Below are 53,832 nucleotides of genomic sequence, written 5' to 3' on the forward strand. Positions count from 1 at the left end.
GCGCTCCAGCTCTACCGCGACCGGCTCACCCCCACAGCCGCCCTGGCCGAGCCGTACGCCCTGGCCAGCGACCCCGACAGGGCCGCCGCCGACGCGCACGAGGCTGGCACAGGCCCCCCCCCCCCCCCCGGCCCCGGCGCCCGCCCCGACGGCTCCCGCTGCCGCCCCCGCCCCCGCCGCCGCACAGCCGGCGGAGGACGGCGCGTACGTGACCCCGCTGGTCCGCAAGCTCGCCGCCGAGAACGGTGTCGACCTCGCGACGGTCAAGGGCACCGGCGTCGGCGGCCGCATTCGCAAGCAGGACGTCCTCGCCGCCGCCGAGGCCGCGAAGGCCGCCGCCGCTGCCCCGGCTCCGGCCGCCGCCGCCCCGGCCGCCGCCGCGAAGGCCCCGGCGCTGGAGGCGTCCCCGCTGCGCGGCCAGACGGTCAAGATGACCCGCATGCGCAAGGTCATCGGCGACAACATGATGAAGGCGCTGCACACGCAGGCCCAGCTGACCTCGGTCGTCGAGGTCGACATCACCAAGCTGATGAAGCTGCGCAACCGCGCGAAGGACGCGTTCGCCGCCCGCGAGGGCGTGAAGCTCTCCCCGATGCCGTTCTTCGTGAAGGCGGCGGCCCAGGCGCTGAAGGCCCACCCGGTCATCAACGCCCGGATCAACGACGACGAGGGCACGATCACGTACTTCGACACGGAGAACGTCGGCATCGCCGTGGACTCCGAGAAGGGCCTGATGACGCCGGTCATCAAGCACGCGGGCGACCTGAACATCGCGGGCATCGCCAAGGCCACCGCCGAGCTGGCGGGCAAGGTCCGCAGCAACAAGATCACCCCGGACGAGCTGTCCGGCGCGACCTTCACGATCAGCAACACCGGCTCGCGCGGTGCGCTGTTCGACACGGTCATCGTGCCGCCGAACCAGGTCGCCATCCTGGGCATCGGCGCCACCGTCAAGCGCCCGGTGGTCATCGACCACCCGGACCTGGGCGAGACCATCGCGGTGCGCGACATGACGTACCTGGCGCTCTCCTACGACCACCGTCTGGTGGACGGCGCCGACGCGGCCCGCTACCTGACGGCCGTCAAGGCGATCCTGGAGGCCGGCGAGTTCGAGGTCGACCTCGGCCTGTAACCCCCAGCCGTACGACGACGGCGCCCCCGGCCGGATGCCCTCCGGCCGGGGGCGCCGTCGTCGCGTGACGGGCGTCTCCCGCACGGAGCAGCCGCAAGCGGTTACCGGGCGGAATAATGGCGATCAACCGCCGCAGCCGCGAAGGAGCACCCCCATGACCCCGCCCGTCGTCCACTCGCTGCGCGAGCAGATCCGCGAGCACATCGTGGAGGGCATCGTCAGCGGCCGCTGGAAGCCGGGTGAGCGGATCGTCGAGCGGCGCATCGCCACGGAGCTGGCGGTCAGCCAGACGCCCGTACGCGAGGCGCTGCGCGAGCTGGAGAGCCTGCGGCTGATCGAGTCGGCGCCGAACAAGGGCGTACGGGTACGGAACCTCACCGCGGCGGACCTGGAGGAGAGTTACCCGGTCCGGGCCGGTCTGGAGCAGATCGCCGCCGAGCTGGCGGCCGACCGGCTGGGCGAGGACTGCTCGGCCCTGGAGCCGCATGTCGCGGCGCTGTACGAGGCCGACGCCCGCGCGGACGGCACGGCGCAGGTGCGGCACACGGTGGCGTTCCACCGGGAGCTGGTGCGGGCCGCGCGCAACAGTGTGCTGCTGCACACCTGGGAGGGCCTGGGCATCGAGGTCTTCACGGCGCTGTCGATCCGCTGGCTCGGCACCGTACAGAAGTCGTACGCGGAGGAGCACGAGGAGCTCGTCCAGGCATTCCGCCGCCGGGATCCGCGCATCGGCGTCCTGGTGAAGGAACACGTCCTCGGCTGTGCCCCGCGCGCGTAGCCGCCGGCCCCGCTCATCGGGCGGCGCGCACGCTCATCAGCGAGGACGACCTGCGAAAACAAGGCACCCGGTGCCCATTTTCCTGGCACCCAATGCCTACTTTGGCCCGTGAGGGCATATTTTTGGCTCAACACTTTGATCGATCATCGATCACGGTCGTACAGTCGTCCGCGGACTTCAACAAGAGGTCTCTCGCCCTGTCCTGCCAAGACCAAGGGCTCCACACCCCTTCGACTCCGGAAGGCGGCGATCATGACGACCGACCCCACCCGCATCCAGCCGAGCGAGCTCGACCAGCTGCCGGACCGCGACCCCGAGGAGACCGCCGAGTGGCAGGCGTCCCTCGACGCCGTCGCCAAGGCCGCCGGGCCGCACCGCGCCGCGTACCTGATGCGTCGCACCCTGGAGCGCGCCGAGGGCGCCGGTCTCGCGCTGCCCAAGCTGCTCGAAACCGACTACGTCAACACCATCCCCACCGCCGCCGAGGCCGGCTACGGCTTCGACGGCGACGAGGCGATGGAAGCGAAGATCACCGCCTGGAACCGCTGGAACGCGGCGGCCATGGTGAGCCGCGGTTCCAAGTACGGCGTCGGCGGCCACATCGCCACCTTCGCCTCCGCCGCCTGGCTCTACGAGACCGGCTTCAACCACTTCTTCCGCGGCAAGGAGCAGGACGGCTCCGGCGACCAGCTCTACATCCAGGGCCACGCCTCCCCCGGCATCTACGCCCGCGCCTTCCTCGACGGCCGCCTGACCGAGGCGCACCTGGACAAGTTCCGCCAGGAGTCCGGCGGCGACGGCCTGCCGTCCTACCCGCACCCCCGCCGCCTGCCGTGGCTGTGGGAGTTCCCGACCGTCTCGATGGGCCTCGGCCCGCTGTCGGCGATCTACCAGGCGCGCTTCAACCGCTACCTGACCAACCGGAACATCAAGGACGTCTCGAACTCCCACGTGTGGGCGTTCCTCGGCGACGGCGAGATGGACGAGCCGGAGTCGACGGCGGCCCTCGCGCTCGCCGCCCGTGAGGAGCTCGACAACCTCACCTTCGTCATCAACTGCAACCTCCAGCGCCTCGACGGCCCCGTCCGCGCCAACTTCAAGATCGTGCAGGAGCTGGAGGCCCAGTTCCGCGGCGCCGGCTGGAACGTCGTGAAGTCGCTGTGGGGCAACGCCTGGGACGAGCTGTTCCAGCTCGACACCACGGGCGCGCTCGTACGCCGGCTGCGCGAGGTACCGGACGCGCAGATCCAGACGTACCAGACCCGCGACGCCGCCTACATCCGCGAGGACTTCTTCGGCAAGGACCCGGCCCTGGTCGAGATGGCGAAGCTGCTGTCCGACGACAAGATCATCGAGTGCTTCCAGCACTCGCGCGGCGGCCACGAGCCGCGCAAGGTCTTCGCGGCCTACAAGGCGGCCCTGGAGCACAAGGGCGCGCCGACCGTGATCCTCGCCCAGACGGTCAAGGGCTTCACGCTCGGCAAGGGCTTCGAGTCCAAGAACGCCAACCACCAGATGAAGAAGCTGTCGGTGGAGGAGTTCAAGGACATGCGGGACCTGCTGGGCCTGCCGATCCCGGACTCCGCGTTCGTCGACGGCCAGGTGCCCTACGGCCACCCCGGCGCCGGCTCCCCCGAGGTCCGCTACCTCCAGGAGCGCCGCGCGGCCCTCGGCGGCCCCGCCCCGGCCCGCCGCGTCCAGCCGGTGGCGCCGCTGCCGGCGCCGGCCGACAAGACGTTCACCGCCTTCGACAAGGGCTCCGGCAGCCAGTCGGTGGCGACCACCATGGCGTTCGTACGCCTGATGAAGGACCTGATCCGCGACAAGCAGACCGGCAGGCGCTGGGTGCCGATCGTCCCGGACGAGGCCCGCACCTTCGGTATGGAGTCGCTGTTCCCGTCGCTCGGCATCTACTCGCCGAAGGGCCAGACGTACGAGCCGGTCGACCGCGACCAGCTGATGTACTACCGCGAGGCCAAGGACGGCCAGATCCTCAACGAGGGCATCACCGAGGCCGGCTCGATGGCCGACTTCATCGCCGCGTCGACCGCGTACTCCACGCACGGCGAGCCGATGATCCCCTTCTACATCTTCTACTCGATGTTCGGCTGGCAGCGCACGGCCGACCAGATGTGGCAGCTCGGCGACCAGCTCGGCCGCGGCTTCCTCGTCGGCGCCACCGCCGGCCGCACCACGCTGACCGGTGAGGGCCTCCAGCACGCGGACGGCCACTCCCCCGTCATCGCGGCGACCAACCCGGCCGCGCTGACGTACGACCCGGCGTTCGCCTACGAGGTGGCCGCGATCGTCAAGGACGGCTTGCGCCGGATGTACGGCGAGGCGGCCCCGGGCGAGGACCCGAACGTCTTCTACTACCTGACCGTCTACAACGAGCCGATGCCCCAGCCGGCCAAGCCCGAGGGCGTGGACGAGGGCATCATCAAGGGCCTGTACCGCTTCAAGGAGGGCACGCCCGTCACGGCCGACGCGCCGCGCATCCAGCTGCTGTCGTCCGGTACGGCCATCCACTGGGCGCTGAAGGCCCAGGACATGCTGGCCGCCGAGTGGGGCGTGAGTGCCGACGTGTGGTCCGCGACCTCGTGGACCGAGCTGCGGCGCGACGCGCTGGAGGCCGACGCGGCGCTGCTGCGCGGCGAGGAGCGGGTGCCGTACGTCCGCCAGGCGCTGGCCGACGCGCAGGGCCCGGTGCTGGCGGTCAGCGACTACATGCGCCAGGTCCCGGACCAGATCGCGCAGTGGGTCGAGCAGGACTACAGCTCGCTCGGCGCGGACGGCTTCGGCCTGTCGGATACCCGCGAGGCGGCCCGCCGCCACTTCGGCGTGGACGCCGAGTCCATCGTGGTCGCCTCCCTGGCCCAGCTCGCCAAGCGCGGTGAGGTCCCGGCCTCGGTGGTGAAGGACGCCCGCGAGCGCTACGGGCTGTAAGGGTCCCGTCCTCAGGAGCCCCCGCTTCGGCGGGGGCTTCTTGCATGATGTGGACATGCGTGCTGCCCGGCTGATCAAGATGGTGCTCCTGCTCCAGTCGCGGCCGTCCATGACCGCCGCCGAGCTGGCGCGTGAGCTGGAGGTCTCGGAGCGGACGATCACGCGGGACGCGCTCGCGCTGTCGGAGGCGGGGGTTCCGGTGTACGCGGACCGCGGGCGGGCGGGCGGGTACCGGCTGATCGGCGGGTACCGCACGCGGCTGACCGGGCTCGCGCGCAGCGAGGCGGAGGCGCTGTTCCTGTCGGGGGTGCCGGGAGCCCTGCGCGAGATGGGGCTGGCGGACGCGGCGTCGGCGGCCCGGCTGAAGGTGTCGGCCGCGCTGATGCCGTCGCTGCGGGACGCGCCGACCTCGGCGGCGCAGCGGTTCCACCTGGACGCGCCGGGCTGGTACCAGGAGCCCGAGACGCCCGAGCTGCTGCCCGTCATCGCGGAGGCGGTGTGGGACGACCGGCTGGTGTCGGTGCGCTACCGGCGCGCGGAGGTCGAGGTGGACCGGGAGCTGGCGCCGTACGGGCTCGTGCTGAAGGCGGGCGTGTGGTACCTGTGCGCCCGCGTGGAGGAGTCGTACCGGGTGTACCGCGTCGACCGGTTCGCCGCCGTGGCCCTCGGCGACGACCGGTTCGTACGGGATGAGGAGTTCGACCTGCCGGGGTTCTGGGAAGAGCGGGCGGCGCAGTTCGCCCGCTCGATCCTGCGTACGGAGGTGGTGGTGCGGGTGACGGAGGCCGGGGCGCGCGGACTGCCGTACGTGACGGACCGGGCCGCCGCCCGCGAGGCGCTGGAGGCGGCCGGTCCGCCCGACGCGGAGGGCCGTGTGACGCTCACCCTGCCGGTGGAGTCGGAGGAGGTCGCCTACAGCCAGCTCCTGGCGCTCGGGCCTGAGGCGGAGGTGCTGGAGCCGCCGTCGCTGCGGGAGCGGTTCGCCGAGGCGGCGGCCCGGATGGCGGCCCTTTACCGGTAGTCGTCGGCGGTCGCGTCCTTGCCGCCGTGCACCACGTCGATGAAGTACGCCCAGCCGTCGGGCCGGGAGCCGTCGGTGTCGGTGAAGCCGTAGACCTTGGCGAGCTGCCCGCTGGAGAGCGACTGGCCGTTCCAGCGGTGGCGGTCGGGGTCGGCGGCGAGCGCGGCGGCGGCGCGGCCGACGTACGCGGGCGACTCGGCGACGGCGAAGTGCGGCTCGTTCTTCACCGCGTCGCGCCAGTTCTCCTCCCGTACGCCGTAGATGTCGAGCATGATCTCGGAGCGGAGGTAGCCGGGGGTGAGCGCGACCGCCGTGCCTCCCACCTCCTTCAGGTCCTCGCCCAGGGCGAAGGCCATGCGCAGGGGCGCGTTCTTGGCGAGGTCGAAGTAGAAGTTCTCGCGGAAGCGCGTTCCGTTGTACTCGGCCGTCCCGTCCGTCATCTCGATGACCAGCCCGCCCGGGTGCCGGATCAGCAGTGGCAGGGCGAAGCTGCTGGTGATGACATGGCTGCGGACGCCGAGCTCCAGCATCCGCAGGCCCTGGCCGAGATCCGTCTCCCACATCTTCTTGCCCCAGGGGATGAGGTGGTCGCCGCCCCAGAGGCTGTTGACGAGGATGTCGAGCCGTCCGCGCTCCTGCTCGATACGGGTGATCAGGTCCCGTACCTGGTCGGGGTCGAGGTGGTCGGTGGGTACGGCGATGCCCTCGCCGCCCGCCGCGGTGACCAGTTCGGCGGTCTCCTCGATCGTCTCGGTCGGCCGGCCGACCTCGCTGGTGCGGCTACGGGTGGTGCGGCCGGTGACGTACACGGTGGCCCCGGCGGCGCCGAGCTCGACGGCGATGGCACGGCCCGCGCCGCGTGTCGCGCCCGCGACGAGGGCGATCCTCCCGGTGAGGGGCGTGCTGTCCGTCGTGTTGTCCGTCGTGTTGTCCGTCGTGCTGTCCGTCGTGTTGTCCGTCGTGTTGTCCGTCGTGCTGTTGGTCCTGCTGGTGGTCGTGCTCTCCGTGTTCTGGTGGGTCATACGACGACGCTCGCACTGAAATACGACATCTGCTGTCCGGTTTCTTTTTGGCCGCTGGGCGTGCACGGGGCCCCCTGACCCCCGATGCTTGTCCCGTGATGGACGAGACGGAGTTCTGGGAGATCATCGACACGACCCGCGAGGCCGCCGAGGGCGACCCCGAGGACCACGCCGAGCTGCTCGTCGAGCGACTGCTACAGCTCGATCCCGACTCCGTGCTGGACTTCGCCCGGCACTTCGAGGCCCGCTACAACCGCGCGTACACCTGGGACCTGTGGGGCGCCGCCGCCGTACTGCTGGGCGGCGCGAGCGACGACGCCTTCGACTACTTCCGCTGCTGGCTGATCGGCCAGGGCCGGGAGGTGTTCGAGGGGGCGGTGCACGACCCGGACTCGCTCGCCGAACTGCTGGACGACTTCGACGAGGAGATCGACGGGGACGGCGAGGAGCTGGGGTACGCGGCGGACGAGGCGTACGAGCAGCTGACCGGGACCGTGGCGCCGGACCTGGGCATCCCGCCGCAGCCCCCCGAACCCGAGGGCACGCCGTTCGACTTCGACGACGACGAGGCCCTGGCGGAGCGCTTCCCACGGCTCTGGGAACGCTTCGGGGCCTGAGGGCAATGAGGGCCTGAGGGCCTGAGGATCGGGCGTCGGCCGTCAGCCGTTGTCCAGCAGGCTGCGTCCCATGAGGACGTCGTCCACATACCGCCCGTGCAGATGGAACTCCCCCGGCAGTACGCCCTCGACGGCGAAGCCCTCGGACTTGTAGAGCCTGCGCGCAGGCGTGTTGTGGCCCAGCACCCGCAGGGTCATACGCGTCGCGCCCTGGCGGCGTGCCTCCTCGAACGAAGCCCGCAGCAGGGCCCGCCCGACGCCCCGGCCGCGCGCCCACCCGGCCACGGCGAGGCCCTGGATCTGGCGTACGTGCGCGTTGCAGGCCAGTCGCGTGGCGGGCACGAGCCGCAGGTACCCGGCGACGCGGCCGCTGTCGTCCACCGCGACCAGGAAGTCCCCCGGGCGGTGGGTGGAGTCGAAGAACGGATCGTACGGCGGCTGCGGCGCGGGCTGTACGGCGTGCAGCGGCGACCAGGTGGCGCGGTCGAGCTCGGCGAGCGCCGCGTCGTCCTCGGGTCGTGCGCGGCGTATGCGTATGCCGGTGTACGGGGCGGTCATGACCGTCACTGTGCCACGAGGGCAGGATGTGCCCATGAGAATTTCTCGCATCGCGGTCACCGGCTCCACCGGTCTCATCGGCACGGCCCTGGTCCGCTCGCTGCGGGCCGACGGACACGAGGTCGTCCGGCTCGTGCGGCGCCCCGCGCGGGCCGGTGACGAGGTGGAGTGGGACCCCAAGCGGCAGTACGTCGACGTGGCCGGCCTGGTCGGCTGCGACGCCGTCGTCCACCTCGCGGGCGCGGGCGTCGGTGAACGCCGCTGGACAGAGGCGTACAAGAGGGAGATCCGGGAGAGCCGGGTGCTGGGCACCGCCGCGATCGCGGAGGCCGTCGCCTCCCTGGACGTGCCGCCGAAGGTCCTGGTCTGCGGTACGGCGATCGGCTACTACGGCGACACGGGGTCGCGCGCGGTGGACGAGACCGCTCCGGCGGGCGAGGGGTTCCTGCCGTCGGTGTGCGTCGACTGGGAGGAGGCGGCCGGCGCGGCGGAGGAGGCGGGCGTCCGCGTCGTGTACGCCCGCACCGGGCTGGTGGTCGCGCGCGGGGGCGGCGCGTGGGGGCCGCTCTTCCCGCTGTTCCGGGCCGGGCTGGGCGGGCGGCTGGGCTCGGGTGAGCAGTTCTGGAGCTTCATCTCCCTGCACGACGAGATCGCCGCGCTCAGGCACCTGGTGGACGACGAGTCGCTGTCCGGCCCGGTGAACCTGACCGCGCCCGAACCGGTCACCAACCGGGAGGTCACGGCCGCGATGGGCCGCGTCCTGCGGCGCCCGACCCTCCTGCCGGTCCCGGCGGCGGCGCTGCGGATCGCGCTGGGCGACTTCGCGGCGGACGTGCTGGGCAGCCAGCGCGTACTGCCGGCGCGGCTCCTGGAGTCCGGCTTCCGCTTCGCCTTCCCGACGATCGACACGGCCATCGCGGCGGCGTGACGCCCGGCGGGCGCCGGTGCTGGGCGAGGGCCCAGGGGGCGGCCGTGCTGGGCGGGGGGCCCGGGGGGCGGCGCGCGGCGTGCGACCCCGTGCTTCGGTGACCCCCCGCGCGCGCGTGACCGGGGCCGGGGGCCCGCTCATACTCTCGGGTACCGAACGTGAGTATTCCTAGGCTCTGTCACGGGCATGAGCCCCCCACGCACCGAACCGCCACCCCGGGGAGGGACACGTGCTCAGTAGCGCACGCGCACGCCACGCGGACGTCGTCATCGTAGGAGCCGGGATCGCCGGACTGTCCGCGGCTCATCAGCTGACCAGTGCGGGAGCGACGGTCAGCGTCCTGGAAGCCGCCCCCCACGTCGGCGGCCGGATGGCCACCGCGCACGTCGACGGGTTCCGGCTGGACCGGACGGGGCAGTTGCTCAGTACCTCGTACCCCGGCCTCGACAGCGCCGACCTGCGGCTCTTCCAGCCGGGCATCCTGGTGCACAGCGACGGCCGGCTGCACCGGACCGGTGATGCCTCCAGGGGCGGAGCGCTGACCCGGGCGCGCGCGATCGCGAGCGGCCCGCGCCCGCTGGACCAGGCCCGGCTCGGCGCGGCGCTCGCGCGGCTCGCGGCGACGCCGACCGCCCGGCTGCTGGCCCGCCCGGAGCGCCCGGCGCTGGACACGCTGGCGGGCCGCGGGCTGCCGGCGCGCACCGTCAGCGGGTTCCTGCGGCCGCTGCTGTCGGCGCTGCTGAGCGACCCGGACCTGACCACGTCCAGCCGCTGCGCCGACCTCGCGCTGCGCGGCTTCGCGCGCGGCCGGCTGTGCGTGCCGGCGGGCGGCGCCGCGACGCTCCCGGAGCGGCTGGCGGCCGCGCTGCCGCCCGGCACGGTGAAGACGGGCGTCCACGTCAAGGACGCGTCGATCAGCAAGGTGGTCACCGCCGAGCACGGCGAGCTGAGCTGCCGCTGTCTGGTCGTGGCCACCGGCGCCCGCGCCGCCGCCGAGCTGCTGCCGGGCCTGCGCGTACCGGCGTTCCACCCGGTCACGGTGGTGCACCACACCGCGCCCGCCGTGCCGCTGCCGGACGCGGCGCTCGTCCTGGACGCCGACCGCACCGGCCCGGTCTCGCACTCGGCCGTGATGAGCGAGGTCGACCCGTCGCGGGCCCCGCGCGGCCGCGTGCTGATCAGTTCCACCGTGCTCGGCGCCCCGCCGGACCGGCTGGACCAGCGGGTCAGGAGCCAGCTGGCCGGCCTGTACGGGACGGCGACCGACGACTGGGAGCTGCTGGACGTCCATCACGACCCCGAGGCCGTCCCCGCCATGCCGCCGCCGCACGATCCGCGGCGGCCGGTCCGGCTGCTGGGCGGGCTGTACGTGTGCGGCGACCACCGGGACACCAGCACCGTCGAGGGCGCGTTCCGCTCGGGCCGCCGCGCCGCGGAGGCGGTCCTCCGCGACCTCGGCATCGCGCCCGCGTACCGCGAAGCCGCCGTGAGCGCCGCGGCGGCCTAGGCAGTGGCCTCGCGCGGCGGCGCCGTCCGCCCGGAGTCCTTCCGGGGCGGACGGCGTCTGCCTGCCCGACCGGGCCCGGGAGCGTAGGGGCGCAGGGGCGGAGGTCAGGAGCCGCTGGTGCCCTTGAGCGCTCCAGCGACGAAGTTCTTCGTCAGGGCGGCGGCCGACTCCATCGGCACGTGCTGTCCTTGCGGGGGAAAGAAGTCGACCACGCCGGCCGCGCCGTAGTTCGCCCAGAAGCAGGTGGTCATGGGCAGGGTGTCGGCGGTGTTGTGGCCGCACTTCACCACCAGGGTGCGGCTGGTGAAGGCCCGTGGTTCGCCGATGAGGTCGCGGCCGTAGCTCTTGCTCAGCGACATGGACTGTTCGAAGATCTCGTCCAGTGACGCCGTGGGGTCCGCGACCTTGTCGTACAGGTTCGTCCTGGCGGTGAAGTCGGGTACCGACGCCGACGCCGTGCCTTCGCGGAGGGTGATGCGCGGACTGCCGGAGCAGGAGATCTCGTCCGCGTGATCGTCGGCTTCGTCCGCGACCTCCTTCAGCCCGTCGTCGCCCGAGACGCTGATGTCGAGGCCCTGGCCGAACCGGAAGCCCCCGTCGCCCTCGTCGCACACGAGGCCTTCCATCGCCGGCACGACGGCCTTCTCGTACCGGATACCCGGGTCGGCGGCGAGCTTCTCCTGCGCCGGCGGCGCGGCCTTGGCGGGAGCACTCGGCTCGCCGTCCGGCTGCTTGCCGGACCCGCATCCCACGACGATCGTTCCCACGGCCACAACGGCCGCCACGGTCCTCCACCTGGTCACGTCCGCCGACTCCCCCCGAGAGTGCTGATGGTGATCAATGCCTCGGCGATCCTACGGCAGCGTCGTGAGTCGACCCCCGAGGGTCTAGCCGATCGCCCCCACCCGGTCGCGGTAGTTCCGTACCGCCGTGGCGTCCCGGTAGGGCTCAAGGCGGCGCTCGAAGTCCCGTACGTACTCCGTGGCGCGGGCCGAGCGCATCTCGGAGGCCTGCTGGGCGGCCTCCGCCCCCAGCGCGCACGCCTGGTCCAGCTCTCCGAGACCGAGGCGGGCGGTGGCGAGCACGACACGGCAGAAGAGGCGGCTGCGCGCGAAGGCGGGGGCGCGCAGTTGGAGGGAGCGTTCCGCGTGCTGGACGGCGGCCCGGTACTGCTGGAGGTCCCGGTGGCAGTGGCCGAAGTCGTCGGCGAGCTGGGCCTCGTCGAAGAATCGCGCCCAGTACGGCACGTCGTCGCCGGGCCGGGCCGTGTCCAGGGCCCGTTCGGCCCGGACGAGGGAGGAGGTGCACGCCCGCACCTCGCCGAGGACGGCGTGCCCGCGCGCCTCGACGGAGTGCAGCATCGCCTGGACGACGGGCGGCGCGGAGGAGCCGACGCCCTGCTGGGCGACGCGCGCCAGCTGTACGGCTTCGCGCCCGTGGCCGAGGTAGACGGCCTGGCGGCTCATGGTGATCAGGACGTAACTGCCGTACGCGCGGTCCCCGGCGGCCTGGGAGAGCCGCAGGGCCTGGACGAAGTACCGCTGGGCGAGGCCGTGCGCGGCGATGTCGTACGAGGTCCAGCCGGCCAGCCGGGTCAGATCGGCGGCCGCGGCGAACAGCCGCCGCCCGACCGTCTCGCCGTAGACGCCGCGCAGCATGGGCTCGGCCTCGTGTTCGAGGTAGCGGACGAGGGCCTGGCGGGCGTGCCCGCCGCCGTACGCGTGGTCGAGGGTGCGGAACAGCTCGGCGACGGAGCGCAGCGCGGCGATGTCGCCGCCCGTGACGCGCTGGCCGGGCCCGCGGTCGGTGGAGCGCTGGCGCGGCACGGAGGCGCGGCCCTGCGCGGGGACACGGGCTTCGGTGCCGGGGCCGGGTTCGCCGCGGCCGACGCGCTCGTCGGCGCGGCCGATCAGCCAGTCGCGGCTGGGCACGACGAGACCGGCCGGGGTGAACGCGATCTTGCGGAGCTCGGCGTGGCTGCCGGAGTCCTTGCGCCACAGGCCGCTGACGATGTCGACGGCCTCCTCGGGCGTGGCGGCGAATTCGAGTCCTGCGTATACCGGCGCGCAGGCGTCGAGGCCCAGGTCCTGGGCGGACAGCCGACGCCCGAGGCGGCGGGTGAAGACCTCGGCGATCAGCGCCGGTGTGGTGCCGCGTGGCTGCTGGCCGCGCAGCCAGCGGGTGACCGACGTCTTGTCGTACCGCAGGTCGAGGCCGTGTTCGAGACCGAGCTGGTCGACCCGTCTGGCGAGGCCGGCGTTGGAGAACCCCGCTTCGGCGATGAGGGCGGCGAGCTGGCGGTTGGGGGTGCGCTGCGGGGGGCGATCCGTCATCAGCTGTGCGGTCTCCTGCCTTGCCTTCCGGGCCGGGGTGCAGTCCCCCTTGGATCGGCGCGAATTTAACCGCCTCCGACGTCCGTACCGCCGCCTTCGTCCCACATTCATCCGATCGTGTGAGGATTGGGGCGGTGCTGACGGGCCGCTGCGGGAACGTACCTGCCCGTCTGCCACCGGCGGACCCGCCGTACAGTGGCGGGGGCGCGATGAATGCACGCTGCAAGGTTCTGGCGCAAGGTTCTCGCGCAAGGTTCGCTGCAAGGTTCTAGGGAGGCGTTGCCGTGAGTGAGCTGCGATTCGTCCATGTGGGCTTCGGCGCGGAAGCCGTCGAGTACCGGCGCGCGTGGGACAAGCAGCGCGAGGTGCACGCCGCCCGTTTCGCGGACGAGATCCCGGACACCTGCCTGCTGCTGGAGCACCCGCCGGTGTATACGGCCGGGCGGCGCACGCAGGACAGCGAGCGCCCGCTGGACGGAACGCCGGTCGTCGACGTCGACCGCGGCGGCAAGATCACCTGGCACGGCCCCGGCCAGCTCGTCGGCTACCCGATCATGAAGCTGCCGCGCCCGGTGGACGTCGTGGCGCACGTACGCCGCCTGGAGGAGGCGCTGATCCGTACGGCGGCGGAGTTCGGCCTGGAGACCACCCGGGTCGAGGGCCGCAGCGGGGTGTGGGTGCTGGGCGACCCGGTGCAGGAGCGCCCCTCGCCGGGCGGGCTGTCGCTGGACTTCGACCCGCGCCTGGAGGACGAGGAGTTCGACCCCCGCCTGAACGGCCCGGAGTACGCCCCGTCCAACGCGGGCCAGCGCCGCGAGGACCGCAAGCTCGCGGCGATCGGCATCCGCGTGGCCAAGGGCGTCACGATGCACGGCTTCGCGCTGAACGTGAACCCGGACAACACCTGGTTCGACCGGATCGTGCCGTGCGGCATCCGGGACGCGGGCGTGACGTCGCTCGCGAACGAACTGGGCCGTGACGTGACGATTGCCGAGGTGCTCCCGGTGGTGGAGAGGCATCTGCGGGACGTACTGGGGAGCGCGGAGCTCAGGCCCCGCGAGATCGAGCGGGAGGCGCAGCCGGCGCCCGCCGGGGCGCAGGTACAGCCGTCGCCCGCCGGGGCCGCCTGACCGCCTGGGCACGGGCCTCACCCGGGCGTGCGTACGCGTCTGGGACCGGCCTGGGAATGCCCCTCACCGGCCCGAGGTTGGCCAGGGGCGAAGCCACATTTTTATCGGGCGTACCCTGGTGTTCGCCGAGGAATCGAAGCCGTAGGAGCCAGCCGTGTCCGCAGTCGCACCCGACGGACGCAAGATGCTGCGCCTGGAGGTCCGGAACAGCCAGACCCCCATCGAGCGCAAGCCCGAGTGGATCAAGACCCGGGCGAAGATGGGCCCCGAGTACAACCAGCTCCAGAAGCTCGTCAAGAGCGAGGGGCTGCACACGGTCTGCCAGAAGGCGGGCTGTCCGAACATCTTCGAGTGCTGGGAGGACCGCGAGGCGACCTTCCTCATCGGCGGCGACCAGTGCACCCGGCGCTGCGACTTCTGCCAGATCGACACGGGCAAGCCGCAGGCGCTGGACCGTGACGAGCCGCGCCGCGTGGGCGAGTCGGTCGTCACGATGGACCTGAACTACGCCACGATCACCGGCGTCGCGCGCGACGACCTGGAGGACGGCGGCGCCTGGCTGTACGCGGAGACGGTGCGCCGGATCCACGCGATGACCGCCGGGCGCGAGGGCGGCCACACCAAGGTCGAGCTGCTGATCCCCGACTTCAACGCCGTACCCGCGCAGCTGGCCGAGGTCTTCTCCGCCCGCCCCGAGGTGCTGGCGCACAACGTCGAGACCGTGCCGCGGATCTTCAAGCGCATCCGCCCCGGCTTCCGTTACGAGCGCTCGCTTCAGGTCATCACCAAGGCCCGCGAGGCCGGTCTGGTGACCAAGTCGAACCTGATCCTGGGCATGGGCGAGACCCGCGAGGAGGTCAGCGAGGCGCTCCAGCACCTGTACGACGCGGGCTGCGAGCTCATCACGATCACCCAGTACCTCCGCCCCTCGGTGCGCCACCACCCGGTGGAGCGGTGGGTCAAGCCGCAGGAGTTCGTGGAGCTGAAGGAGGAGGCCGACGAGATCGGCTTCTCCGGCGTGATGTCCGGACCGCTGGTCCGTTCCTCCTACCGTGCCGGCCGCCTCTTCCAGCAGGCGATGGAGCGGCGCGGCGAAGCGGCCGTGTGAATCGCCGCACAACAACTTACCGGCGGGTAGCGCCGGAGCGGCCGCGGTCCGGACATGCCCCCAGGTGAGGGGCGTGTACGGGCCGCGTCGGCATTCCGACCCCAGGCGTCAGGGCTTCACCCGTGTTTGACCGGTCGGTCATGCCCTGGTAACACCAGTCTGTAACGCTCTTTGCACACACCGCGCATGCCCCGCGCACGAGCCGCCGCGCGGAGCCGCGCACCCCCCACTCCCGCTGAACCCGCTCCCAGGGAGGACTTCGAGATGCAGGCCGCGACTCAGCAGGTACGCGAGGCACATCGGGCGCGCCGGGCACGCCACGTACACGAGGTGGGCGAAGTCCGGGCCAACGCCTTCCCGTCGGTCACCGACGCTCTGCGCGCCGTCGAGGCACTGCTGCTCAGCGGCGGCCAGCGCACCGCCCGCCGCAACGCCTGGACGTCCGTGCTGGAGGACCGGCGCCGGGCCAAGGACCGGGTGGAGGCCCTGCACGTACTGGAGGCCGTGTCGGACCGCGCTTCCCGGGCCACGTAAACTTCACAGCATGGCGAGGAAGGCAAAATCAGACAGCGGTGACGCCGCTGCGAACCCCGGGCGACTGAAGCAGATCGCCCTGACGTACAAGATGACCCGAAAGGCCGATCCCAAGGTCGGTCTTGTCGTCGCGGGCGTGGGAATCGTCGTCTTCGGCGTCCTCCTCGCGATCGGCTTCCTGATCGGGCACCCGGTCTACCTGGGCATTCTGGGCTTCCTGCTGGCTTTCCTCGCCATGGCGATCGTCTTCGGACGCCGCGCCGAGCGGGCGGCCTTCGGGCAGATGGAGGGCCAGCCGGGCGCGGCGGCCGCCGTCCTGCAGAACGTGGGCCGCGGCTGGACGACCACCCCCGCGGTCGCGATGAACCGCCACCAGGACGTCGTCCACCGCGCGGTCGGCAAGGCCGGCATCGTGCTGGTCGCCGAGGGCAACCCCAACCGGCTCAGGACGCTGCTGGCGGCCGAGAAGAAGCGGATGGCCCGCGTCGTGGACGTACCGGTGCACGACATCATCGTCGGCAAGGGCGAGGGCCAGGTGCCGCTGAACAAGGTCCGTACGACCATGCTGAAGCTGCCGCGCGTCCTCACCGGCCCGCAGGTGACGCAGGCCAACGACCGGCTGCGCGCGATGGGCGACCTGATGAGCAACATGCCGCTGCCGAAGGGTCCGATGCCCAAGGGCATGCGGATGCCGCGCGGCGGAAAGATGCGCTAGGCGTACGACGCTCCGCATACGACAAGGGGCGCCCCCGCCACGAAGGCCGGGGGCGCCCCTTTTCGTATGCGTATCCGTATCAGTTCCGCACCTGCACCGCCCGCGAGAGGCGGTCGTGCAGTCCGCGGCCGTCGCGGTCCCAGATGAGCGCGGGAATGGCGAGGCACAGCAGGGCGCTGCGCACGGCGACCCGTCCGAGACCCAGCCGCTCGCCGTCGACCGAGATGACGCGCAGACCGAGCAGCCGCTTACCGGGCGTGCTGCCGACCGTGCCGACGGTGAGCACGTTGAGTACGAAGAGGACGACCACGGCCCAGTTGCCGGCGGCCGCCTGGTCACCCCGCGCGATCAGGCCGTATGCGATCACCATGCACAGGGTCCAGTCGATGAACAGGGCGCCGAACCGCCGCCCGAGCGGCGCGATGGAACCGGGGCCCTCCTGCGGCAGACCGAGCCGTTGACCCCGGTAGCCGAAGTCGGCACCCATCTCCTCGGCTGCCGCGCGCGGCCCGGAGAGCCACGATCCGATTGCTTGCCTGTTGTCCACCCGTCCACGGTACTGCGACCGCTTTCGATCACTTCGACCCGGGTCTGTTCGCGCGCACAAGCCCCCGCGCCGGTTAACTTGGTCGAAACAAATGGGTCACGCTTGAGAAATCCCGCGTCCCTAGGGTCAGAACCAGCGTGTGCCACCGCACTGGCCGCACGACCGAGCTACAACCCCGCCCTCCCCTGGGTGGGAGTAGGAGGAGTTGGATGTTCCAGAACGCCGATGACGCCAAGAAGTTCATCGCGGACGAGGACGTCAAGTTCGTCGACGTCCGGTTCTGCGACCTGCCGGGCGTGATGCAGCACTTCACGATCCCGGCCAAGGCGTTCGACCCGGCCGAGGAGCTGGCCTTCGACGGCTCGTCGATCCGTGGTTTCCAGGCCATTCACGAGTCGGACATGGCGCTGCGCCCCGACCTGTCGACGGCCCGTGTGGACCCGTTCCGCCGTGACAAGACGCTGAACATCAACTTCTTCATCCACGACCCGATCACGGGCGAGCAGTACAGCCGCGACCCGCGCAACATCGCCAAGAAGGCCGAGGCCTACCTCGCCTCCACCGGCATCGCGGACACCGCGTTCTTCGGCCCCGAGGCCGAGTTCTACGTCTTCGACTCGGTGCGGTTCAACACCACGGCCAACGAGGGCTTCTACCACATCGACTCCGAGGCCGGCGCCTGGAACACCGGTGCGCTGGAGGACAACCGCGGCTACAAGGTCCGCTACAAGGGCGGCTACTTCCCGGCCCCGCCGGTCGACCACTTCGCCGACCTGCGCGCCGAGATCTCCCTGGAGCTGGAGCGCTCCGGCCTCCAGGTCGAGCGCCAGCACCACGAGGTGGGCACCGCCGGCCAGGCCGAGATCAACTACAAGTTCAACACGCTGCTGGCCGCGGCCGACGACCTGATGCTCTTCAAGTACATCGTGAAGAACGTCGCCTGGCGCAACGGCAAGACCGCGACCTTCATGCCCAAGCCGATCTTCGGCGACAACGGCTCCGGCATGCACGTCCACCAGTCCCTGTGGCAGGGCGGCGAGCCGCTCTTCTACGACGAGCAGGGCTACGCGGGCCTGTCGGACACCGCCCGCTACTACATCGGCGGCATCCTCAAGCACGCCCCGTCCCTCCTCGCCTTCACCAACCCGACGGTGAACTCCTACCACCGCCTGGTCCCCGGCTTCGAGGCCCCGGTCAACCTGGTCTACTCGCAGCGCAACCGCTCCGCGGCGATGCGCATCCCGATCACGGGCTCGAACCCGAAGGCCAAGCGCGTCGAATTCCGCGCCCCGGACCCGTCCTCGAACCCGTACCTGGCCTTCTCGGCCCTGCTGCTGGCGGGCCTCGACGGCATCAAGAACAAGATCGAGCCGGCCGAGCCGATCGACAAGGACCTCTACGAGCTCGCCCCCGAAGAGCACGCGGGCGTCCCCCAGGTCCCGACCGACCTCTCCTCCGTCCTGACCGCCCTGGAGGAGGACAACGAGTACCTCCAGGCGGGCGGCGTCTTCACGTCCGACCTGATCGAGACGTGGATCGACTACAAGCGCACCAAGGAAATCGCCCCGATCCAGCTCCGCCCGCACCCGCACGAGTTCGAGCTGTACTTCGACATCTAAGAGGCATGGTCGGGCGACCTGGGCCGGACCCCTGTAAACAGGCTGTGACCTGGGAAAACCCTTCTCGGTAGTTCTCACTGTCACCGCCTGCCTTCCGCCCCCTTGTGCACCGCGTGCGCACCGCCCGGCCAACCCTCCGACTTGCTGTCAGAAACGCCGCGAGGGCCGCTACCCCAAAGCCGGGTAGCGGCCCTCGCCGGTTTGTGGACAGCTACACCTGGACCGCTGCGGCGAACCTGCGTCAGCACCTGAAGAACTACCGGGGCGGTCGCGAGATCTCACGCTACGATGCCCGGCCAGGCGACGTGATCTTCGGCTACTACACCTCTTCCAAGAGGTGGAACCACACCGGGGTCGTCACCGCGGCCAAGGGAGGCAACATCAGCATCACCCAGCACGGCCGCAAGACCCACACCACTCTCAACCAGTGGTTCAAGGGCAACAAGCACCTCAGCGCCATCAGCATCATCCGACCGGGGAAGCGCAGTTGAGCCGGGCGCGCCGATCGGTGTGGCTGGTGGGAGCACTCGTGCTGCTGCTCGGCGGCTGCGACGCCCTGTCCACCGACAAGACCCCCGATCGTGTAAAGGACGGCACCGCCGAGCTCGACCTGACCGTCACCGGGCGCCCCACCCCCGGCAGCCTCGCCACCGCCGAGCATGTCCTGGCCCGCCTCAAGGCCCGCGACGCCAATGGCCTGGCCGAGGTGGCAGGGGAGGACAGTGGCACCGAGGAGGAAGCGAAGCGCTGGGTGGCCCGCTGGGGTGACGCCGCCCAGCGCCCCGCCACGGCGGACTTCGCCCTGGGTGAGCAGGAAGCCTCCGTGGACGTCCGTTTCGCCGGTGAACGCTCCACGTTGTCACTTCTGCTCCTGCCGAAGGACGAGGAGACCCCTTACGACGACAGGTTCGTGGTCGTTCTCCGGAAGGACCGGTGAGGTGATGACCAAGGGTCCCACCGGACACACGGCTGATCACAGAGGTCGCCGCAGCGCCTGATCGTAACGATCAGGCGGCTCGTGGCTCACGCAAGCGCTCGGCTGGGACCGCGGTCGGCTGCGAGGCCGTGCCCGCCGGCCTGGGAGGGCGGCGGGCACGGGACGCGCAGGTGGTCAGTGGTCAGCGGCTGGAGTGGATCAGCGCGCGGACCATCCGGCAGGTGGTGTCGGACGGCGGGTGGATTCCGAGGCGCTCCGCCGTGCTCCGTATCGTGTCGTTGTCAGCCTTCGACGGGTGGTAGACGCCCGAGTCGAGCAGGGCGATCGCCAGCCGCATGGCCTTGAGGCGGCGGTTGTGGGAGACGTACCACTCGCGGGGCCGTCCCGCCGGCAGTGGCTTCTTCTGCAGGGGCTTCCAGGGTTCGAGGGGCAGTGTCGTGAGTGCGGCAACGGCCATCGGCGACCTCCTGGTACGGGTGTGGGGACCCTCCCCCGGGCCCTCACGAACTCCCTCCATTTTACCGGCCACCACTGACAATCGGACCTGGTCGGCGCCGGTTTGAGGGGGTGTGGGAGTACGGTGACCGGCATGGAGATCTGGATCAATCCCGCCTGTTCCAAGTGCCGTGGCGCGCTCAAGCTGCTCGACGAGGAAGGGGCGGAGTACACCGTCCGCCGCTATCTGGAGGAGGTGCCGTCCCGCGAGGAGATCCGGGACGTGCTGGACCGGCTCGGCCTCGAACCGTGGGACATCACCCGCACCCAGGAAGCCGCCGCCAAGGAGCTCGGGCTCAAGGAGTGGCCGCGCGAAGCCGGTGCGCGCGAGCGGTGGATCACGGCACTGGTGGAACACCCGAAGCTGATCCAGCGCCCGATCATCACCGCCGACGACGGTACGGCGGTGGTGGCACGGACGGACGAAGCGGTCCGCGACGCGCTGAGCCGTTCGTAACCTCCGGGATAGCAGCGGGGGTTGAGAAGAAGCGCTTCGCCACTCGTACGTAGGGGCACACGGAACCGATCCGGCCGCCCGCTCGCGGTGCGGCCGGGGACAGGAGTCCCCCCAACGTGTCACGGAAGAAAACCCTCAGCGGTAAGAAGAAGCTCGCCCTGCTCGTCGGCGCGGTCGCGATGGTCGGCGGCACGGCGGTGGTGATGACCGGGACCAGCCAGGCGTCCGTCGCCTGCGACGGGCTGGCCACCGCACTGCGCAACAACGAGCAGTTCATCGCCGGCCAGCGCGCCGATCCCGACGCCCAGTCAGCGGCCCGGATCGCCAACCGGCAGGCGGTCATCGAGGAGATCAAGCGCAAGCAGGCCGCCTCCGGCTGCCAGGCCGGGCAGGGAGGCCGGGCCGAGGCGGGCGCCGGGGCCGGGGCCGGCGCGGGGGCCGGGGCCGGCGCGGGGGCCCAAAGCCAGGCTCCAGGGGGCGGCCCCAGTGCTCAGCCGCCCGGGCAGGGCCAGCAGGCCGGTGGCGAAGGGGGCGAGGCGGGCCAGGCCGGTCAGGCGGGCGAGGTGGTCTGTGCCGGTTCCACGGTGACCCTGTCGGGTGAGGGCGGCGCGCCGGCCGCGTCCAGCAACCAGTTCCCGATCGGTACGAAGCTGAAGGTGACCAACCTGGACAACGCCAAGTCCACGACCGTCGAGGTGAGGTCCACGTCCGGGAGCTGCGCCCTGCTGAACAACGCGGCCTTCGAGCAGGTGCGTGAGCCCGGCAAGTTCCTGATCCGCAAGGCCCGCATCGAGCGCGTCGGCTGACGGGCGCCGTACACAGGGCCGCGGAGGCGCGGCTTCAGTCGGCGAGCCGCGCCTCCGCCTGCGCCTCCGCCTGCGCCTCCGCTTCCGCTTCCGCTTCCGCTTCCGCCAGGATCTCCGTCACCCGCAGCCCGAACCGTACGTCGCAGGGGTGCGCCCGGCCGCTGCGTACCGCCCCCAGCAGCCCGTCCACCGCCGCCCCGAACGAGCCGACCGCGTCCGCCCATGAGGGCATCACCGCCCGCCCGTGATCGCCGAACAGCGCGATGCCCGCGTTCGCGGCCTTCGCCGGGGCGCTCAGGCTCAGCGTCACCGTGCTGCCCGCGCCCGACGCGTGGCCCAGCACCAGGTGCCGGGTGTCCCCCGCGCCCGTCACGGACGCCGACACCCCGGTCACATCGCCCAGCACGGGCAGCAGGACCGACAGCACGTGCGGGCCCACGTCCCACAGCCCTCCCTTCTCGCGGCGCCAGGGCGACGCGGCGTACGCACTGGCCGACGCTCCGGTCGAGACGCCGGCCGACGCGCCGGCCGGCCCGGGCGGGAACAGCGCGCCGAGCCAGTGCGCCTGCGCCAGGTACCAGCCGCCCAGCGCCGCCTGCTCCTCGATCCACGGGGCGGTGTCCGCGGCGAACCGCAGCGTGCAGAACACGACGGACGCCACCCCCGCCTTGCCCGCGGCCTCCGCCACCTCCCGCGCGGCCGCCACGCTCGTCGCGACCGGCTTGTCCAGCAGCAGATGGCACCCGGCCGCCGCGGCCCGCGCGGCCAGCGGCGCCTGGACGTCCGGCGGCAGCGCGAACGCGACCGCGTCGCTCGCCGCCAGCAACGCGTCCACGTCGTCGTACGCCCGCGTCCCATGGGCTGCGGCGAGCGCGGCCGCCGCCTCCGGGCGTCTCCCCCACACGCCGCTGAAGGCGATGCCGGGGTGCGCGGCGAGCGCGGGGGCGTGGGTGCGTCCGGCCCAGGGGCCAGTGCCGAGGAGTCCGATGCGCGGCTTGGTCATGCCCGCCAGTCTGCCCTTCGTATCCGTGTTCCATATCCGTCTTCGTATCCGCCTCCATGCTCTGCGGGCGTCCGCGAGCGCGGCGCATGGAAGCCTCGTATACGACGCCCACGGCTGCCGCCGGGATTCCCGCCGGGCCGCCCGGAGCGGCACATCGGCGAGCTGGTCACCGACCGCGAGGGCCGCGCCGTCCACCTGCCTGCCCCCAGGGCCGGCAGGCCGCGACCGGCAGGTGGGCCGGACAGGAGTAACACGGGGTTCACACATGGGCAACGGCCGGGAAATCCCGTATTGCGAAGCTGCGCGGCAAAGCGCTGCACTTGTAGAGGATGAGGCCCCCCGTGACCACCATCAAGGCTGAGTACATCTGGATCGACGGCACCGAGCCGACCGCCAAGCTTCGCTCGAAGACGAAGATACTGACGGGCCCGGCCGCCGATGTCGCCGAGCTGCCCATCTGGGGCTTCGACGGGTCCAGCACCAACCAGGCCGAGGGCCACGCCTCCGACCGCGTACTGAAGCCGGTCTTCTCCTGCCCCGACCCGATCCGCGGCGGGGACCACATCCTGGTGATGTGCGAGGTCCTGAACACGGACATGACCCCGCACGAGTCCAACACGCGTGCCGCGCTGGCCGAGGTCGCGGAGAAGTTCGCCACGCAGGAGCCGATCTTCGGCATCGAGCAGGAGTACACCTTCTTCAAGGGCTCCCGCCCGCTCGGCTTCCCCGAGGGCGGCTTCCCGGCCGCGCAGGGCGGCTACTACTGCGGTGTCGGCTCGGACGAGATCTTCGGCCGTGACGTCGTCGAGGCGCACCTGGAGAACTGCCTCAAGGCGGGCCTGGGCATCTCCGGCATCAACGCCGAGGTCATGCCGGGCCAGTGGGAGTTCCAGGTCGGCCCGCTGGCGCCGCTGGAGGTCTCCGATCAGCTGTGGATCGCGCGCTGGCTGCTCTACCGCACCGCCGAGGACTTCGACATCTCCGCCACCCTCGACCCGAAGCCGGTCAAGGGCGACTGGAACGGCGCAGGCGCGCACACCAACTTCTCCACCAAGGCGATGCGCGAGGGGTACGACGCGATCATCACCGCGTGCGAGGCGCTGGGCGAGGGCTCCAAGCCGATGGACCACGTCAAGAACTACGGCGCGGGCATCGACGACCGCCTGACCGGCCTGCACGAGACCGCCCCGTGGAACGAGTACAGCTACGGCGTCTCCGACCGCGGCGCCTCGGTCCGCATCCCGTGGCAGGTCGAGAAGGACGGCAAGGGCTACATCGAGGACCGCCGCCCGAACGCCAACGTCGACCCGTACACGGTGACCCGCCTGCTGGTGGACACCTGCTGCTCGGCCCTGGAGAAGGCCGGCCAGGTCTGATCCGCCACACCCTCGTACGCCGGAGGGCGCCCACCGTTCGCGGTGGGCGCCCTTCGGCGTGGTGACTGTCGCGGTCACTGTCAGTGGCGTCTGTCAGAGTGGCCTCATGCTCGCGATCAGGGTGGAGACGGAGAACTGGCAGGAGTACGCCCGCGTTTCGGCGGAGCGGCTGGAGGACCTCGTGCGGCGCATCGGCGCGGACGGGGACCGCTTCCTGGTGGTCCAGCGGATACCGGACGTGCCGGACGTCTTCATCCAGGTGTGGCACGCGGACGGGGGCGGCTACCAGTTGGAGCACCGGGACGGGGCGCCGGAGCGGCACTTCGTGGTGGAGCTGCCCGACGCGGGGCAGGTCGCCGGTGTCATGGTGCGGTGGGCCCGGCAGGAGCACGGCTGGGACGGCGGACTGGACTGGCGGGGCGACGTGCTGCCGTTGCCCGATCCGGTGCCGGAGCTCGACGCGCGGGTACGGGAAGAGGTCGAGGAGCACGTGCGCGAGCTGATCGTGTGCGGGTACGACAACCGGGCGCGGCTCGCCGAGGCCGCGGAGGAGTGGCTGGTCAGCGGGGACGACCGGCCGGTGTCGCCGGCGCAGGCCAGGCAGCTCGTGGACCGGCTCTGGCTGGAGCGGCTGGGGGCGCAGGCCGGCTGGCAGGGGACGACGGACCCGGAGCGGATATCGCGGGCCTTCGCCGCGCTCGAAGGGCGTGGGATCGTCGCCCGGGAGAACTTCACCTGCTGCCGCGCCTGCGGGCTGTCGGAGATAGCCGGGGAAGGGGACGAGGGCTCGCGCGGCTTCGTCTTCTTCCACTCGCAGTGCACCGAGGGCGCGGCGGCGGGGCATGGGCTGTATCTGCTGTACGGGGGGTTCGACGGCTCCGCCGCGACGACGGCCGCCGTGGGGCGTGAGGTCGTCGCGGCGCTCGGCGAGGAGGGGTTGACGGTGCGATGGGACGGTTCGCCGGATCAGGCGATCATCGTGACCGGGCTGGACTGGCGCAAGCGGCTTCCGTAAGCGCCGGGGGGCGTGCCTGCGCCGGCGTCCATGTCGCCCGGCTGCGGCGGGAGCTGGGCGCCGAGCCCCGCCGCACGATCGGGACCGTGCGGCGGGTCGGCGACAGGCCCTAGGCGGCGCTCCGGGTCCGTGCCCGTGCCCGCGCCCGGGCCAGCAGGCCGAGGGCGATGTCCACCACCAGGAACGCCAGCAGGCTGATGCCGAGCATCGGCACGAACCAGCCCACCAGCGCCGTCGCGGCGGCCAGCGGGAGGAGCAGCGTGACCGGCACCTTGCGCCAGGCACCGCGCGGCATGGGCCGGCCGGCGCTCAGTCGGCGGTCCTTCGTGGGCCTGCGCAGCCACCACATCCGGTAGCCCCAGACGATGAGGAGGATCACGGCGACCATGAGCGCGGCGAGCAGGAGCTGATTGGCGAGCCCGAAGAGGACGCCCATGTGGGCGTCGATACCGAAGCGGGTGAGCTTGGCGAGTACGGGGTGGTCCGCGAACCGGAGTTCGTCGATGACCGTGCCGTCGGCCGGGTCGACCGCCACCGAGTCCAGATGGACCGGGAACTGGGTGTCCGTCTCCTTGACCACGTATCCGTTGCCCTCGGCGGGGAGGGTCACGGCGATCTTCCCGGTCACACCGGCGGTACGGGCGGCTTCGACCGCCTTGTCGATGCCGACGTCCGGGCCCTTGGGCGCGGGGCTGGTGTGGTGGGCCGTGCCGTGGCCCTCGTGCCCGGTGCCGCCGTCGGCGGCCGCCCCGTCGAGGGTGGCGGAGACGGTGGGCGTGGCGCCGCCGAGCTGTGCCCTGACGGCGTCGATGTGCTCGCCCGCGTACCGGGACCAGGTCAGGCCGGTGGCGGAGAGGAGCACGAGCCCGACCGCCGCCCACAGGCCGACCGCGCCGTGCCAGGACAGGGTGCGGCGGCGCGACCTGGGGCCGCGCGCGGGGAGGAACAGCTCTCGCCTCGTCGTGCGCTTGCGGCCGATCCACAGTGCCAGGCCGCCGAGGGCGACCACCCACAGCCAGCTGGCGGCCATCTCGCTGTAGTTGCGGCCGAGGTCGCCGAGGTGCAGGTCGCGGTGGAGTTCGTCCAGCCAGGTCCGCAGCGGGAGGGCGCCCGAACTGCCGTAGCTGGGCAGGTCGCCCCGTACCTCCGCCGTGTACGGGTCGACGAAGACGGCGAGGGATTCACCCTCCTCGACCTCGGGGCTGCTCATCAGTACACGGGTGGTGGCGCCGTCCTCCGAGGAGGGCCAGACGGCGGTCACGGTGCCGTCCGGGTGGGCCGCACGGGCGGCGTCGACCTGCTCGGAGAGCGGGAGGACCCGGTCCCCGGCCGGGACCTGGAGCTCATGACGGTAGAGGACCTTCTCGGCCTGGAAGGACAGGGCGTACAGCAGTCCGCTGATCGCGGCGACGAGGAGGAGCGGGGCTATCAGCAGGCCCGCGTAGAAGTGGACGCGCAGGACGAGGGGGCGCAGCGCGCCCCAGGTCGATCCGGGTCCGGGGGTGGTGGGGGCGGCTTCGACGGGTGGTTCGGCCGTCGTACGGTCGTCAATGGCCATGACTGTCCTAGGAGTCGGCGTGTCTGCGTGTCTGCAGGGGGAAGCGGCCCCCAGGTCAGACGTGCGTGGCTCCGGGGACCGTGGCGCGGGAGAGGGCGGGCGCGGGCGGGCCGCGCCGCGAGAGGGTGTGCGCGAGGACCACGCCGGGGTCGCGGCGGGGCGTACGGGGCCGGGGTCGCGGGGGGCGCGGGGCGTCGGGCAGGCGTACGGCGCCGAGCAGCGGCCGCAGCGGGGTGAACGCGAGGGCGCCGATGGCGCGGGCGAGACGGAAGAACGCGGCCTCGCCACGGGCCAGCCACAGGGCGCAGACGGCGGCGGCGAGCAGGTGGACGGCGAGCATTCCGGCGGAGGCGCCGCCGACGAGCCCCGTGAGGAGGTCGGTCAAGCCGCCGGGTCCGGCCGGTACGCCGGGCATGGTGGCCCCGTGGGCCATGCCGGCCATCGCGTCCGGCGCCATGCCCGGCGTCATCGCGCCCGGTGCCGCGCCGGCGGTCATGTCCGGTGCCGTGGCGGCCGTGGCGGCCCCGTGCCCTAGGTGTCCGCCGCCGCCCATGAACGTCACGTGCAGCACACCCTGCACGGTGAGAAGTCCCGTACCGATGAAGGCGGACCCTCGGCGGCGGCCCGCCGCCAGCCAGGCGAGGCCGCCCGTGACGCCGAACGCGACGAGCAGCGAGGCGGGCGGAACGCCGTGCGCAGACATGGACGAATGCCCCATCGCCGCCAATGTCACGCACACCGCCGCGAAAAGTGCGGCTCGCAGCGCTCGCATCGGCGACCGGGCATCCGTCATGGTCCGCACATGCTGCCATCCCGGCGGCGGGGACGGGAGACCGGCCGTCGCCGGGCGGTTCTTCTGGCAGCCGGACCCGGCGGCTCGACCCCGGACCCGGCGGCTCGGCTCCGGGCGAGGAGTAGGGGTTCGCCCCCTTTGCGGACGTAGCTTTCTACGAAAACGGGGGCGCGCTGAACGGTCCCCGAATCGTGCCCGTATGGAACGGAGCGGTTCCCCCCGCCCAGGATTGGAGTTCCATGCGACGCACAAGAAAACGCTCGACGCTGGCCAACCGGGCGATCGCCGCCTCGGCTGCCCTGGTACTGGGCGGCGGCGGGTTGATTGCGGCCAACGTCTACGCTTCCGCCGGCGAGGGCTGGCACGGACCACCCCCGGAGCAGCGGCAGGAGCAGAACCCCTTCAATGCCGGGCAGCAGATGTCGACCATCGACTGTCCCGAAGTCGCCAACGGTCTTCCCGATGTGCCCGACCAGGCGCGCGCCGAAGTGGACCGGGAACTGGCGAAGATGGACACCCAGATCACCGAGGCCTACCAGCGGTTCGCCGAACAGCGGGAACAGATCGCACGGGACTCCTCCTTTGCCCAGAATGCCATTCTGAATCCGCTCAAGGACAAACGGGTCGCCGCCATTGAACGGATCGCGATCGCCATCGACCGGATCGCTCAGCGTCCGAGCGGACTGGAAAGCCTCGCACCGTGCACGCTCCGCGCGGACGGCACCAACCAGACGAACGACCAGAACGGCAATGGTCCCGGTGACTTCGGCCAGAACCAGGGACAGGACCAGAACCAGGATCAAGGCCAGGGCCAGGATCAAGGCCAGGGGCAGGGACAAGGTCAGGGGCAGGGCCAAGGTCAGGCCGGGAACGGGCCCGTGGCCGCCGACTTCGTCGACATCCAGAGCGTCCAGCCCAACGTCCGCAACCCGCGCAAGCTGCGCGGCGCCTCAAAGGGCACGTTCACCACCGATTGCGGGCGTAACGAGAACGGCAAGTTCAACCCGGACAACGTCATCGTCGCGCCCGGCGTGAGCAATGGCGCCCACCATATGCACGACTATGTCGGCAACCAGGCCAATGACGCCTTCGCCAGTGATGACGATCTCGCCAATGGGCAGACCACCTGCCGGAACCAAGGTGACAAGTCGACCTATTACTGGCCCGTTCTGCGCGTGCAGAACGGCCAGAACGAGAACGACGCCAACGCCGACGGCGGCGGAAAGGACCAGAACGTCGGAGAGATCCTGACCCCGTCCCAGGTCACGCTGAATTTCGTCGGCAGCCCGGTGTCCAAGGTCACGGCCATGCCGAAGTTCCTCCGGATCATCACCGGCGACGCCAAGGCTTTCACCAACGGTGACGCGAACGCCAACGCGTCCTGGAGCTGCACCGGGTTCGAGGACCGGCAGCTGAAGGACAAATACCCGGTCTGTCCCGAGGGCAGCGATGTCGTACGGACCTTCAAGTTCCAGAGCTGCTGGGACGGCCAGAACACCGACAGCGCCAATCACCGTACGCATGTCGCCTTCGCCGACGAGAACGGCCGCTGCCCCAGTGGCTTCCGGGCCATCCCGCAGCTCGTCCAGCGCATCGTCTACGACGTCCCGCAGGGGACCGTCTTCGCCGTGGACTCCTTCCCCGAGCAGCTCCACAAGCCGATCACCGACCACGGAGACTTCATCAACGTCTTCAACAACGGGCTGATGCGGCAGGTGGTGGGCTGCATCAACGAAGGGCGCCGGTGCGCCTGACGCCGGACGGGACCTCCCCGGCCCGAGGTCCCCGGCCCGAGGTCCCCGGCCTGAGGTCCCCGGCCTGAGGTCCTCCGCCCGACCGGGCGCCTGATCACCCCCACCTGATCAGGCGCCCCTTCCCCCCACACCCCCAGTGACCTGCGCGGTCAGCTCCCGTGGTGCCCCGAGTGGCCGTCCTCGCTCCCCCCACTGCCACCACTACTCCCCGAGTGGTGCGGCGAGGCGGTCTCCACCGCACCACCGAGCCGGCCGCGCAGTGCTGTGACCACCTTCTCGTCGCCGACCGCCACCCATTTGCGGCCGACCAGGTACGTGCCGCCGTAGTCGTTGGCCTCGTTGATCCACTCGCGCTGGCCGCGGTCGGTGGCGAACGTGGCCAGCACGTACGCGCCGTCCTCCGTCTCGCAGTTGGCCTGGCGGAGTTCCTCCGCGTTCGTCTGGATGTTCGGCTCGCAGTCCACCTTCGCCGCCAGCTGCTCCAGGGTGCCCGTGGCCGTCCTGGGTGCCGCGTCGGGTTCGGCCCCGCCCGCGTCGCACGCCGCGAGAGGCAGGGCCAGGGCCGTCAGGGCGGCTGCCATCAATGCCACACGAGTTCGTTCCGTACGCATCCGGCCATCGTGCCGGTCCGCACCCCCGTTCCGGGGGCGAACGCCGGGTAACGTGCGACACGTACGCACCTGATGTTCCGTCAGCATCGTGGAGGAGCGCGCCGTGACCGACGTGTCGAGACGAACGCTGCTGAGTGCCGCCGGAGCGGTCGGCGTGGGCGCCACCCTCGCGGCAGGGGGACGCTGCGCCGCGCACGCGAAGGAGTCACCCATGGCCCCGGCCCGCGCCGCCCTCGAACGGCTCCTGCCCGGCCACGCGGACCAGTTCACGCTGCACCATGTGGCCACGGGCCCCGAGCGCTTCCGTGTCACCGGCTCCACCGGCCGTATCGAGGTGGCCGGCACCAGTCCCGCCACCACGCTCACCGGCGTCCACTGGTACCTGAAGTACGTGTGCCGGGCGCACATCTCGTGGTCCGGCACCCAGCTGGACCTGCCGAGGCGGCTCCCGGCGCCGCGGGAGCCGCTCGCCCGTGACGCCACCGTCCCGCACCGGTTCGCGTTCAACGACACGCACGACGGCTACACCGCCCCGTACGCCGACTGGTCCCGCTGGGAGCGGCTGATCGACGTCCTCGCGCTGCACGGCTGCAACGAGGTCCTCGTCACCGCCGGCCAGGAGGCCGTCTACCACCGCCTCCTGAAGGACTTCGGTTACTCCGACGCCGAGGCCCGCGCCTGGCTGCCGGCGCCCTCCCACCAGCCCTGGTGGCTGCTGCAGAACATGAGCGCGTACGGCGGGCCGCTCAGCCCCGAACTGATCGCGCGCCGCGCCGCCCTCGGCCGCCGGATCGCCGACCGGATGCGCGAGCTGGGCATGGCGCCCGTCCTGCCCGGCTACTTCGGGACCGTCCCCGACGGCTTCGCCGACCGCAACCCCGGCGCCCGCACCGTCCCGCAGGGCGTCTGGGCGGGCCTGAGGCGCCCGGACTGGCTCGACCCGCGCACGGAGGCGTTCTCGCGCGTGGCGGCCGCCTTCTACCGCCACCAGGCCGACCTGTCCGGCGACGTACGGCACTTCAAGATGGACCTGCTGCACGAGGGCGGCTCGGCGGGCGACGTGCCGGTCCCCGAGGCGGCCCGCGCCGTCGAGGCCGCCCTCCACGCCGCCCGCCCCGGCGCCACCTGGGTCATCCTGGGCTGGCAGGCCAACCCGCGCCGCGACCTGCTCGACGCCCTCGACAAGAGCCGGGTTCTCGTGGTGGACGGGCTGTCGGACCTGGAGACCGTCACCGACCGCGAGAAGGACTGGGGCGGCGCCCCCTACGCCTTCGGCACCATCCCCAACTTCGGCGGCCGCACCACCATCGGCGCCAAGACCCATATGTGGACCGACCGGTTCACGGCCTGGCGCGACAAACCCGGCTCCGCCCTCGCCGGGACCGCGTACATGCCGGAGGCCGCCGAGCGCGACCCGGCCGCCCTGGAGCTGTTCTCCGAGCTGGCCTGGCGCGCCGAGCCGGTGGACCGCAGGCGCTGGTTCGAGGAGTACGCCGACCTGCGCTACGGCGGCCGGGACGCACGCGCGCGTGAGGCGTTCGCGGTCCTGCGGGACACCGCGTACCACATCACCAGCCGCGACGGCCGCCCCCACGACTCGATCTTCGCCGCCCGGCCGAGCCTCGCCGCCAACTCCGGCGCCTACTACGCCACCCACTCCCCCGCCTTCGACCCGGCCGACTTCGACAAGGCGTTCGCCGCCCTGCTCGGCGTACGGGAGCCACTGCGCCGCTCCGACGCGTACCGCTACGACCTGACCGACCTCGGCCGCCAGGTGCTCGCCAATCGCTCCTGGCAACTGATCGGACAGCTGAAAGCGGCGTTCACACGCGAAGACGTGGACACCTTCCGTGCCCTGGCCCGGCTGTGGCTGAAGCTGATGCGGCTCAGTGACGACATGACCGGTTCACACCACGCCTTCCTCCTGGGGCCCTGGCTCGCGGACGCGCGCCGGGAGGGCCTGGAGCGCACCGCCCGCGTCCTCATCACCACCTGGGCCGACCGCCCCACCGCCGACGCCGGGCGCCTGGCCAACTACGCCAACCGCGACTGGTCCGGCCTGATCGCGGACTTCCACCTGCCCCACTGGCAGGCCTACCTCGACGAGCTGGAGGACGCCCTCGCCGAGGGCAGGAGCCCGAGGACGTTCGACTGGTACGCGATCGAGGAGCCCTGGACGTACGAGACGAAGGCCTATCCCCTCCGTCCGCTCCACGACCCGTACCGGACGGCGCTGAAGGTGCGTGACGTCCTCGCCCGCGCCCCCTACCAAGGGACCGTCAGCGTCGCCGGCACGCCCGCCGCCTTCCCGCCGGGCGGCGAGGGCGAGGTCACCGCCACTTTCCGCAACGTCAACGGTCTGCGCGCCACCGGACCTGTCGGCTTCACGCTCATGGGCTTCGGGGACCAGCCGCCGCTGAGGCTCCCCTCCGTCCCGGCGGCCGGCACCGGCACCGTCTCCTGGGGGGTCACCGCCCCCGCCGGCCCGCTCGCCGCCCCCCTCGAACCCCTCCCCTACCGGCTGCGCACCACCTACGGCCCCCGGGGTGAGCCCCCGGTCACCACGGTCCAGGAGGGCAGCCTGTACGTCGCCGGGCCGCTGGACGACGCATGGCGTACGTACACCAACAACGGGGCCGTGTTCGGGCAGCTGCGGGACCGGTACGCCATCAACGGCGGCGGCCACGACCTGTGGAAGGCCATCGCCGAGTTCGGCGCCCTCTACCGGGAGGGGGTTTTCGCGGACGGCGTCACCCTGACCGTACGGGTGGACTCCCAGGAGGCGACCGACCCCTGGGCGCGCGCCGGGATCGTCGTACGCAACGCCCTGGACACCCCGGGAGCGCCCGGCTTCCTCAACCTCGCGGTGACCCCGGTCAACGGTGTGGTCCTGTCGTACGACACGAACGGCGACGGCACCCTCGACACCTACCGGCGGATCACCGGCGCCCCCTACAAGGCGCCCGTTTGGCTGCGGCTGTCCCGCGCGGGGGAGGCGTTCACCGGATCGTGCTCGACGGACGGCGGCACGACGTGGCGTGCGGTCGCCACCGTACGCGTGCCCGGTGCGGCGGCCGCCCAGGACGCCGGACTCTTCATGACGGCGAGGAACGGGGGCAGCGGGGCGCACGGGACGGTGGCGTTCAGCGGGGTGACGGGCTGGGGCGCGGCCGCCGCCAGGTGACCATCGCCGTATTCGCTCGTTCTGCTGAATGTGAGCACCCAGGAACTCGCCACCCCTTCCCCCGTCGATGTCGACCAGGCCGAGGCGGCCCTCGTCGAGCACTACCCACGGCTCGTGCGCATCGCCTATCTGGTGCTGCCGCCCGCCCTCGGCCGCAACCGCCGTGTGCTGACCGCGCACGCGCTCGTGCAGCGCTCGCTGCCGCGCCGCCGCGCCTCGGCCGAGGACGGCGGGATGCCGGGGCAGCGGCGGCCCGAGGACGCGGTCGACCCGGGGTACGCGTATGTGCGCGGGCGGGTGCTGTGCCAGGCGCTGGAGGCGGGCCTGCCGCTGCGGCGCAGGGCCTGGCCGAAGCGGGCGCAGTTGCCGCCGCTGCTGCCCCAGGTGTGGGGACTGCGGCTGTTCCCGCGCTCGGGCGGCGCCGACGAACTGGCCCTTGACCAGCGGCTGTCCGCGCTGTCCGGGCCCGCGCGTGCCGCGTATGTGCTGCGCGGCCTGGAGCGCCAGGGCGACGCCGAGGTGCGGCGGGTGCTGGCGGCGGCCGGGGTCGAGGACCCCAGGGCCGCGCTGGCGGAGGCGGACGGCGTGGCGGCGCCGGGGGAGGTCAGCGCGGCGGGGCTGCTGGAGTCGCCCGAGTTCGACCCGTGTTCGCTCCAGGCCCGCCCCACGGACCTGATGCGGCGGCGCCAGCACGGCAGGGCGGCACTGGCGGCGCTGGCCGCCGCCGTGGTGTGCGGGACGCTGCTCGGGATGCCGGGTGACGGCTGGGGCCCCGACGGGGCGGCCGCCCCGGTGTACGCGCGCAACCCGGTCGCCGAAGCGGCGCTGGACCCGGCCAATCTGCGGCGGGTGGCCCCGGCCGCCTGGCAGCGCTCGGCCCGTACGGACTTCTCGGTGTGGCCCGCGCGCGGCGGCCTGGTGGAGGACCGGGCGCTGCTGCGGCGGGCGCTGGCCGTGTGGGCGCGGCCGGGGGCCACGGTGCAGGCCTCGGCGACGCCCGGTACGCCGCCGGGGCCGCCGATGGGCCCGCCGCAGTTGCTGTTCGCCGGCGAGGTGGACGGGGCGCGGGTGGTGCTGTTCCACGACGGTCTGCGGGCGGTGCGGTACGCGGAGCCGAAGGACGGCACGGAGGGGGCGGCGCTGGACTTCGCGCGGACGGACGGCGCGGACACGGCGTCGGCGGCCGCCCTGGTGGTGGGGCGTACGCACGCCAATGTGCGCTATCTGACGGCGCCCTGGGTACGGGGGGTGTCGGTGCGCGACCTGCTGGTGCCGTCCGGCGCGGCCCGTCCGGTGGAGCGGGACGCGTACGGCGTCACAAGTCCGCTGCTCAGCCCGGTGGCGCCGAGCCAGTGCCGCTCGTGGGACGTCCTGGAGGTGCGCGACGGGGTGACGACCCGCACGCTGACCGATCTCGGGGAGCTGGCCCCGGCCCGGCTGACGTCCGGCCCGCCGTCGGCGCCGGTCGACGTGTCGGGTGAGCGGGCGCGTGCGGAGTGGGCGCGGACGGCCTGTCTGCTGCCCATGGTGCGCGCGAAGGGCGTCCGGTCGGTGAACTCCTGGCAGTTCGGCCGGCAGGAGCTGCCCGGCGCGGGCGGCAGCGCCGCGTGGCTGTGCACGCGCGCGGAGACCTGGCGCGGGACGGGCGGCAGTGTGCTGGCGCAGTTCCAGACGCCGTCCGCGCGGGTCGGCTCGGTCGCGGCGAAGGCGGACGGCTCGCCGGCGTGCGGGGCGCGCGAACCGCGCGTACTGGCCGGTGTGCTGTGGCGGTCGCCGGCCGGGCAGTGGTACATGCTGGCGGCCGGCAGCCCGCAGGTGACGTCGGTCGCGGCGTCGGGCGGGGTGACGGGCGGCGAGGAGGGCCGGTTCCTGGCGGTGAAGGTGGCGGGCAAGCCGTCGAAGCCGGTGGAGCTGAGCGGTCGGCTGCAGGACGGCACGAACATCACCCCGCTGCGCTAGGGGCGCGCTGCTGACTCTTCCGTAAACAACGGGTGCACGACCCTGTCGCCCTGACGTACTCATCAGTACATTGACGCCATGTCTAACAGGCGGCCGGCACGTACAGCGTCGGAGCGGATCGAGCTGAAGGCCCGGAAGGTCTCCTTCGACTGGGAGGAGACCCCGCTCCACTGGGTTCCCGGCGACCCGTTCACCAGCCACACCATCAATGTCCTGCACCTGCTTCTCCCCGCGGGCGAGCGGTGGTTCGTCCACGTCTACCGGCAGGTGCTGCCGTACATCCGTGACGACCGGCTGCGCGAGGACGTCATCGGGTTCATCGGTCAGGAGGCGATGCACTCCCAGGCCCACGACGACGTACTGCCGCACCTGAGGAAGCTCGGGCTGGACCCGACCCCGTACACCGCGCAGGTCGACTGGCTCTTCGAGAAGCTGCTCGGCGACCGGACGCTGCCGCCCGGCCGGGCCCGGCGGTGGTGGCTGATGGAGCGGGTCGCGCTCATCGCGGCGATCGAGCACTACACAGCGTTCCTGGGCGACTGGGTGCTCAACGCCGAGGAGCTGGACCGGCGGGGCGCCGACCCGGTGATGCTGGACCTGCTGCGCTGGCACGGCGCGGAGGAGGTCGAGCACCGCGCGGTCGCCTTCGAGCTGTTCATGCACGTCGACGGCGGCTACCGGCGGCGCGTACGGACCTGGGCGACGGCGTTCTCGGCGCTGGTCTTCCTCTGGCAGCGGGGCGCCCGGTTCTTCATGGAGAACGACCCGACGCTGCCGAACGGCAAGGCGTCGGTCAGGGACTTCGTCCACCGCGGCCGGCACGGGGTGCTGCCGTCCACGCCCGACATGCTGCGGTCCGTCCCCCGCTACCTGAGCCGCGGCTACCACCCCTCGCAGGAGGGCAGTACGGCCCAGGCGGTCGCCTATCTCGCCTCGTCCCCGGCCGCCAACGGAGGTCACTGAGCCATGCCGCCCCGTCTGCGTACCGTCGTCGCCGTCGCCGGAGCGGCCCTGCTCGTCAAGCGGGCCGCCCGGCGCCGCATCCAGGCCGCTCCCCTCTGGCCGCTGCCCGCCCTGGAGGAGCCGATATCGGGCCGGGGCACCCGCTCGTCGACCACCCGCCGCCGCGTGTTCGTGACCGAGCGGTCCACGCCCGCCGAGGGGGTCGTCCAACTCCGCCTGGAGGGCACGGGGCTGCCGCCCTGGGAGCCGGGCGCGCATGTGGACCTGGTCCTGCCGTCGGGCTTGGTGCGGCAGTTCTCGCTGTGCGGCGACCCGGCCGACACCGGCACCTACACCATCGCCACCCGGCTCATCGAGGACGGGCGGGGCGGCTCGCGGGAGGTGCACGAGCAGGTGCACGAGGGCACGGAGGTGGAGATCCGGGGGCCGCGCAACCGTTTCCCGCTCGTCGCGTCGCCCGCGTACGTCTTCGTCGCGGGCGGCATCGGGATCACGCCCTTGCTGCCGATGGTGCGCGCCGCGCACGCGGCGGGGGCGGACTGGAAGCTGCTGTACTGCGGGCGCAGCCGGGCGACGATGCCGTTCCTGGACGAGGTGGAGAAGCTGGGGAACGTGAGCGTCGTGGCCGAGGACGAGGCGGGGCTGCCGGACCTCGCCTTCCTGGCGGAGCTGCCGACGGAGGCCGAGGTCTACTGCTGCGGCCCGGACGGCCTGATGGAGGCGGTGGCGGCCCGGCTGCCGGAGGGACGGACACCGCGGCTGGAACGGTTCACCCCGGCCGCCTCCGCTCCGGGCGGCGCCTTCGAGGTCGAACTGCGGCGGTCGGGGCGGACGGTGGCGGTCGCACCGGGTCAGTCGGTGCTGGCCGCCGTACGGGCGGAGGTGCCGCATGTGTCGTACTCGTGCGAGCAGGGCTTCTGCGGTACGTGCCAACGGCGCGTCCTGGAGGGCGAGATCGACCACCGGGACGAGTTGCTGACGGACGGCGAACGGCACGACACGATGCTGATCTGCGTCTCGCGCTGCCGCGGCGAGCGGCTGGTGCTCGACCTGTGATGCCCGTGGTGAGGCTGGGGTTACGGCAGCAGCAGCCAGTCGGCGGCCAGGGCGGCGAGGAGGCCCGCGCCCAGGAGCCAGGTGCCCAGGCGGGTACGGCCGTTGCGGCTGAGTTCGATCACGACTCCGCACAGGATCATGGCCAGCCCGTACACGCCGACCACCAGGACGGAGGTGCGGCTCGCCAGCCGCAGCACCAGGACGACCGCCATCGCCACCAGCAGGACGGACGCCGCGGCGATCCGCAGGCGCCGCGCCTGGCGCGGGGTGAGTCCGGTGCGCGGTACCGGGGTTTCGGGGTCGGAGACGCTCATGGTCCGGCAGCGTAACGGAAGCTGTAACGGCCACCGTTCGAAGGGCGGCGGTTAGGCTGGTCGCATGACGACCGGGGTGCGGCGCAGAATGGGCGTCGAGGAACGCAGGCAGCAGCTGATCGGCGTGGCGCTGGAGCTGTTCGGCCACCGCTCCCCCGACGAGGTGTCGATCGACGAGATCGCCGCCGCCGCGGGCATCTCGCGACCGCTCGTCTACCACTACTTCCCCGGCAAGCAGAGCCTGTACGAGGCGGCGCTGCGGCGTGCGGCGGACGAGCTGGCGGCCCGGTTCGCGGAGCCGCGCCAGGGGCCGCTGGGGGCACGGCTGCTGCGGGTGATGGGGCGGTTCTTCGACTTCGTGGAGGAGCACGGGCCGGGGTTCGAGGCCCTGATGCGCGGCGGACCGGCCGTGGGGTCCTCCACCACGCACGCGATGATCGACGAGGTGCGGCAGGCGGCGTACGTGCAGATCCTCGCCCACCTCGGCGTCACCGACCCGCCCGCCCGGCTCGAACTGGTCGTCCGCTCCTGGGTGTCGCTCGCCGAGTCCACCGCGCTGATCTGGCTGGACGGGCGCCGGATTCCGCGCGCGGAGCTGGAGTCGCAGTTGGTGCACGACTTCGCGGCGCTGGCGGCGGTGAGCGCCGCGTACGACGACGAGATGGCGGGGCTGCTGCTGCGCATCCTGAGCGACGAGCCGGTCGACGGGCCCTTCGGCGACCTGGCCGGCCGGCTCGGGGCGCTGCTGGCGAGGGTGCCGGCCGTGCCCGCTCAGCCGGTGCGGTAGGAGGAGTCGAGGTCGCGTACCTCGGCGGAGATGTGCACGGCGGGGCCGGGCTTGAGGAAGTCCCCCACGAGCGCGACGACGGCCTGAGTGAGCCGTGCCTTGACCTCCTCGCCGCGCCCGGCCAGCATCGCGATGCCGACGTGGATGATCGCGTCGTCGGCCGCCTCGCCGTCGCCGATCACGGCGTCCTCGACCCGGCGGGTGCGGGTCTTGCAGGCCTCCAGGCGGGTGCCGACCGTCTCGACGACCACCGGGTGCAGGGCCAGCGCGAAGCCGCGCCGGTCGAAGGCGCCGTCCAGGGAGGCGGAGTAGTCGACGGTGATCTGCGGCATGGGGAGCGCTCCTGGTGGTATGGGTGTCGGGCCTGCCCACGATAGAGCGGGGCGCCCCGATCCGGACACCTGTTCCGGATCGGGGCGCCCCGCTGTGCCGCTCAGCGCTGGGCGAAGACCGCCACCGTGCGGGCCGGCACCGTGAAGGTGCCGGTGGCCGCCTCGTAGGAGGACGCCTTGACCGTGGCGTCGGAGCCGCCCGCCTGGACCGGGTGGAGGGCGTAGCCGCCGCCGGACAGGGCAGGGACGGTCTGTCCCTGTGTCCGGGGCGTGGCGTTGAAGACCACCACCAGGTCACCGAGGCGCATGGTGATCACGCCCGGGGTCTCGTCCCTGCCGGAGAGCGGGAAGGACAGCGCGGACTGGACCTCGCCGACCGTGGAGAGACTGAACGCCTTCTCCGTCGTACGCAGCTTCAACAGGTCCCGGTAGGCGGCGGAGGCGCCGGTGATCTCCGGGCACCCGACGGTCAGGGACGGGGACGTCAGCAGGGGCTTGCCGAAGTGCCACTTGTCCTTGTTGTCGGCGGCGGGCGGCAGGCCGCGGCCGAAGCCGTTGCCCGCCCGGCAGTCCCAGTTGAGAACGTTGAACCAGTCGCCGCTGTCGTAGGAGTTGCGGTCCAGCGACTTGGAGCGGAGCAGGTCGCTGCCCGCCTGGGAGAGGGCCGGGCCCTGCGAGAGCGCGGCCGTCGCCATGGCGAGGACCTGCATGCGGGCGCGGTCGGCGGGGCTCACGGACGTCGGCAGTTTGAAGGCGAGCGCGTCGTACAGCGTCTCGTTGTCGTGGGCGTCCGCGTAGGCGAGGGCGTCGCCGGGGGCGGCGGCGTAGCCGGCGGGGGCGCCGTTGTAGTCGACCTCGGAGCCCTTGACCGTACGGCCGCGCGTGTCCGTGAAGGTGTAGGAGGCGAGGTTGCCGGTCAGGCCGACCTTGATCAGGTCCTGGTAGTGCAGGAGGCGGGCCCGCTGCTCCTCGCGGGTGCCGTTCGCCTTCGAGGTGTTGGGGTCGGTGAACAGGCCGGAGGCGAAGCCCTGGACGCCGGGGTCGGCGTCGAAGGGGCCGCCGCCGCGTACGGCGTCACGGGCCCGGTCGGAGAAGGTCGCGATGCCGGTGCCGGCCATGTTCTTCTGGGTGGCCTGGACGAAGCGGGCGTCGTCGGCGATCTCGCCGAAGTTCCAGCCCTCCCCGTACAGGATGATCTTCTTGCCGTCGACGCCGTCGCGCTCCAGGGTGAGGGAGTCCAGCGCCTTGCGGACCGCGAGCATATTGGCCTTGGGGTGGTGGCCCATGAGGTCGAAGCGGAAGCCGTCGACCTTGTACTCCTTGGCCCAGGTGACGACCGAGTCGATGACGAGCTTGCCCATCATCGTGTTCTCGGGCGCGGTGTTGGCGCAGCAGGTGGAGGTGGCGACGGTCCCGTCGGCCAGCAGCCGCTGGTAGTAGCCGGGCACGATCTTGTCGAGGACGGACTTGTCGGCCTGACCGCTCGCCACGGTGTGGTTGTAGACCACGTCCATGACGGTGCGCAGCCCGGCCTTGTTGAGGGACTGGACCATCTGCCGGAACTCGACCGTGCGGCGCGTGCCGTCCGGGTCGGAGGCGTAGGAGCCCTCGGGGACGGTGTAGTGCAGCGGGTCGTAGCCCCAGTTGTAGGCGTCCTTGGCGGCGGCCTTGGCGACGCACGCCTGCTGTTCGTCGGAGTCGGGGGCGTAGGCCTTCAGGTCGCAGTCCGGTGGCGCCTGGTCGGACTTCTTCTCGGGGATGGTGCCGATGTCGAAGACGGGCAGCAGATGCACGTACGAGGTGCCGCTCGCGGCCAGCTTCTTCAGGTGCTTCATGCCGTCCGACGTGGTGTCGGTGAAGGCGAGGTAGCCGCCGGGGTGCGTGGACGTGCGGTCCGCGATGGAGAAGTCCCGGACGTGCAGCTCCTGGATCTGCGCGTCGCGCAGCGGAGTGGCGGCGGGCTTCTTCAGGGTGTCCCAGCCCGCCGGGGCGAGCTTCGGGTCGGCGAGGTCGGTGACCAGGCTGCGGGCCGAGTCGGCGGTGAGGGCGGTGGAGTACGGGTCGGTGACCTTGTTGGTGACGACCTTCTGGACGCTGGGCGCCCAGACCTTCACCTCGTACCGGTACGGCTTGTTCCGCCAGCTCTTGCCGCCCGTGACCGACCAGACGCCGGTCGCCGCGTCGCGCCTCATCGGCACGCGCCTGCCGTCGAGTTCGAGGGCGACGCTCTGCGCGGTGGGCGCCCAGACGGACAGCGTGGGCGCGCCGTCGCGGAAGACGGGGCCGAGGGCCTTGGCTTGCGCCTTCGTGCCGTACAGGTCGTCGAGGACGCCCGGGATCTGGACGCCGGTCGCGGCGAGCAGGGCGCCGTTGGCGGCCCGCTGCGTGGCGATCAGCTGTCCGCGCAGGGCGTCGCGCACCCGGTCGCGGTCGCGCGGGTCGATGGTGAAGGCCGGGTAGTCCTTCAGGTGCGGGTACGCCGCCTGCTGGGCGCCGGTGAGCGCCGAGGGGTTCAGCCGCAGCCAGCGGCCCTCGTCGGAGAGGGCGCCACGGGTCGCGGTGATCCCGCCGTCCTTGGCGTACACCAGCTGCCGGCTGGTACCGGGCGTGGCCTTGACCTTCCAGACGACGGTGTCGGCGTCGATCCACTGGGCCTCGGCCTTGGTCAGGTCGAGGGAGGGCGCGGCGCCGGTGCTGGGCAGCAGGTAGGTGCTGTCGCCGGTGAGGAGCCAGACCTCCTTGCCGTACGTGCCGAAGTCCAGGGACCGGTCGGCGGGGATGTCCTTCTCGTCGCCCTTGTGGACGATGTAGCTCAGCGAGGTCGCGCCCTCGGCGAGCGGCACTTCGAAGGTGAGGCCGAAGGCGTCCCGGCGGGCGGGCTGGAGGGGCTTGGACCAGTCGGTGGGGGTGGCGGCACCGGTCCAGGTGTGCAGGCCCCAGCCGTCGTAGTCGCCGCCGGGGCGGTGGTAGTGGATGACGGCCTTGCGCTGGTCCTGCGGCGGGTAGACGCCCTCGGGCGCCTTGTTCAGCTGGCCCTCGGACCCCTGCTTGATCCACACCTCACCGGTGGCGGCGAGGTCCAGGGTGCGCTGCGGGCCGTCCGGGGTGCCGTTCTTCTCGACGGTGTACGGGACGGACGTCGCGCCGTCCTCGACCTTGACCCAGGCGAACGCCCCGTACGCGTCACGGCCGGTGAAGGCGGCGGTCGTGGTGCCGCTCCTGAGCTGCCAGCCGTCGTAGTCGCCGCCGGGGCGCTGGTAGTGGACGACCGCGTAGTCGCGGTCCACGGCGCTGGGCGTGCCGGGCTCGATGGGCCGCCCGGCGGTGGTGGCGGCGAGGGCGCTCGCGGTGCGGCCCGCGCTGTCGACGGCGACGGCCTTGTAGCGCAGGGCCGTTCCCTCGGGGGCGGTGACGGTGTGGGTGACCTTGTAGGGGGCGTGGTCGGCGGAGCCGAGCGTCTGCCACCTGCCGTCGCCGGTCTGGGCGGCGAAGACGACGCGGTTGAGCTGTCCGCCGTCGACGTCCGCGCTGATCTCGACGGTGCCGGTGGCTCCGGCGGCGGGGGCGGCCAGTTCGATGGCGGGCGGGGCGGCCGGGGCGGGCAAGGGCCTGGCCGCCTTCAGGACGACGGAGGCGAGCGCGGGGACGGTCACGGTGAGCTTGCCGCCGCTGCTCGTGACGGTGCCCTGGCCGCCGTACAGGACGCGGAAGTCCGTGCCGGCCGCGTCGACGGGGAGGGTCACCGTCTTCGGCGTGGTCGCGTTGTTGACGGCGACGACGTACTCGGTCTTCGTCTTGGCGTCCGTACGGGAGAAGGCGTACACACCCTGGCCGTCGTCGGCGTACCGCTCGGTCTGGACACCGTCGCGGAGGGCGGGGTGGTCCTTGGTGAGCCGGGAGAGGGCGGCGATGGAGCGGTAGAGCGGGTGCCCGGGGTCGTACGCGTCGGTGGCGTGCGTGCGGTCGGTGCCGAGCTGGTCGTCGTCCAGGTAGTCGGGGGTCTTCGACGCGAACAGGGTCTGGCGGGCGTCCTTGTCGCCACCCGCGCCGGTGAAGCCCTGCTCGTCGCCGTAGTAGATCACCGGATTGCCACGGCTGAGGAACATCAGCTCGTTGGCGAGCCGGTAGCGCTTCAGCAGCTCGGCGTCGTCGGCCCCGGCGTTGTCCTGCCTGAGGAAGGTGCCGAAGCGGCCCATGTCGTGGTTGCCGAGGAAGGTCACCGACTCGTAGGCGTTGGCCCTGTCGGAGGTGTAGCGGTAGTCCTGCGCGAAGAGCCCGGACAGCTTGGCGGCCGGGCCGCCCTGGGAGGCGTACCGGCGGGCGGCGTCCTGGAAGGGGAAGTCGAGCGTGGAGTCGAGCCTGCCCTGGGTGACGTACGGGGCGGTGACGGCCGGGTCGGCGGAGTACACCTCGCCGAACATGAAGAAGTCGTCGCGGCCGCGCTTGGCGGCGTACGCGTCGAGGGCGGTGGCCCACTGGGTCCAGAACTCGGTGTTGACGTGCTTGACGGTGTCGATGCGGAAGCCGTCGATCCCGAAGTCCCGCACCCACCGCTGGTAGATCTTCGCCATGCCCTGGACGACTTCGGGCCGCTCGGTCCACAGGTCGTCCAGGCCGGCGAAGTCGCCGTGGGTGGCCGACTCCCCGGCGAAGGTCGAATCGCCCCGGTTGTGGTACATGGCCGGGTCGTTGAGCCAGGAGGGGACCTTGAGGTTCCTCTTCGCGTCCGGGACGACGGGGGTGCGGGGGAAGGAGTCGAGGTCCGTCCTGGGGAAGGCCTTCGTGCCGTCCGCGTAGTCGGCGTCGTCGAAGGGCACGCCGTCCTTGGTCAGGTACGGGAAGGCGCCCTTGGAGAGGTAGCCGTAGGACTTCTCCTTGTAGTCGACCACGTCGGCGGTGTGGTTGGTGATGACGTCGAAGAAGACCTTCATGCCCTTGGCGTGGGCGTTGTCGATGAGCTCTTCGAGGTCTTCGTTGGTGCCGAAGTGGGGGTCGACCTGGGTGAAGTCGGTGATCCAGTAGCCGTGGTAGCCGGCGGAGGCGTTCTGGCCCTCGCCCTGCACGGGCTGGTTCTTGAAGATCGGCGCCATCCAGATGGCGGTGGTGCCCAGGCCCTTGATGTAGTCCAGCTTGTCGTTGAGCCCCTTGAGGTCGCCGCCCTGGTAGAACCCCTTGTCGCTGGGGTCGAAGCCGGTGGCCAGGCGGGTGCCGGTCAGTCCGCCGCGGTCGTTGCGCACGTCGCCGTTGGCGAACCGGTCGGGCAGGACGAAGTAGAACTGCTCGCGGGTCAGGTCGTGGCGGGCGGGCTCGGCGGCGAGCGCCCTGTCCGAGGGCGGGGCGGGCGGTCGGGGGGTGGCCGTCGCCGGGAGGGCGGGGACGAGGGCGGCGACCGTCGCCGCCGCGAGGGCGGCCGCGGTTCTGCGCGGGACGCGCGTGCGCGGCAGGGGCCTGAGGCGTATCAAGGCGGGATCTCCTGGTCGAGGGTTGCGGAGACGGGGTTGCGTGCCGCCCCGCGCCCGGGGAGGGGCGGCGGGAGGGCTGGTGGGGCGAGGGGGGTACGGGGGCTTCGCCCCGGCGCCGTCCTCGCGACGCGGCGGCTGCGTGCCGCGAGGACGGCGGCCGTGGCGGGTCAGGAGCGCCAGGTGTCGTTCAGGGTGACCTTCCCGGAGGCGGGGACCGTGGCGGTGCGGTTGGCGCCGCTCTCCCAGGTCACGTTTCCGGAGGCGTCCTTGCGGAGGTACTTGTACTGGAAGGCCGTACCGGCGGGCAGGGTGACGTCGAGCTTCCAGACGGGGTAGCTCGCCGGGTCCAGCTTGAGCGCGCCGGCCGGGTTCCAGCCGCCGAGGGCCGCGTGGTCGCCGGTGACGTGGATGTTCTCGCCGGGCACGGTCGTGGCGTCGACGGCGAAGGACGCGCCGCTGCTCACCTGGCCGTCGCCGCAGCTCCTGGCGCCCGCGTGCAGCGCGACGGCGGTGTTGGGGCCGAGCGTCGCGGTGAACTGCCCGGAGCCGTCGACCGTGACGGGCCTGTCGCTCTGGACGTCGCAGTAGTCACCGGCGGGCAGCGACGTCCGGAACGTACGGGTGAGGCTTGACGTCTCGTGGTTGATGGCGACGTACGCCTTGGTGCCGCGCCCGAAGGCGATCTGGTCGCCGCCGTTGTCCCACCAGTCCGTGACGCCCTGACCGCGCGCCGCGTTCCGGAAGGCCACCATGGAGGCGATCTCGCGCCAGGCGTGCTGGCACTTCCAGCCGTCGCTGTAGCAGGCGTTCACCTGTCCGCCGCCCGGCGGGCCCGCGTCCTTGTCGGTCCACTCGTAGCCGGAGTGGACGTCCGGCGAGCCGTAGGGCCAGGCCAGCATGAACACGTTGGCGAGGGTGTAGTCGGCGCCGTTCTTGTAGCTCAGCGTGTCGCCGCCGCGCTCGGTGTCGTGGTTGTCGACGAAGACGGCGGACTTGCCGGACTCCAGGTAGCCCCAGCCCTCTCCGTAGTTCTTCAGGTAGGCGAGGTTCTCGTTCTGGAACACGCGCTTGAGGTCGCGGGCGTAGCGGAACTCCTGCACATCGCCGTTGTCGAGGTACTCGCCGGGCGACACGGCCTCTCCGGCGCCGTATATCGCCTCCTGCTTCCAGTACACCGACGGGTTGGTCAGCTTGGCCTTGATGGCGGCCAGGTCGCTCGCCGGCATGTGCTTGGCGGCGTCGACGCGGAAGCCGTCGACGCCGAGTGACAGCAGGTCGTTCAGATAGCCGGCGATCGTGGTGCGGACGTACTCCTCACCGGTGTCGAGGTCGGCGAGGCCCACCAGTTCGCAGTGCTGGACGTTGTCCCGGTTCTGGTAGTCGGTGATCTGGGCGGTGCAGTTGTCCATGTCGGACGACGCGTACAGGCCGGGGTAGGCGTACTTGGTGTACGAGGAGCCGCCCGTACCGGTGCCGGACGCGGCCGCCATGTGGTTGATGACGGTGTCGACGACGACCTTGACGCCCGCGCCGTGGCAGGTGTCGACCATGTTCCTGAAGGCGGCGCGGTCACCGAGCCGGCCGGCGATCTTGTAGCTGACGGGCTGGTACGAGGTCCACCACTGGCCGCCCTGGATGTGTTCCTGGGGCGGTGAGACCTGTACGTAGCCGTAGCCGGCCGGGCCGAGCTGGGCGGTGCAGGCCTTCGCCACCGAGGCGAAGTTCCACTCGAACATCACGGCGGTGACGTCCTTGTCGCCGGGCGGCGCGGCCTGGGCGGGGGTGGGGGGCGCCGTGACGGCCACTGCGGCTCCCGCCACGAGGGCGAGCGCGGCGGCCACGGACTTTCCGGCCATGTTTCCTCCTGGGGAAGGGAGGTGCGGATGCGACGGTGCAGCCTCGTACGGCAACGCGCCATGCCCGCAAGGCCCTGATGAAGCTTCTTGCTGCAAGACAGCAGCAATGCTTTTCGGACGTGACCGTACGAGCCGCTCGCCATGCGGTCAACCCTTTGGACACAGCGGGTTTACGCGCCGGAAATCTGCCGGATCGATACCTGCAAGACCTTTCGCAAGACCTTGCAGTGGTGTTACGTTCAACGACGACTCCGGTCCGGCCGGCCGAGGGTCCCCTTACCCCGGGGCTCCACGCGCCCGGCCGGCCGGGCCGGTCACCAGCCGGGAGGTCCGGGGCATGAGAAGACCCCGCCGCGCCCTGCCAAGGGCAGGCCCCGGGCCCCCTACCGGCGCTGGGCGGTGGAGCCGCGTACCACCAGCTCCGGCTGGAAGACGAACTCGGTGCGCTGGACCGGGTTGCCCTCGATCTCCTCCAGCAGCGCGTCCACCGCGGCCGTCGCCATCGCCTGCACCGGCTGGCGCACCGTGGTCAGCGGCGGATCGGTGAACGCGATGAGCGGCGAGTCGTCGAAGCCGACCACCGACACGTCCCCCGGCACGTCAAGGCCGCGTCCGCGCACCGCCCTTATGGCGCCGAGCGCCATCAGGTCACTGCCGCACACGATGCCCGTACAGCCCTGGTCCAGCAGGACACCGGCCGCCGCGTGGCCGCCCTCCACCCCGAACAGCGTGGAGCGGACCAGCCCTTCGGCCTCCTCCCGGCGTACGCCCAGCAGCCCGTGCACCGCCGTGACGAACCCCTCGGCCTTGCGCCGCGACGGCACGTACCGGGTGGGGCCGATGGCCAGGCCGATGCGCTCGTGGCCCAGCTCCACCAGGTGCCGTACGGCCATCCGGGCGGCCGAGCGGTCGTCGGGGGAGACGAAGTGGGCGTCGATGTGCTCGTTGAACCCGTTGATCAGGACGAACGGCACGCCGCGGGCGGCCAGTTCGAGGTAGCGGGCCGGGTCGGCGCTGGTGTCGGCGTGCAGCCCGGACAGGAAGACGATGCCGGTGACGCCGCGCTCCTCCAGCTGCTCGACCAGCTCGTCCTCCGTCGCGCCGCCCGGCATCTGCGTACACAGCACGGGCGTGTAGCCGTGCCCGGCCAGCACCTGCTCGATGACCTGGGCGAACGCCGGGAAGATGGGGTTGGTGAGCTCGGGGATGACCAGGCCCACCAGTCCGGCGCTGCGCCGCTTGAGGCGTACGGGGCGTTCGTAGCCCAGCACGTCCAGGGCGGCCAGCACCCGTGTCCTGGTCCCCCCGGCGACGCCCGCCTTGCCGTTGAGGACCCGGCTGACCGTGGCCTCGCTGACGCGGGCCTGCGCCGCGATGTCCGCGAGCCGCGGGGCGCCCCCTCCTCCGTCGCCCCGCGGCTCGCTCCGCGCGTCGCCGCGCGGCGTCAGGATCGTCACACCGCCCACCAGACCGTGGTGTCGGCGGGCAACTCGGCCGTGCCGTCCACGCTGACGCGCACCTGCTCGCTGGCGAGCAGCATCCGGCCGGGTACCTCGATCCGTATCGGCTCACCCGTGGTGTTGGCCGTGCAGACGAATCCCTCGCGCCGGAAGGCCAGTACGCCCTCGGGCGCCTCCAGCCACTCCACGTCGTCGCCCGCGCCCAGCCCGGGCTGCTCACGGCGCACGGCCAGCGCTCCCCGGTACAGCTCCAGCGTGGAGCCCGGGTCGCCGGTCTGGGCCTCCACGCTCAGCGCCCCCCAGGTCGCGGGCTGCGGCAGCCAGCTGCCGCCGCTGCCGAACCCGTACGAGGAGCCCTCGACGGTCCACGGGATCGGCACCCGGCAGCCGTCGCGGAACCCGTCCTGGCCGGTCGCCCGGAAGAACGACGGGTCCTGGCGCACCTCGTCGGGCAGGTCCGTGACGTCCGGCAGGCCGAGCTCCTCGCCCTGGTAGAGGTACGCGGAGCCGGGCAGCGCCAGCATCAGCAGCGTGGCCGCCCGCGCCCGGCGCAGCCCGAGCTCCCGGTCACCGGGGCTGCGCAACTGGGTGCCGAGCCCGGCCGGGTTGGCGAACCGGGTGGCGTGCCGGGTGACGTCGTGGTTGGAGAGCACCCAGGTGGTGGGGGCGCCGACGGGGCGCATCGCGGCGAGCGAGGCGTCGATGACCGTGCGCAGCTCGGCGGCGTCCCAGTGGGTGCCCAGGTACTGGAAGTTGAACGCCTGGTGCATCTCGTCGGGGCGCACGTAGTTCGCGGTGCGCTCGACGGTCGGGGTCCACGCCTCGGCGACGAGCACGCGCTCCCCGTCGTACTCCTCCAGGACCTCGCGCCAGCTGCGGTAGATCTCATGGACGCCGTCCTGGTCGAAGAACGGCATGACGTCGTTGCCGAGCAGCTTGAGCTGGTCGTGGGCGCCGATGTCGGGCAGGCCCTCGGCCTTGACGAGCCCGTGCGCGACGTCGACACGGAAGCCGTCGACGCCCATGTCGAGCCAGAAGCGCAGGATGGAGCGGAACTCGTCGCGTACGGCGGGGTGTTCCCAGTTGAAGTCGGGCTGCTCGGGCGCGAACAGGTGCAGGTACCACTCGCCGTCCGGTACGCGGGTCCAGGCCGGGCCGCCGAAGATGGACTCCCAGTCGTTGGGCGGCTCGGAGCCGTCCGCGCCGCGCCCCTGGCGGAAGTGGTAGCGCTCGCGCAGCGGTGATCCGGGGCCCTCGCGCAGCGCGCGCTGGAACCATTCGTGCTGGTCGGAGGAGTGGTTGGGGACGAGGTCGACGATGATGCGCAGCCCCAGCCCGTGGGCCTCGCGGATCAGCGCGTCGGCGTCCAGGAGGCTGCCGAACATGGGGTCGATGGCGCGGTAGTCGGCGACGTCGTACCCGGCGTCGGCCTGCGGCGAGGCGTAGAAGGGGCTGAGCCAGACGGCGTCGACGCCGAGGTTCCGCAGGTACGGCAGCCTGCCGCGGATGCCTTCCAGGTCGCCCATGCCGTCGCCGTTTCCGTCGGCGAAGCTGCGCGGATAGACCTGGTAGATCACCGCGTCTCTCCACCAGCCCGTGTGCGTGCCGGTGGTCGGGGCGGCGGGGGCGGCGAGATGCTGGGTCATGTCTTCCCTGGGTGGAGGAGTGGGAGCGGCCGCCGGCCCGGGAACAGGCCGGGCCGGCGCCGCAGACGGGGAGTGCGGGGTGGCGGGGCGTGGCTTACGACTTGGTGGCGCCGGCCGTCAGTCCGGAGACCAGGTGGCGCTGGACGAAGCCGAAGACGAGCGCGGCGGGCGCCGCGATGAGGACGGCCGCGGCGGTGAGCGAACCCCAGTCGGCGGTGTACTGGTTGACGAAGGTCTGCAGACCGCCGGAGAGGGTGAGGTTCTCCTCGCCGGTCATGAACGCGGAGGCGTAGGCGACCTCGGCCCAGCCGGTGATGAAGCTGTAGAACGCGGTGACGGCGAGGCCCGGCTTGGCCAGCGGCATGATCAGCCGCCAGAAGGTGCCGAAGGGCGTGAGGCCGTCGACCCGGCCCGCCTCGTCGATCTCGGCGGGGATGCCGTCGAAGTAGCCCTTCATCATCCAGGCGCAGAACGGCACGGCGATGGTGAGGTAGGTGATGACCAGGCCGACCGGCTGGTTGAGCAGCCCGAGCGAGGCCAGCAGGTTGTACAGCGGCACGATGAGCACGGCGACCGGGAACATCTGGGTGATGAGCAGCATCCACATCAGCGGGCGCAGGCCCGGGAAGCGGAAGCGGCTGACGGCGTAGCCGGTGGTGGCGGAGATGAAGACGCCGATGACGGTGGTCAGTCCGACGACCAGCAGCGAGTTGCCCAGCCACGCCAGGAACCGGGTGTCGGCGAGGACATGGCTGTAGTTGCCGAAGGTGAAGTTCTTGACCAGCGAGGTGTCGAAGGCGTCGGTCGTGGGCTTGAAGGAGGTGACGACCAGCCACAGCGGCGGGAAGACCGCGACGACGGTGGCGATCAGCAGTGTCAGGTGCAGTCCGGCGGAGGCCAGCGGCGACCGCTCGCCCCGGCCGCGCCGGCGGGTCTGGGTGTCGGTGCTCACCACATGTCTCCCTGCTTCTTGAGCGCGCGGCGGTAGACGACCGCGAAGAGCGACAGCAGCGCGAGGATCAGCACGCCCCACGCGGCCGATCCGGCGAAGTCGCGCGGGCTGACGACGAACGAGAGCCGGTAGGCGTACGTCACCAGGATCTCGGTGGCGTCGCCGGGCCCGCCCCGGGTCAGCAGGAAGATCACCGGGAACATGTTGAAGGTCCAGATGGCGCTGAGCAGGATCACCGTGGAGGCGACCGGGCGCAGTCCGGGCAGGGTGATGTGACGGAAGCGCTGCCAGGCGCTCGCGCCGTCCATCTCGGCGGCCTCGTACAGCTCGCCGGGGATGGACTGCAGTCCGCCGAGCATGGCGACGAGCATGAACGGCACGCCGAGCCAGATGTTGACGGCGATGACGGAGACCTTGGCCCACGTGGGGTCGTTCAGCCAGGAGATACCGTCGATGCCGCCGCCCGCCAGCAGTTGGTTGAATAGGCCACTGCGCTCGTTGAACAGCAGCTTCCAGGTGAAGACGGAGACGAAGGCCGGGACGGCCCAGGGCAGGATCAGGGCCATGCGGTAGAAGCCGCGTCCCTTGATCTTGCGGTTGAGCATGTTGGCCAGGACCAGGCCGAGGGAGAAGGAGAGGGCGACACAGGTGACGGTCCACACCACGGTCCAGCCGAGCCGGTCCCAGAAGACGTTGTCGGTGAGGATCGCCCGGTAGTTGTCGAGGCCGACGAACTCGTACGTCGCGGGGATGTGGTTGACGCCGATCGTGCGCTCGACGTTGGCCTCGTTGGCGTCCGTCAGCGACAGGTACACGCCGCGCAGCAGCGGATAGCCGATGATGACGCCGATCACGGTCACCACGGGGGCGACCATGCTCCAGGCGTACCAGTGGGTGGACAGCGCCCTGCGCAGCCTGCCCGGCTGCGTGCCGGGCCGGCCCGTACCGCCGGGGGTGTTGTCGGTGCGGCGGCCGTGGCCGCGGGCGCTGGGGGCGCCCGCGGCCTTCGCCACCGACTGGCCGGTCTCGACAGCCATGGGTCGGTCAGCCCTTCTCACTGCTTACTTGTAGTCCTTGAGGAGCTTGCGGTAGGCGTCGCCCGTCTCCTGGGCGGCCTTCTCCGGAGTGGTCTTGCCGCTCAGGACGTTGGCCATCTGCAGGCGGACCGGCTCGAAGAGCGAGTTGCCCTGCGGGATCCAGGGCCGCTCGACGGCCTTGTCGACGGCCGGCTTGAAGAACTGGACCATCTCGTTGCCGGAGACGGTCGGCTGCGCGTACACCGACTGGCGGGTGGGCAGCAGGCTGAGCTTCTCGGTGGTCTCCTGCTGGACCTTGGCGGAGCTCATGTAGCGGGCGAACTCGTAGGACGCGTCGAGGTTCTTGGAACCGGCGTAGACGGAGAGGTTCCAGCCGCCCTGCGGGGAGCCCTGGCCCGCGCTGCCGGCCGGGACGGGCGCGATGCCGAGGTTCTTCGGGTCCTTGAACTGGGCGCCGGCGCGCGAGTCGGCGATGGCCCACGGGCCGTTGAGCATCATCGCGACCTTGCCGGTCTTGAAAGCGTTCTGCATGTTGTTCCAGCCGTCGGAGGCGTCGGTGATCGCCGCCTTCGAGTCGACCAGGTCCTTGATGGTCCGGTACGCCTTGACACCGGCCGGGTCGTCGATGGTGACCTTCTTGGCGTCGGCGTCGACCATGTCGCCGCCCTCGCCGTACAGGAAGGGCAGGAACCAGTACGGGTCGTCGCCGCGCAGGTACAGGCCGGTCTTGCCGGGCGACTTGGCGCTGATCTTCGCCGATGCGGCCTTGAGCTCCGCGATCGACTTCGGCACCTCGACGCCGGCGTCCTTGAGCATCTTCTTGTTGTAGAAGAGCGCCATGGTGTCGATGACCTGCGGGACCGCGTACGTCTTGTCGTTGTACCTGGTGCTCGCGGCGGCCTGCGGCAGCCAGTCGTCCTGCTTGTCGATGGCGCGGGTGCCGTCCAGCGGGGCGAGGTAGCCGAGGTGGGCGAAGTCCGCGACCCAGGCGACCTCGGTGCGCATCACGTCGGGGGCACCGGAGTTGCCGCCCGCCGCGTTCTTGAACTTGGCGTTGGCCTCACCGAACGGCACGTTGACGTACTGGACCTTCACCTTGGGGTGCAGCTTGGTGAAGCCCTCGGCCAGTGCCCGGTAGGTCGCCTTCTCCGCCTCGTTCGAGGTGTCCCAGAAGGTGACGGTGCCGGAGAGCTCGCCCGAGCCCTTCTTGGCACCCTCGGTGCCGCTGTCGCCACCGCACGCCGCCGTCGTCAGGCCCAGGGCCGCGACCAGCGCGGTGGCCGCTATGCCACGCCGCATGTGAACTCCTTCAACTGATCCCGGGGAAGTCGGAGGCGGATCACGTGACCGGATCTCGTGCCTCCTGCAGACCGCTCCCTCGCGGCGCGCCGGGTTGCCAGGAACGTAACAGGGATGAAAACGAGCCGAAAGACCTTGCGGCAACTTTCTGCAAGGCGCGCTGATCGTTACATCCACGTGTCCCTACAGTTGCCGTTGGATCGCTTGACACGCGGGCGCAGACGGGGTTGCGCGAGGCGGGAGCGCTCTGCAAGCCTTTTCGTAAGGTCTTGCAGGACCGTTGCAATACGGCTCTCACCTCGTTAGTCGTCCGTAGACCCCCATCCCGGCCCACCGAGAGGGACACCGCACATGGCCCACGAGCTGACCTCGTCCGTCCAGGCGCCGGAGGACCCGCGCCGTGCAAGCTCTTCCAGTGACCGACCGGGCTGGTGGCGCGACGCCGTCATCTACCAGGTGTACGTCCGGTCCTTCGCGGACAGCGACGGCGACGGCATCGGTGACCTGCGCGGGGCCCGCGAGCGGCTGTCGCACCTGGCCCGGCTGGGCGCGGACGCGGTGTGGCTCACGCCGTTCTACGCCTCGCCGCAGGCGGACGGCGGGTACGACGTGGCCGACTACCGCGCGGTCGATCCGCTCTTCGGCGACCTCGCCGACGCGGACGACCTGGTGCGCACGGCCCACGGGCTGGGGCTGAGGGTGATCGTCGACATCGTGCCGAACCACACCTCCGACCGGCACCCGTGGTTCACCGCCGCGCTCGCGGGAGACCGCGCCTGCCGCGCCCGGTACCACTTCCGCCCCGGCAGGGGACCGGGCGGTCACCTGCCGCCCAACGACTGGGAGTCCGTCTTCGGCGGCCCGGCCTGGACGCGGACGGCGGACGGCTCCTGGTACCTGCACCTGTTCGCGCCCGAGCAGCCCGACCTGAACTGGGAGAACGACGAGGTCAAGGCCGAGTTCGAGTCGGTGCTGCGGTTCTGGCTGGACCTGGGCGTCGACGGGTTCCGCGTCGACGTCGCCCACGGCATGATCAAGGCGCCCGGAATGCCCGACATCGGGCATGGCGAGCAGGCCCGGCTGATCGGCTCGCAGCAGTTGCCGTTCTTCGACCAGGACGGCGTCCACGAGATCCACCGCGCGTGGCGGCGCCTGCTCGACTCGTACGAGGGCGAGCGCATCGCGGTGGCCGAGGCGTGGGCGCCCTCGGCGGAGCGTCTGGCGCTGTACGTCCGGCCCGACGAGCTGCACCAGGCGTTCAACTTCCAGTTCCTGAACTGCCCCTGGGACGCGGCCTCGATGCGGCGGGTCATCGACGACTCGCTGCGGGCCACCACGTCGGTGGGCGCGCCGACCACCTGGGTGCTGTCCAACCACGACGTGGTGCGTCACACCACCCGGTACGGGCAGGGTGGGACGGGGCTGCGGCGGGCGCGGGCGGCCGCGCTGCTGATGCTGGCGCTGCCGGGTTCGGCGTACGTCTACCAGGGCGAGGAGCTGGGGCTGCCGGAGGTCACGGAGCTGCCCGACGAGGTCCGCCAGGACCCGGCGTTCCTGCGGGGCGACGGCCAGGACGGGCTGCGCGACGGGTGCCGGGTGCCGATCCCGTGGACCTCGGAAGGCCCTTCGTACGGCTTCGGCCCCGGCGGCAGCTGGCTGCCGCAGCCGCCGTCGTGGCGGGAACTGTCGGTCGAGGCCCAGACCGGCGACCCGGACTCGACACTGGAGTTGTACCGCGCCGCGCTGGCGATGCGCCGCGAGCACCCGGCGCTGGGCGCGGGCGACGCGGTGGAGTGGCTGCCCGCGCCGGACGGGGTGCTGGCCTTCCGCCGCCGCGCGAAGGGCGCGGGCGGCGGCCCCTGGCAGGGCGACCTGGTCTGCACGGTGAACCTGACCGCCCACCCGGTCGAGCTCCGCGCCCCGGGTACGCGAGTCCTCCTGGCGAGCACCCCGAACGCGGTCTCCCCCGCCGGAAACGGCCGCCCCGCCGCCACGCTCCCCCACCCGACCGCGGACGCCCCCGGCAGCGCCCCGCACGCGACGGCGGCCGGCGACGGCCACGTGCCCCCGGCCGACGGCCACGCCGCAGCCACGCTCCCATGGACGTCACGCGCGTACGCCGGATGTGGCACCTGCTGGAGCCGCTGCACGCGGTGCTCTACTACGCGCCGGAGGCCGTCGAGGAGGCCGCAGCCCTCGGGTACGGCACCGAGGAGCGCTGGCCG

At 71.8% G+C, this 53,832-nt stretch carries 44 protein-coding genes and 1 pseudogene; 26 read left to right on the forward strand and 19 right to left on the reverse strand.

What is annotated here, in order from left to right:
- From sucB to QWM81_RS25410, 4 genes are all read left to right on the forward strand, one after another.
- A partial coding sequence (gene sucB / locus QWM81_RS25395) for a 2-oxoglutarate dehydrogenase, E2 component, dihydrolipoamide succinyltransferase (RefSeq protein WP_290114676.1) occupies nt 1-1,132 on the forward strand: 1,132 nt, incomplete at its 5' end.
- Nucleotides 1,133-1,286: 154 nt separating this feature from the next.
- Nucleotides 1,287-1,910 carry a GntR family transcriptional regulator gene (locus tag QWM81_RS25400; protein ID WP_290114677.1) on the forward strand — a complete coding sequence of 208 codons (624 nt, stop codon included), beginning with the start codon at nt 1,287-1,289 and terminating at the stop codon, nt 1,908-1,910.
- Nucleotides 1,911-2,162: 252 nt separating this feature from the next.
- On the forward strand, nt 2,163-4,856 hold the full coding sequence (aceE, locus tag QWM81_RS25405; protein ID WP_290114678.1) for a pyruvate dehydrogenase (acetyl-transferring), homodimeric type: 2,694 nt from the start codon (nt 2,163-2,165) through the stop codon (nt 4,854-4,856).
- A gap of 55 nt (nt 4,857-4,911) precedes the next feature.
- Complete coding sequence (locus QWM81_RS25410; RefSeq protein ID WP_290114679.1) at nt 4,912-5,877, forward strand: helix-turn-helix transcriptional regulator; 966 nt, start codon at nt 4,912-4,914, stop codon at nt 5,875-5,877.
- Here the strand turns inward: QWM81_RS25410 and QWM81_RS25415 are convergent.
- A complete protein-coding gene (locus tag QWM81_RS25415; protein ID WP_290114680.1) occupies nt 5,868-6,899 on the reverse strand; it encodes an SDR family oxidoreductase in 1,032 nt (343 codons plus the stop codon). The two genes, QWM81_RS25410 and QWM81_RS25415, sit on opposite strands and share 10 nt — an antisense overlap.
- A gap of 98 nt (nt 6,900-6,997) precedes the next feature.
- On the opposite strand from QWM81_RS25415, the gene QWM81_RS25420 reads away from it, so the two are divergent.
- Nucleotides 6,998-7,516 carry a DUF4240 domain-containing protein gene (locus tag QWM81_RS25420; protein ID WP_290114715.1) on the forward strand — a complete coding sequence of 173 codons (519 nt, stop codon included), beginning with the start codon at nt 6,998-7,000 and terminating at the stop codon, nt 7,514-7,516.
- Between the two features lie 42 nt (nt 7,517-7,558).
- On the opposite strand, the gene QWM81_RS25425 is transcribed toward QWM81_RS25420, so the two are convergent.
- Nucleotides 7,559-8,074 carry a GNAT family N-acetyltransferase gene (locus QWM81_RS25425; protein ID WP_290114681.1) on the reverse strand — a complete coding sequence of 172 codons (516 nt, stop codon included), beginning with the start codon at nt 8,072-8,074 and terminating at the stop codon, nt 7,559-7,561.
- A gap of 34 nt (nt 8,075-8,108) precedes the next feature.
- Here QWM81_RS25425 and QWM81_RS25430 point away from each other — a divergent pair, with 34 nt between their 5' ends.
- On the forward strand, nt 8,109-9,002 hold the full coding sequence (locus QWM81_RS25430) for a TIGR01777 family oxidoreductase (protein WP_290114682.1): 894 nt from the start codon (nt 8,109-8,111) through the stop codon (nt 9,000-9,002).
- 229 nt (nt 9,003-9,231) lie between these two features.
- Nucleotides 9,232-10,509, forward strand: coding sequence for an NAD(P)/FAD-dependent oxidoreductase (locus tag QWM81_RS25435; protein WP_290114683.1), 1,278 nt, complete (start codon nt 9,232-9,234; stop codon nt 10,507-10,509).
- Nucleotides 10,510-10,613: 104 nt separating this feature from the next.
- Here the strand turns inward: QWM81_RS25435 and QWM81_RS25440 are convergent, their stop codons facing one another.
- Both QWM81_RS25440 and QWM81_RS25445 read right to left on the reverse strand, forming a co-directional pair.
- Nucleotides 10,614-11,294, reverse strand: coding sequence for a hypothetical protein (locus QWM81_RS25440; protein WP_290114684.1), 681 nt, complete (start codon nt 11,292-11,294; stop codon nt 10,614-10,616).
- A gap of 102 nt (nt 11,295-11,396) precedes the next feature.
- Nucleotides 11,397-12,842 carry an NsdA family TPR-like regulatory protein gene (locus tag QWM81_RS25445; protein WP_290114685.1) on the reverse strand — a complete coding sequence of 482 codons (1,446 nt, stop codon included), beginning with the start codon at nt 12,840-12,842 and terminating at the stop codon, nt 11,397-11,399.
- Between the two features lie 284 nt (nt 12,843-13,126).
- On the opposite strand from QWM81_RS25445, the gene lipB reads away from it, so the two are divergent.
- The 4 genes from lipB (at nt 13,127) to QWM81_RS25465 (ending at nt 16,329) form a co-directional block, all read left to right on the forward strand.
- Complete coding sequence (lipB, locus tag QWM81_RS25450; RefSeq protein WP_290114686.1) at nt 13,127-13,972, forward strand: lipoyl(octanoyl) transferase LipB; 846 nt, start codon at nt 13,127-13,129, stop codon at nt 13,970-13,972.
- Nucleotides 13,973-14,126: 154 nt separating this feature from the next.
- Complete coding sequence (gene lipA / locus QWM81_RS25455) at nt 14,127-15,080, forward strand: lipoyl synthase (protein WP_290114687.1); 954 nt, start codon at nt 14,127-14,129, stop codon at nt 15,078-15,080.
- 330 nt (nt 15,081-15,410) lie between these two features.
- Nucleotides 15,411-15,614 (forward strand): SCO2195 family GlnR-regulated protein, encoded by a 204-nt coding sequence (locus QWM81_RS25460; RefSeq protein ID WP_290114716.1) that lies wholly within the window; start codon nt 15,411-15,413, stop codon nt 15,612-15,614.
- A 10-nt stretch (nt 15,615-15,624) separates the two neighbouring features.
- Nucleotides 15,625-16,329 carry a DUF4191 domain-containing protein gene (locus QWM81_RS25465; protein ID WP_290114688.1) on the forward strand — a complete coding sequence of 235 codons (705 nt, stop codon included), beginning with the start codon at nt 15,625-15,627 and terminating at the stop codon, nt 16,327-16,329.
- A gap of 79 nt (nt 16,330-16,408) precedes the next feature.
- Here QWM81_RS25465 and QWM81_RS25470 read toward each other — a convergent pair whose 3' ends face one another.
- Entirely contained in the window at nt 16,409-16,876 is a 468-nt protein-coding gene (locus tag QWM81_RS25470) for an RDD family protein (RefSeq protein ID WP_290114689.1), read from the reverse strand.
- Nucleotides 16,877-17,085: 209 nt separating this feature from the next.
- On the opposite strand from QWM81_RS25470, the gene glnA reads away from it, so the two are divergent.
- The 3 genes from glnA (at nt 17,086) to QWM81_RS25485 (ending at nt 19,432) form a co-directional block, all read left to right on the forward strand.
- Entirely contained in the window at nt 17,086-18,495 is a 1,410-nt protein-coding gene (gene glnA / locus QWM81_RS25475; RefSeq protein ID WP_290114690.1) for a type I glutamate--ammonia ligase, read from the forward strand.
- Nucleotides 18,496-18,698: 203 nt separating this feature from the next.
- Nucleotides 18,699-18,986: a CHAP domain-containing protein gene (locus QWM81_RS25480; protein WP_290114691.1), complete on the forward strand. Its 288-nt coding sequence runs from the start codon at nt 18,699-18,701 to the stop codon at nt 18,984-18,986.
- Between the two features lie 26 nt (nt 18,987-19,012).
- Nucleotides 19,013-19,432 carry a hypothetical protein gene (locus QWM81_RS25485; protein WP_290114692.1) on the forward strand — a complete coding sequence of 140 codons (420 nt, stop codon included), beginning with the start codon at nt 19,013-19,015 and terminating at the stop codon, nt 19,430-19,432.
- 181 nt (nt 19,433-19,613) lie between these two features.
- Here the strand turns inward: QWM81_RS25485 and QWM81_RS25490 are convergent, their stop codons facing one another.
- Nucleotides 19,614-19,889 carry a hypothetical protein gene (locus tag QWM81_RS25490; protein WP_290114693.1) on the reverse strand — a complete coding sequence of 92 codons (276 nt, stop codon included), beginning with the start codon at nt 19,887-19,889 and terminating at the stop codon, nt 19,614-19,616.
- A gap of 132 nt (nt 19,890-20,021) precedes the next feature.
- Between QWM81_RS25490 and QWM81_RS25495 the strand changes: the two genes are divergently transcribed.
- Both QWM81_RS25495 and QWM81_RS25500 read left to right on the forward strand, forming a co-directional pair.
- Complete coding sequence (locus QWM81_RS25495; protein WP_290114694.1) at nt 20,022-20,384, forward strand: arsenate reductase family protein; 363 nt, start codon at nt 20,022-20,024, stop codon at nt 20,382-20,384.
- A 116-nt stretch (nt 20,385-20,500) separates the two neighbouring features.
- Complete coding sequence (locus QWM81_RS25500; protein WP_290114695.1) at nt 20,501-21,190, forward strand: SCO2207 family protein; 690 nt, start codon at nt 20,501-20,503, stop codon at nt 21,188-21,190.
- A 34-nt stretch (nt 21,191-21,224) separates the two neighbouring features.
- Here QWM81_RS25500 and QWM81_RS25505 read toward each other — a convergent pair whose 3' ends face one another.
- Nucleotides 21,225-22,193: a Gfo/Idh/MocA family protein gene (locus QWM81_RS25505; RefSeq protein ID WP_290114696.1), complete on the reverse strand. Its 969-nt coding sequence runs from the start codon at nt 22,191-22,193 to the stop codon at nt 21,225-21,227.
- A gap of 329 nt (nt 22,194-22,522) precedes the next feature.
- On the opposite strand from QWM81_RS25505, the gene glnII reads away from it, so the two are divergent.
- Together glnII and QWM81_RS25515 are read left to right on the forward strand one after the other, a co-directional pair.
- Nucleotides 22,523-23,569 carry a glutamine synthetase gene (gene glnII, locus QWM81_RS25510; protein WP_290114697.1) on the forward strand — a complete coding sequence of 349 codons (1,047 nt, stop codon included), beginning with the start codon at nt 22,523-22,525 and terminating at the stop codon, nt 23,567-23,569.
- A 106-nt stretch (nt 23,570-23,675) separates the two neighbouring features.
- A complete protein-coding gene (locus QWM81_RS25515; protein WP_290114698.1) occupies nt 23,676-24,584 on the forward strand; it encodes a DUF6891 domain-containing protein in 909 nt (302 codons plus the stop codon).
- A gap of 109 nt (nt 24,585-24,693) precedes the next feature.
- Here the strand turns inward: QWM81_RS25515 and QWM81_RS25520 are convergent, their stop codons facing one another.
- Nucleotides 24,694-26,142: a PepSY-associated TM helix domain-containing protein gene (locus QWM81_RS25520; protein ID WP_290114699.1), complete on the reverse strand. Its 1,449-nt coding sequence runs from the start codon at nt 26,140-26,142 to the stop codon at nt 24,694-24,696.
- Nucleotides 26,143-26,197: 55 nt separating this feature from the next.
- Nucleotides 26,198-26,845 (reverse strand): hypothetical protein, encoded by a 648-nt coding sequence (locus QWM81_RS25525; RefSeq protein WP_290114700.1) that lies wholly within the window; start codon nt 26,843-26,845, stop codon nt 26,198-26,200.
- A 329-nt stretch (nt 26,846-27,174) separates the two neighbouring features.
- Between QWM81_RS25525 and QWM81_RS25530 the strand changes: the two genes are divergently transcribed.
- Nucleotides 27,175-28,689, forward strand: a complete 1,515-nt coding sequence (locus QWM81_RS25530) for a DUF1996 domain-containing protein (RefSeq protein WP_290114701.1) — start codon at nt 27,175-27,177, stop codon at nt 28,687-28,689.
- 149 nt (nt 28,690-28,838) lie between these two features.
- Here QWM81_RS25530 and QWM81_RS25535 read toward each other — a convergent pair whose 3' ends face one another.
- Nucleotides 28,839-29,270, reverse strand: coding sequence for a hypothetical protein (locus QWM81_RS25535; protein ID WP_290114702.1), 432 nt, complete (start codon nt 29,268-29,270; stop codon nt 28,839-28,841).
- Nucleotides 29,271-29,403: 133 nt separating this feature from the next.
- Between QWM81_RS25535 and QWM81_RS25540 the strand changes: the two genes are divergently transcribed.
- The 4 genes from QWM81_RS25540 (at nt 29,404) to QWM81_RS25555 (ending at nt 36,462) form a co-directional block, all read left to right on the forward strand.
- Nucleotides 29,404-32,484, forward strand: coding sequence for an alpha-N-acetylglucosaminidase (locus QWM81_RS25540; RefSeq protein ID WP_290114703.1), 3,081 nt, complete (start codon nt 29,404-29,406; stop codon nt 32,482-32,484).
- Nucleotides 32,485-32,505: 21 nt separating this feature from the next.
- The gene (locus QWM81_RS25545; RefSeq protein ID WP_290114717.1) at nt 32,506-34,443 is read left to right on the forward strand and encodes a hypothetical protein; all 1,938 of its coding nucleotides are present in this window, start codon (nt 32,506-32,508) and stop codon (nt 34,441-34,443) included.
- Between the two features lie 78 nt (nt 34,444-34,521).
- Nucleotides 34,522-35,406 carry a metal-dependent hydrolase gene (locus tag QWM81_RS25550; RefSeq protein WP_290114704.1) on the forward strand — a complete coding sequence of 295 codons (885 nt, stop codon included), beginning with the start codon at nt 34,522-34,524 and terminating at the stop codon, nt 35,404-35,406.
- Nucleotides 35,407-35,409: 3 nt separating this feature from the next.
- Entirely contained in the window at nt 35,410-36,462 is a 1,053-nt protein-coding gene (locus QWM81_RS25555; protein ID WP_290114705.1) for a PDR/VanB family oxidoreductase, read from the forward strand.
- A 20-nt stretch (nt 36,463-36,482) separates the two neighbouring features.
- Here the strand turns inward: QWM81_RS25555 and QWM81_RS25560 are convergent, their stop codons facing one another.
- Nucleotides 36,483-36,776: a hypothetical protein gene (locus QWM81_RS25560; RefSeq protein WP_290114706.1), complete on the reverse strand. Its 294-nt coding sequence runs from the start codon at nt 36,774-36,776 to the stop codon at nt 36,483-36,485.
- Nucleotides 36,777-36,840: 64 nt separating this feature from the next.
- On the opposite strand from QWM81_RS25560, the gene QWM81_RS25565 reads away from it, so the two are divergent.
- Entirely contained in the window at nt 36,841-37,563 is a 723-nt protein-coding gene (locus QWM81_RS25565) for a TetR/AcrR family transcriptional regulator (protein ID WP_290114707.1), read from the forward strand.
- Here QWM81_RS25565 and QWM81_RS25570 read toward each other — a convergent pair.
- The 8 genes from QWM81_RS25570 to QWM81_RS25605 all read right to left on the reverse strand — a co-directional run bounded on the left by QWM81_RS25570 (nt 37,548) and on the right by QWM81_RS25605 (nt 51,607).
- Nucleotides 37,548-37,895, reverse strand: a complete 348-nt coding sequence (locus QWM81_RS25570) for a 5-carboxymethyl-2-hydroxymuconate Delta-isomerase (RefSeq protein WP_290114708.1) — start codon at nt 37,893-37,895, stop codon at nt 37,548-37,550. The two genes, QWM81_RS25565 and QWM81_RS25570, sit on opposite strands and share 16 nt — an antisense overlap.
- Nucleotides 37,896-37,996: 101 nt before the next feature.
- On the reverse strand, nt 37,997-43,357 hold the full coding sequence (pulA, locus tag QWM81_RS25575) for a pullulanase-type alpha-1,6-glucosidase (protein WP_290114709.1): 5,361 nt from the start codon (nt 43,355-43,357) through the stop codon (nt 37,997-37,999).
- 167 nt (nt 43,358-43,524) lie between these two features.
- Nucleotides 43,525-45,213 (reverse strand): carbohydrate-binding module family 20 domain-containing protein, encoded by a 1,689-nt coding sequence (locus tag QWM81_RS25580; protein WP_290114710.1) that lies wholly within the window; start codon nt 45,211-45,213, stop codon nt 43,525-43,527.
- A 383-nt stretch (nt 45,214-45,596) separates the two neighbouring features.
- Nucleotides 45,597-46,679, reverse strand: coding sequence for a LacI family DNA-binding transcriptional regulator (locus QWM81_RS25585; RefSeq protein WP_435372457.1), 1,083 nt, complete (start codon nt 46,677-46,679; stop codon nt 45,597-45,599).
- Nucleotides 46,667-48,319, reverse strand: coding sequence for a glycoside hydrolase family 13 protein (locus tag QWM81_RS25590; RefSeq protein ID WP_290114711.1), 1,653 nt, complete (start codon nt 48,317-48,319; stop codon nt 46,667-46,669). The genes QWM81_RS25585 and QWM81_RS25590 overlap by 13 nt, the downstream gene beginning before the upstream one ends.
- A gap of 94 nt (nt 48,320-48,413) precedes the next feature.
- Nucleotides 48,414-49,271, reverse strand: a complete 858-nt coding sequence (locus QWM81_RS25595) for a sugar ABC transporter permease (RefSeq protein WP_290114712.1) — start codon at nt 49,269-49,271, stop codon at nt 48,414-48,416.
- The gene (locus QWM81_RS25600) at nt 49,268-50,308 is read right to left on the reverse strand and encodes a carbohydrate ABC transporter permease (RefSeq protein ID WP_290114713.1); all 1,041 of its coding nucleotides are present in this window, start codon (nt 50,306-50,308) and stop codon (nt 49,268-49,270) included. The genes QWM81_RS25595 and QWM81_RS25600 overlap by 4 nt, the downstream gene beginning before the upstream one ends.
- A 24-nt stretch (nt 50,309-50,332) precedes the next feature.
- Nucleotides 50,333-51,607, reverse strand: a complete 1,275-nt coding sequence (locus QWM81_RS25605) for an extracellular solute-binding protein (protein WP_290114714.1) — start codon at nt 51,605-51,607, stop codon at nt 50,333-50,335.
- Between the two features lie 351 nt (nt 51,608-51,958).
- On the opposite strand from QWM81_RS25605, the pseudogene QWM81_RS25610 reads away from it, so the two are divergent.
- Together QWM81_RS25610 and QWM81_RS29335 are read left to right on the forward strand one after the other, a co-directional pair.
- Nucleotides 51,959-53,554, forward strand: a pseudogene (locus tag QWM81_RS25610) (glycoside hydrolase family 13 protein); the annotation flags it as partial.
- Nucleotides 53,555-53,706: 152 nt separating this feature from the next.
- Nucleotides 53,707-53,832 (forward strand): helix-turn-helix domain-containing protein (locus QWM81_RS29335; protein ID WP_435372458.1); only part of this gene is annotated, 126 nt, incomplete at its 3' end.

The organism is Streptomyces ficellus (genome assembly GCF_030406405.1).
Lineage (GTDB): Bacteria > Actinomycetota > Actinomycetes > Streptomycetales > Streptomycetaceae > Streptomyces > Streptomyces ficellus_B.

Excerpts from the sequence above, each read along its gene's own strand:
- QWM81_RS25415 (WP_290114680.1), bottom strand. The coding sequence starts at position 6,899 with ATGACCCACCAGAACACGGAGAGCACGACCACCAGCAGGACCAACAGC.
- QWM81_RS25425 (WP_290114681.1), bottom strand. The coding sequence starts at position 8,074 with ATGACCGCCCCGTACACCGGCATACGCATACGCCGCGCACGACCCGAG.
- QWM81_RS25505 (WP_290114696.1), bottom strand. The coding sequence starts at position 22,193 with ATGACCAAGCCGCGCATCGGACTCCTCGGCACTGGCCCCTGGGCCGGA.
- QWM81_RS25515 (WP_290114698.1), top strand. The coding sequence starts at position 23,676 with ATGCTCGCGATCAGGGTGGAGACGGAGAACTGGCAGGAGTACGCCCGC.
- QWM81_RS25420 (WP_290114715.1), top strand. The coding sequence starts at position 6,998 with ATGGACGAGACGGAGTTCTGGGAGATCATCGACACGACCCGCGAGGCC.
- QWM81_RS25570 (WP_290114708.1), bottom strand. The coding sequence starts at position 37,895 with ATGCCGCAGATCACCGTCGACTACTCCGCCTCCCTGGACGGCGCCTTC.
- QWM81_RS25400 (WP_290114677.1), top strand. The coding sequence starts at position 1,287 with ATGACCCCGCCCGTCGTCCACTCGCTGCGCGAGCAGATCCGCGAGCAC.
- QWM81_RS25445 (WP_290114685.1), bottom strand. The coding sequence starts at position 12,842 with ATGACGGATCGCCCCCCGCAGCGCACCCCCAACCGCCAGCTCGCCGCC.
- QWM81_RS25430 (WP_290114682.1), top strand. The coding sequence starts at position 8,109 with ATGAGAATTTCTCGCATCGCGGTCACCGGCTCCACCGGTCTCATCGGC.
- QWM81_RS25590 (WP_290114711.1), bottom strand. The coding sequence starts at position 48,319 with ATGACCCAGCATCTCGCCGCCCCCGCCGCCCCGACCACCGGCACGCAC.
- QWM81_RS25565 (WP_290114707.1), top strand. The coding sequence starts at position 36,841 with ATGACGACCGGGGTGCGGCGCAGAATGGGCGTCGAGGAACGCAGGCAG.
- aceE (WP_290114678.1), top strand. The coding sequence starts at position 2,163 with ATGACGACCGACCCCACCCGCATCCAGCCGAGCGAGCTCGACCAGCTG.
- QWM81_RS25495 (WP_290114694.1), top strand. The coding sequence starts at position 20,022 with ATGGAGATCTGGATCAATCCCGCCTGTTCCAAGTGCCGTGGCGCGCTC.
- QWM81_RS25605 (WP_290114714.1), bottom strand. The coding sequence starts at position 51,607 with ATGCGGCGTGGCATAGCGGCCACCGCGCTGGTCGCGGCCCTGGGCCTG.
- QWM81_RS25525 (WP_290114700.1), bottom strand. The coding sequence starts at position 26,845 with ATGTCTGCGCACGGCGTTCCGCCCGCCTCGCTGCTCGTCGCGTTCGGC.
- QWM81_RS25520 (WP_290114699.1), bottom strand. The coding sequence starts at position 26,142 with ATGGCCATTGACGACCGTACGACGGCCGAACCACCCGTCGAAGCCGCC.
- QWM81_RS25410 (WP_290114679.1), top strand. The coding sequence starts at position 4,912 with ATGCGTGCTGCCCGGCTGATCAAGATGGTGCTCCTGCTCCAGTCGCGG.
- glnA (WP_290114690.1), top strand. The coding sequence starts at position 17,086 with ATGTTCCAGAACGCCGATGACGCCAAGAAGTTCATCGCGGACGAGGAC.
- QWM81_RS25490 (WP_290114693.1), bottom strand. The coding sequence starts at position 19,889 with ATGGCCGTTGCCGCACTCACGACACTGCCCCTCGAACCCTGGAAGCCC.
- QWM81_RS25530 (WP_290114701.1), top strand. The coding sequence starts at position 27,175 with ATGCGACGCACAAGAAAACGCTCGACGCTGGCCAACCGGGCGATCGCC.
- glnII (WP_290114697.1), top strand. The coding sequence starts at position 22,523 with ATGAGGCCCCCCGTGACCACCATCAAGGCTGAGTACATCTGGATCGAC.
- QWM81_RS25580 (WP_290114710.1), bottom strand. The coding sequence starts at position 45,213 with ATGGCCGGAAAGTCCGTGGCCGCCGCGCTCGCCCTCGTGGCGGGAGCC.
- QWM81_RS25555 (WP_290114705.1), top strand. The coding sequence starts at position 35,410 with ATGCCGCCCCGTCTGCGTACCGTCGTCGCCGTCGCCGGAGCGGCCCTG.
- QWM81_RS25465 (WP_290114688.1), top strand. The coding sequence starts at position 15,625 with ATGGCGAGGAAGGCAAAATCAGACAGCGGTGACGCCGCTGCGAACCCC.
- QWM81_RS25600 (WP_290114713.1), bottom strand. The coding sequence starts at position 50,308 with ATGGCTGTCGAGACCGGCCAGTCGGTGGCGAAGGCCGCGGGCGCCCCC.
- QWM81_RS25550 (WP_290114704.1), top strand. The coding sequence starts at position 34,522 with ATGTCTAACAGGCGGCCGGCACGTACAGCGTCGGAGCGGATCGAGCTG.
- QWM81_RS25535 (WP_290114702.1), bottom strand. The coding sequence starts at position 29,270 with ATGGCAGCCGCCCTGACGGCCCTGGCCCTGCCTCTCGCGGCGTGCGAC.
- QWM81_RS25560 (WP_290114706.1), bottom strand. The coding sequence starts at position 36,776 with ATGAGCGTCTCCGACCCCGAAACCCCGGTACCGCGCACCGGACTCACC.